Source organism: Cypionkella psychrotolerans (assembly GCF_001294535.1).
GTDB classification, from domain to species: Bacteria; Pseudomonadota; Alphaproteobacteria; order Rhodobacterales; family Rhodobacteraceae; genus Cypionkella; species Cypionkella psychrotolerans.
Window position 1 is genome coordinate 1 of record NZ_LGIC01000069.1, and the last position, 55,778, is coordinate 55,778.

The window sequence follows — 55,778 nt, forward strand, 5'->3', positions numbered from 1 at the left end:
GGATTGCTTGATTGCTGGCTGCACCCAACGCAGGCGCAGCGCGTTGCTCAGCACGAAAACGCTGGACAGCGCCATCGCACCCGCAGCCAGCATCGGTTACAACAAGGTGCCGTTCAGCGGATACAGCACACCTGCGGCAACCGGGATCAGCACGACATTATATCCAAAGGCCCAGAACAGGTTTTGGCGGATATTCGCCATGCTGCGCTGGCTGATGCGGAAGGCGTTGACCACGCCGCGCAGATCGCCCGACATCAGCACCACATCGGCGCTTTCAACCGCAACATCGGTGCCGGTCTCGATGGCATTGCCAACATCGGCACTGGCCAAAGCGGGCGCGTCGTTGATGCCGTCGCCCACGAAAGGAACCTTGGCCCCGCCTTCGCGCAGAGAGTTCAGCGCAGCGACTTTGCCTTCGGGCAGCACTTCAGCCACGACATGGTCGATGCCCAAAGTGCTTGCAATCGCCGCAGCCGTGACGCGGTTGTCGCCGGTAATCATCGCAACCTTCAGCCCCAGCGCATGCAGGGCGGCAATCGCTCCGGGCGAACCCGGTTTGATCGGGTCGGCGACACCGATGACCGCGACCGCCACGCCGTCCACCGCCATATACAGCGGAAGCGGCCTTTGACGCCAAGTGCGGCACCCAAGGCGGCCAAGGCCCCAAGCTCCACGCCGTCGCGGGTCATCAGCCGGTCGGCACCGATAAGAACACGCTGACCCTCGACGTAGGCCGCAGCCCCCAGCCCGGTGATAGAGATGAAATCCTGCGCCTCTGGCACGGCAATGCCCTTGGCTTTTTGCCGCGCGCACGATTGCGCTGGCGATCGGATGTTCAGACAAGGCTTCGACAGAGGCCGCCAGTTTCAGGACCTGGGTTTCATCCTGACCCGCCGCCAGATGCAATTCGGTCAGCTCTGGCCGACCGGCGGTCAGGGTGCCGGTCTTGTCCAGCGCCACAACCCGCGCACCAGATGCCCGCCCATTTCAATCACAAACACCGACAGGGTCAAAGCGGCCGCCAGGATCAACTGCCCCCGAAAGCACAGTGACCTCGGCGGTTTCGGAGGCCAGATTGACTGTCGCGGTGACCACCCCCGGCGCCGCAAGCAACGCCACCTCGACGCGGCGCACGCAAGAGGCGCAGGTCATCGCCTCGATGGTCAGGTTGATCACTTCGGTCCGCGCCGGATAGGCCGCCGTGGCAAGCGCCTCCAGCACCGCCGAGGCTGGAACGGCATTGCTGAAGGTCCCCGTCTCACGCGCAAGGTTCACTACAGCTCCAGCGTCGCCGTCCAACCCATTCAGCGCACGTTCCACACAGCCGACACCAGAGGCGCAGGACATTCCGTCCAACTCGAATGAATAATTGCCATCTGCCATATTGCACCTCCGGTTCTCTGCAACAGGCACGCCGGGAATGGTCATTGGCCGCACCGTGTTTCTGGGCGCGATTCCCGCCGCTGATGTCGCCCAGATCATCGCAGACGAACAGGAATTGCCGCCGTTACCCTGCCAGCAGGTCTGATAGAACCCAAGCCTGTCACACAACTCCCCAATTCTGCCAAGCCAGAACCAGCAGCCCATAGCGCGCCACCTTACCGATGGTGACCAGCACCAGAAACCTTCCGAACGGCACCCGCATGACCCCGGCCACCAGGGTCAGCGGATCACCGATCACTGGCACCCAGGACAACAGCAGCGACCACAGTCCCCACCGCGTGAACCAGACCTGCGCCCGTGCCGTGGCGGGGGCTCTGATCGGAAACCATGACTTGTCCTTGAAACGCTCAAAGAACCGCCCTAGCCCCCAGTTCACAACCGCGCCTGCAACATTGCCCAAGGTGGCGAACATCACCAAGATGAAAGGGCTGCCCTGACCCGTCGCTAGAAAACCCAGCAACATCGCCTCGGACGATCCCGGCAGTAAGGTGGCGGACAGAAAGGCCGAAAGGCAAAGCAGGCCGTAAACCTCAGCGACAGTCATAATGGGGGTCCGCCGATATAGAAGGAAATTCCGGCGCAGTTAGCACAGGTGGGCGGCGGTGGCAAAAGCCCGACCCTTGCGCAAATCGCCTTGACGTGCAGAACTGACGCCGCCCCTGCAAGTGTTCCCGGAAGTAGACGAAATATATGACCGCTGCTGTTGATCGCCAGAATGACGCCACTCGAATGCTGATCCGGCGATGGAAGGAAGATAACAACGCAACCTATCAAAGCTGGTTTCTGTGGCCGGAACGCTTGAAAAACTTTCGCTCTATTCGGCGCGGGATTTCGCAGGTCGTGGCCGAAATCGAGAAAGGTAGCTTCGGCGTGATCTATCGCGGATCCTCGCTGGAAACCGTGGTGCATTCTATTGCCGAACAGCGTCAGATCTTTCGCGGGGCCGATCACGCCTTTTTGTGGAAACCCAAACTGCGCATTCCTGATATTTATGAAAGCCCGATAAATCAGCGCGCCTTTGGCCATTTGCTGGATGCCTGTTCGTGTTGCGATACCGCTGAGGCGATCATCGGGCATATCCACGCGATCGACCGGCTGAAGATCAAGGGGCTCGGCCCCGCTGTGGCAAACCTGCTGTACTTCTTGCACCCGACGCTGGTGCCGCCGTTCAACACCGCGATTGTCAAAGGCTACAATGCGCTGACCGGGTCCAATGTAAAGTTGGGAAGCTGGGAGCATTTTCTGGCGATGCGGGCCGGTATTCTGGAGCTGAACGACCGCCACCGCGATCTGCTGTCAAACGATCTGGGGGCGATTGGCGGCCTGCTGTTTGATATCGGGTCTGGCACCTATCCCGCGCCACCGCCCGACTTCGGCGATGCTAGTTTTGCGGACTGGACCTCGCGGCTTGAACAGGCCCGCAAGCATGCGGCCGGTTTGAGCAAGGCCGCACTTGCGCAGGGCGAAGGCGACCGCACCCATACCGAAATTCAGGCCTGGCTGCGCGATCTTGGTCATGCGCTTGGCTATCAGGTTTGGATTGCCGCCAACGACCGCAGCCGCATTCATGCCGGGCAAGCCTTGGGATATCGGTGTCTGGAACGCCTGCCGGATTGGCTGGCCACCTCCACGGGGGCGGAGTCCATCAGACTGATCGACGTTTTATGGTTGGAGCAAACTGGCACATCCGTCGCCGCTGCGTTCGAGGTTGAACATTCGACCACCATCTATTCCGGCATTGTCAGGATGCTGGACCTTGCGCTCAGTTGCGGCGATCTGAATGTGGGTGTCGGCATGTTTCTTGTTGCCCCGGATGCGCGCGAAGCGGACGTGCGCGCACAGCTTTTGCGCCCGGCCTTCCAGCGGGTCGCCGATCTGGATATCAGATACCTTCCCTACAGCGAGCTGCAAAGCAACCGCGCCGCCATTGAAAGATTTGGCTCTGGTCTGAAATCCATCCGGGCCATTTCGCACGCCTTGACATGATGTCGCCACCGCATGTTGTTGCCGCCTTGACCCAATGGGGCACGCTTGGCCGATCACTTGGGCAATTTGACTGACAGCAGCCTCGCCGTCCCATTTGACCGGGCCACTGACCCTGCCAAGCTCCAATGCTCCTCGCTTGCAGCATCATGTTGCTGTTGCGCGGAAAGTCCACCTAGCCCGGCTGTTCAGATTTCCGGAACCACCTCTGTGCGCAGGTAGGCATTGGGGTCGACGGCGTTGAGTTTGCAGGTTTCGATCAGGGATGCCATGCGCGCCCAAGTGCGGCCGCCCTCGTCGTGACCGGCGAAGAGCGCGTTCTTGCGGTTCAGGGTCATTACCCGTTCATTCTGCCCATGTCGGCGAAGATCGGGAAGTTCATTATCGTTGGCATCCCTATTTCGGCCGGAAGGTCATCGTCCGGCGGGTCGAGCATCGGGCCACCGGCCAATTTCTCATGGTGGAGGGGCCGTCTGGCGTTGTTGTCTCGATTCCCGGGTGGATGGTGGACCCCCTCGTCTGCGCCGATATGAAATTTGGCAGGCCACAGGCTGATCTTGCGGCGCTGTCGGATCTCAAGAGGCTGGTCGCGGCGACTGCTGCCGCCGCAAACTCCCCGAGCGAAAATGGAATCGCAAGGGAGGAAGCCGATGAAGAAGCACGATGCGCCTGCGCCGACCTTGGGCAGGCAGATGAGCCTGATGTTCGAGCCGCGCAAACTGGACGGGATGGACGTCACGGCGCGGGCGAAGGCGACAATCACGCTTGCCCAAATTCTGATGCAGGCCGTCGGCCTGGTCGTCGAGGAGCTCGATGATGACCGGCGCTGAACTGATCCCCACGCAACTCCTGAAGCGCAAAGCGGTTGTTTATGTGCGTCAATCGACGCAGTCTCAGGTCATGACCAACCTGGAAAGCCAGCGGCGGCAATATGACCTTGTCAACATTGCACGCCAGCACGGGTTCATCGATGTCGAGGTTATTGACGACGACCTCGGCCGGTCCGCGAGCGGAACCGTAGCGCGCCCCGGCTTTGATCGTCTGGTGGCCTGGCTATGTGCTGGAAAAGTAGGCGCGGTCTTGTGTCAGGATGCGTCAAGGCTTGCGCGAAATGGCCGTGATTGGCACCATCTTCTGGAGCTGTGCGGGCTGGTCGAGGCCCGTGTCGTTGACTACGATGGCGTCTACAATCCTTGCCAGCCCAATGATCGCCTGCTCCTGGGTATGAAAGGCAGCATCAGCGAGTTCGAGCTTGGCGTGCTCAGGACGCGGATGCTCGATGCCGCTAGGTCGAAGGCGCGCCGGGGCGAACTGCGCTTATCAGTCCCGTTCGGTTACGTCTGGCACCGCGAAGCGGGTCTGGGACTCGATCCTGATCTGCGCTTACAGGAAGTCATCCGGCTCATCTTCACTAGGTTCAGCGAGCTTGGCAGCGCGCGCCAGGTGTTGTTGTCGATGACGATCGACCAGATCCACTTCCCTCGACCTTCGGATGAAGCGCGTATGACCAGCTTTACCTGGTTGCCGATCCGCTATCGCAACATCATCTCTGTGCTCAAGAACCCGTTTTACGCAGGTGTTTATGTTTACGGGAAAAGCGAAAAACGGACTTCGATCGTCGATGGGCGCGCGCGTCGGAGCTATGGCCACAGCAAGCCGATGGGGTCTTGGGAAGTGTTTATCAAGGATCATCACGAAGGATACATCAGCTGGGACGCATATGAGCGAAACCAAAAACAGTTGGCACTCAACACCTACGGTCGCGCCGACGGTGTGAAATCGGGCCGGGGAGGCCGGGCGCTGCTCTCAGGCATCCTGACATGTGGCCGGTGCGGGCGGCGGCTGACCGTTACCTATACCGGGAACCCGCAAAGCCGACCCGTCTATCGCTGCGACAAGCCCAACCTGATGATGGGCTTGCCCCGGTGCATGACCTTCGGAGGGCCCCGGGTGGACGCGGCTGTTGCGCGCGAACTGCTGGGCGCGGTAGAACCTTTGGCGATTGAGGCCGCGTTCGAGGCGGAGCGGATGCACCGGGAGCGACAAGATGGTCAACGCCAGATCCTCGATCTGGAGCTTCAGCAGGCCCGTTACGAGGCCAGTCTCGCCGAGCGCCGCTACGCAGCCTGTGATCCCGACAATCGCCTGATCGCCGCCCAGCTGGAGAAAAACTGGGAAATCGCATTGCGTCGTGTGCGAGATCTGGAAGCACGCCAGCCGACCGAAAGCGCATCGACCATCGAGGTTGACCCAAGCGCTTTTGCCAACATGGCAGAAAACCTGTCCGCAGCCTGGAATGCTCCCGATGTAACGATGCGTGCCCGTCAGCAGCTTCTCCGCACGCTGATCGCCGACATCATCGTCGATGTCGATGACACGGTGCGCGATGTCGTCCTCACGATCCACTGGCGGGGTGGCCAGCACTCAGAACTGCGGGTTCGCAAACCCCAAACTGGTGAACATGGTTGTGCGACAGCTGACGATGCTTTGGCCGTCATGCGCAGCATGGCGGGTCGTTGGACAGACGAGCATATTGCCGCGTCGCTCAATCGAATAGGCTTGCCCACCGGGCAGGGCAAAACCTGGACGGCGCACCGTGTCGCATCCGTTCGGCGCGTTCGAGATATCCATGCCTATCGATCCGCCGAAAAAGATGGCGAATGGCTGACCATGACTGAGGCAGCAAAGGCATTAAGCGTGACAAACCACAGGATTCGGCACCTTATCAAATCCGGCATCCTTCCGGCCGTGCAGGTTGTATCCGGTGCACCCTATCAAATCCGTGCCGACGACCTGGCGTCGGAGTCGGTCAAAACCGCAGTAGCCCGGAAAGGTCGCCCGTGTCGCATCATTGATACGAATACACTTCCAATGTTTACAGATACTTGAAGAAGGACTGCACAATGAACCGCGCTTCGCGACGGGGCGGATGGTATTTTCAACCGGGTCGGGGTCCATATCGACGCGGCCATCTGTCAGAAATATCTGCAGCCCTTCCCAATGGCGGTGGATATAACTGAGCTTTTCGCCAAGGCGGGATTTGGGGGAGATGCGGTTGCGTTGATGGGTCAGCCACATGCGGAAGTCGGCGACGAGCGGGGCGAATGGCGCGCGGCTTTCGGGCGCCTGACCCCGTATGCTGGCCGCGATCTTGTAGATCTGGGCAATGCGGCGCAGGCGGCCCTGATGTCCAGTCAAGTCTGTGTGACTTTTGGCTTCGCGTCGCAGTTTTCAACGCACCTTGGTGGCCGTTGAAAGGTCGCCCGGCTTGCCGCGACCTTCCGCAAATGGACTATTGGACACCATTAAAAAAGGATAAACGGAAACCACTGGCTTTGTTTCCTTCGACTTAGCATTAGCAAAGTAATGAAGTATCTCCCGATATCGTATGCGCGTATCCTCAACCATCTGGTAGTAAGCAAAAAGATCATTCATCGGCGAAGAGAAATCCTTGTGTGCCGCCAAAACAGCTACCAGCGCACCTAAGCTAATGCGACCCTCAATCACAAAGTAACCGCCCAAAGAATAGAACATGAACGGGGTCAATGATGTTAGGAAGTTGTTCAGTGCCTTGTTAAAGAATTTCATCCGGAATATCCGTCTCCGGATCTGTTCAAGGTCCTTGAAAATAATGGAGACGTATCTCACTTCATTGTTGGATATGTCTTCGCGCGCAAGCTGCGATCCCAAATGACCGCCCAAAGTGCGAACTTTCTTAATCCGAAGTCTGGATTGCTCGTTGACGCGTCGCTGAAGCCTTGGAAGCAGAAGAACTTGCACTGGCACAACCATCAATGCTGCAATTCCCAGCATAGGATCCTGAATGAGCATAAAGAGAACAATGGTAAGAAGTGTTCCGCCTTGAAGCAAGGGTAACGTGATAAATTCTGCTGCAAAGCTTCCTAAAGATTCCACCTCTTGGCCGAGTATCGGAATAATTTCACTATTCTTTCCGTCTGTTGACCGAACGCGCCATTGACGGTAGATCAGAAAGCGGAGGCGTCGACTAAAGCGCTCCGCAACGTAGCCTTTCGCGACATTGAGCAAGTACTTGTTAAGTGAGTTTGTAAAGACAGCAGCAAGATAGGCGCCACATAGAAGCAGCAAGAAGTCAACTTGATCAAAGCTTAGGCCTATGATTTTTATAGGAAAATGTGACGAATTCAATGCATTATTGACGATCTGCTTGGGGAGTTCAAGAGAAGCATACAAAATGGGCATCGCGATTAAGCTTAACACAACCAATATGGCCTGCTGCTTTCTGGTATACTTAAAAACAGATCGGCTTAGGTTTGGATATAGGCCGCGAACCGAAGTGGAGGGATGAATGTCATTTTTAGAATTCTGCCTATGTCGAATGATTAGAGCTGCAATCAGATAGACTGCGACTGCAGTCAGTAATACTGGGGTCAGAACCACAATCATATGTATGAAGGGATGAACCCATGCCGGCGAAGCGTCACTATACTGATAGCCTAGGACGGCGGCTGCGTCGTGAACATAGGCATGATAGTGATCTACTGATGACATGGTATTGACCTGTTAGATTCGTGTCTCATTTCATTTTGCCGCCAATGATTGTTGTATACGGTTGTCGGCAGATATGCAGAAACGTACCCGTCTCACACGGGATATGGTTGGTTGTCTTGACAACTAAGAACTGCTCAGTTCCTGCGGCAATGTCGCTCTTTTTGGGTTTCAACGGACCCAGTGATGCCCGTTGAAACCTGTAGCGTTCACTTCATGGAGTTCACTTGACGGCTGTGACCGTCAGCTTCCCATTCACGCGATCGGCAGTGAACTCGATCTCTTTGCCCACTTCCAGTTGCGCCAGCATTGTGGGATCGCCGAGCACGAATACCATGGTCATCGCCGGCATTTCGAGATCGACCAGATCTTCATGAATCAAGGTCACTTTCCCTGCCTTCTCGTCGATCTTCTTGACGGTGCCCTTGGTATACGTAGCGGCAAAGGCAGCTCCCGACAGGACAAGAGACATAATGGCGGCGGCGGCAATCGTGGTGAAGTTTTTCATTTTTGGTTTTCTCCAGTTTGAGGGTTAATTGACGGCAACAGGGGCGAACATCCCGGCTTCGTAGTGGCCAGGAATCAAGCAGGCGAACTCAAAGTCGCCTGAATTCGCAAAGGTCCAGATGATGGTTCCCTCTTTGCCCGGTTCAAGTCGAACGGCATTCGGGTCGTCATGTTCCATCTCGGGGAACTTCTCCATCAGAGCCTTGTGCTCTTCATTTTTTGGCATTGTGTCGAGCACGAATTCATGGGGACTTTCGCCATCGTTGACGATGACAAAGCGGATCGTCTCGCCTGCTTTGATCGCCAAGTCCCTCGGTTCATAGAGATATTCACCGTCCTCGGTTTCATACATCCGGACGTTGATCGTTCGGGTAACTTCGGCTTCGATTCCGGGGCGGCCCACTTCCATTTCATCGTGAGAATGTTCGCCGGTTCCGGCTGCGAAAGCAGCGCTTGCATTCATTAGTGTAGCAACAATAAGTAACAGAGATTTCATCGATGTTTCCTTGATCTTGTTTGCTCGAGATTGTTTCAGGGCCTGCGCATAGCGGCAGGATTTGGTGTCAGGACAGTCTCGCCGCTGTCTCTGATGACGGGGGCCGGTACAGCGCCGGTCCATTCGTAAGCCTCAGTTCCAGGCGGATTTTCATACCAACCGGGATCTGAGTAATCGTCGGGGGCAATGCCTTTCCGCACTTTAACGACAGAAAACATGCCACCCATTTCGATGGGCCCATGGGGACCCCAGCCGGTCATCATCGGCACGGTGTTAGCGGGAATTTCCATGGACATCTCACCCATGTCGGCCATTCCCGCCGTACCCATCGGCATGTATTCGGGCTGATGCTTGCGAACCAACTCTGCCAGCTTGGTCTTGTCTGCGCCGATGAAAGTAGGCACGTCATGACCCATGGCATTCATCGTGTGGTGCGACTTGTGGCAATGGATAGCCCAATCGCCGAGGTGTACGGCGTCGAACTCATAGGCCCGCATTGCACCCACTGGGATATCGATCGACACCTCGGGCCAGCGGGCTTCGGGGCGAACCCAGCCGCCATCGGTACCAGTCACCTCAAAGTCGTAGCCATGCATGTGGATCGGATGGTTGGTCATGGTGAGGTTGCCAACCCGCACGCGAACGCGGTCCCCTTGGTTTACGACCAAAGGATCGATGCCCGGGAAAACCCGACTGTTCCAGGTCCAGAGGTTAAAATCGGTCATCTGCATGACGCGCGGCATGTAGGTGCCGGGATCGATGTCATAGGCATTGAGCAGGAAACAGAAGTCCCGGTCCACGCGCATCAAGGCTGGATCCTTGGGATGCACGATGAAAAGGCCCATCATGCCCATGGCCATTTGCACCATCTCGTCGGCATGCGGGTGATACATGAAGGTGCCGGATTTCACGAGGTCGAACTCGTAGACGTAGGTCTTGCCCGGAGGGATCGCTTTGTGGCTCAAGCCGCCGACGCCATCCATCCCCGAGGGAAGGATCAAGCCGTGCCAGTGGACTGTGGTGTGCTCCGGTAGCTTGTTTGTAACGAAAATCCGGACACGATCACCTTCAACAGCCTCGATGGTCGGTCCGATCGACTGGCCGTTGTATCCCCAAAGGTAGGCGATCATGCCCTCCGCGAGCTCTCGCTCGACCGGTTCAGCTACAAGGTGGAACTCCTTGACGTTGCCATTCATCCGGTACGGAAGCGTCCAGCCGTTGAGCGTAACGACGGGATTGTAGTCCACCCCGGATGTGGGCTGGATCGGTTTTTGTGTTTTCGCATCCGTCGCAACGGGAGCCTCGGGAAGGCCCAAGTTGCTGGTCTGCGCCCAAGCGCCGGTGGCAACCAAAGTGGCGCCAGCGCCGATAAGTTGACGTCTGTTCATCTGGTTTCTCCTCAATGACCTGCTGGTTCTTCCGCTGCGGCGGCTTCACCGCCGCCGCCCGCCGCCACTTCGCTGCCGCCGCCGTAAAGGACGGCAGTCATGTTCGCGTCTGCGAGCCAGAAATCCCGTCGCGCCGAAGCTGCGAGCAAGTTTGATTGCATGCGCGCCCGAGTGTCCGCCAAAAGTTCAAAGGTGTTGGTGATCATGCCGTTGTAGGACAGCAAGGCCTCTTCCTCGATGGTCTTGCGGAGCGGCAAGAGCGTATCCCGGTAGTGCCGGGCGATCTTGTGCGTGCCAGTCCATGCGATGTGCGCCGACCTTGCCTCTGAGCGAACATCGACGGCTTTCTGTGCGAGCTCATGGGCGGCCTTCATGTAGGCTACTTCGCCTTTTCTGAGCCGTGCCGCGCCATTGTCAAAGATCGGAATCTCAAAAGCTATCTCAAGGTCGACACTGTCGACTTGAGCCGAATGACGTTCACCGTCCTCAAGTTCGCGCTCGATCTCGGTCCCAGCGGCAAGGGCGATGTCCGACACGATGCGCGTTCGATCGGTCAGACGATATTCCAGAGCAATGGCTTCGAGTTCGAGCATCGCCGCAGCAAGATCGACCCTGCCTGCAAGGGCTTCAGCTTCAAAGCTGTTGCGAGTAGCGATTCTTGGCAGCCCCGGCAGAGAGTTTGGTACGTAGTAGTTCAGAGCTGCACCGAAAAGACCGAGCACCCGCGTCAGGTCTTCTTTGGCAAGTTTTGCTGCAAGGTCAGCCTGCGCTTTTTGACCTGAAAGCTCTGCGGCAAACGCGTGCTCGCGGGCCTGATCGTCTCTGCCCAGATAGCCAGTCTTGCCAAGTTCGGCAGCCAGTTCGGATGCAGCATCAGCCGTTTCAAGTGTCTGGCCGATAAGACTTGCCGCCTCAAAGGCGGCGACAGCGTCGATCCAGGCGCGTCTCGCCTCTGTTGCGACACGTAGCGTCTCCTGAGCAGCCGCAAGTTGGGCTTTCCTGAACCGGACGTCAGCAATGCGGTTGCGGCTCTTTTGGGTTGTCAAGGCAACTAGGCTGGCGGCGATGCCACCTTCCACAGTGCGAAAGCCGTCAAGGCTCTTGCTGCCCAAACCCAGAATTCCAAAATGCAGGGACGGGTTCGGGGCAAGAGCGATCTGCCACGAATCGGCGGCCGACAGCCCCAGATCGGCATAGGCCGCCTGAAGTCCGCGGTTGTTCAACAGCGCTATTTGCACCGCTGTGTCAGCCGAGATGGTTTTGCCTACGACCAGTGCCGAAACGCGTTTGGCATTTGCCGCGACCTCTTCAGGCGTCTGCAACCAGACAGCGTTAGCGCCTGTCGCGCGTTTGGTCGTGCTGACGACCGAGCCAAAGCCAGCGGTCGGTGAAGAAAGTCGGGAGATGTCCGATGCCGGTGTGCACGCGGCTAGGAGCATAGCGCCCGACAAGACAAGCGAAAGGTTGCGTGACGCGGTCATTGATCACCTCCGGGTGCCTGACCATCATTGACGGCACGCCAGTTGGCCGGGTCCGTAACGGGCCTCGCGGTGTAAACCAGCTGAACGGATGGCATCGGTGTTGCTACGCCGGTCGGAACGATTGCTGGTGCGACTGTACCTGGCTGCGGCAGCGGGACGGATTGAGCGCAAGCCGCCACCGCAAGCGGCAACAATGCCGCCTTGAGTCTGAAAAGCATGAGATTTTCTGATCCTGTATATGTTTCTTGATCCCGCAGCTTGCTGCTGGGGCTTCAGGCGAACATGGTCACGCGAGAGCGTGGGATCAGACGATGGGCGGTCGGTGCAAACTCTCGGCACTCAGCGAGGCGCGGAGAAGATCCCCGCGCAAGGTAGGAATTGCAGATGCTAGGTGCTGAACACGTGCGCTGATCGACATAGACGCATCTACCGCGACGCAACTATGCTGTACGCAGCTACGCTCTTTAGGCTCGGGATCTGCAGCGGCCTCGTGCTGACCTGCCGCATGGCTATGCGGAGCAGACGGTTCCTCTTGGCTCGAATCGATGCAGTGCGATCCATGTGTGCCGGGATGACTCGCAAAGGCAATACCAGTCATCCCGGTCGCAAGGACCAGCATCAGGCACACTGCCCGCGATAGATATATGAAACTGCGATACATCATTGCACCTCTTAAGCCAGCGCACAGCCTCCACTGTCAACCAACAATTTTGTCAGATGGTTGATGTTGTTCGACTTTGTCGCACCGCTTCAACACAAAGTGACCGATCAGTAACGCTGACGTAACTGACCGAGCGTTTTTCAAGCATTTCTAGGGTGAAAGTGACAACGCTGAGCATCCGACGGACTCGACGGGTGTCCGAATCCGTGTGAGCTGCAGTGAGCCTTCGGTTATCGGCAATTGCTATCGCAGCAACTGCCAGAACTGGTCTTTTGTATCGGCACTGTTCCAGTCGAATGGGCCCTGAAGGCGTCCGATTTCCCGTGATGATCTATCGATCAACATCGTGTCGGCAAACCCAAAAAACCGAAGGCCAACTGCACTCGCAGAGATTCGGCCCAATAAAGGTCAAGGTTTCGTATGCCGATGTCGTTAAAGAACTGCCGCCCCCGTGCTATCCCGGCGTCATCCACGCAAAGTGGCAGCACCAGGAAGTCTGCGTCGTCAAGATGCGCCGCCAACGCGTCCAACTCGGGCATCTCTCCCCGGCAGGGTGGGCACCATGTCGCCCAGATATTCAGGAGTATCACGCGACCGGCGAAGTCGACGAGGTGCCGCTTGGTTCTGGCCTCGTCCAAGATTGGAGGCGAAAGCAGAGGCTGCGGGTCATCCCGCAGTCGGAAGGGCGGTCGCGCTTGGGCTTGCCGCGCAACGAGCGGATAGGCCAAACCAGCGAGAACGGCGCGGCGTCCGATTCGAATGGGCATCGTTTCCTCACAGAGCAAAGGTCCGTGACCCGCGGGCATGTCGCGGGCCACGGTGGCTTTTACGCCGATACGGCGAACTCGGTCATCATGCCCGTCGATAGGTGGGGCATGTGGTGGCAATGCAGCATCCACCGTGCGGCTTCACCTGCATCCACAGCGACGGCCACCATGCCCATGGGTGGTACGTGCACAGTGTCGCGCACCGCACCTGCAAAGCGCGCGCCACCCGTGCTGACCACCTGAAACGCGTGACCGTGCAAGTGCATGGGATGCGCCATCATCGACATGTTGTGGAACGTGATCTCTACCCTGTCGCCGGATTTCGCGGTGACAGGGACATGGTTGCCCCAGGACTGGCCGTTGATCGTCCAGACATAGGGCATCATCGACCCGCCCAGCATCAGCATCGGCTGCGAAGCCGGCGCGCGTTCGGGCAGCGACATGACTGCGCGCAAGACAGCCTCTTGCGAAAGGTCAGCGCTGAATGCCGGATGTTCAGCGTCCGACAGACTGGATAGCTTCATCACAGCAGCCCCCGGCGTCGCAAGAATCAGGCCCGTGCGTTCTGTCGCGCCTTCTCGCAGCGCAAGGATGGGGAAAGCTCCGCCCTCGGCCGGCACATCCAGTTCGATGTCAAGCCGCTGACCCATGGCCAAGCCGAAACGGCTGCCGGGCAAGGGCTGGACCGGCTCGCCATCCACTGCGACCAACCGCCCCGGCAGGCTGCCTGTGTCGATCCAGAAGACCGTCGCTGCTGCCGCATTGATGACACGGACAAGGACCCGACCCCCCTTGTCGACTTGCAATACCTCGGGGTCGTCAAGGGTGCGGTCGTTGGCGAGATAGGCATCAAAGTTGTAATCGTTCAGGTCCATGGCCATGCCGTCCATGCCCGGCATCGACATCGCATCGCCCTGCCCCATCGCGTCCATGTTCATCGCGGCCATCCCGTCCTGCCCCATCTGGCTGTGATCCATCCCGGCCATCGAGGCGCCACCAGTGATCTCGGCCAGCACTTCGGCGGGTGGTCTGAAGGAGAAGTCATGCAGGAATAGCGTCACTTCCTGCCTGTCGGCCGACACATCTTCCGGCCGGCGAACCACGAGCGGGGCAGCAAGCAGTAGCATTTCATGCTCGGGGATATGGGCATGCATCCAATGCGTACCGGGACGTGCGGCAAAGTCATAGCCGCGGGACTCTCCGGGTTGGAGCATCGGCATCGGCAGGTCGGGCACCCCGTCCTGCATATTGGGCGGGATCTGACCGTGCCAGTGGATGATGGTCGGTGCGTCAAGCGTATTGGTCAGATCAACCGCCAAGGCCTGCCCCGGATCAAGGACAAGGCCGGAACGTCCGTTCCCGTCGAGCAAACCCCAGACTTTCGCGGCCTTGCCTTGCACCTCAATGGTGCGCGATGTGGCCGAAAGTGTCATCCGGGTGGATTGAGCACGCACCTGGGCGGGCAAAAGCAAAGCAGCGGCCGAAGCCGAAGTAGCGGCAAGAAAGCCGCGTCGGGTCAAAAGCGACATGTGAGTTCTCCTGTGAGTCGCAGAAAACAGCAGACTGGCAGACCGTGGCGCGAGCGCCTGCTCTGCGGGGTCAGATCACTACGGCTTTTGGAGGATGTCCGGGGGGCGGAAAGGCCAGGGAGGAAACCAGAGGATCGTCTCCGGTCACAACGTCAATCGGGTGCCCGGCTATTTCAATCGTTTGATCTGCTGCCGGCAAGGTCGCAACCACAACCAAACAATGTTGCTGGCACAAGAGCATTGTTTGGTCTGTCTCAGAGCTGCCCATATCGGCCAGGTTCATCTCGTGGCCGACCATGGCCATCATCTGGGCATATTCGACTGGAGTTTGCTCACCAACCATGGTCAAACCGGGAACAAGCATCGCCAGCAAATAGGCTGCGAAAACGAGGACTTTAACGAAGAGGCCCGCCTTGTTCATGGAATTGTAACTATCAGCATGATGCGGCACAGTCATTTGACATTTTGGTGTCTCAGAACATGCCCAAGAACCCGTACAATGCGGCAGATTTGTCAAAATTGTTGAAAACTATTTAGCCTATCGGAAAGTTTACTGGATGACCTGAGTTTTGCCAAGAAAGGCTTGGCTACACAGGCAGGTGACACAGATGAGAAATATCTTTTTGGCATTAGCGGCAACCCTGAGTTTGGCTGCTTGCGGGGCGGAACCGATCTGGGCACCCGAAGCGACTGTTGTCGCATCACGCTACACGCATCCCGGCCCGACTTCGGTAACACTCTACACCGTGCTTTCGACACGCAATGGCTCTGGTGCCCATGCGGGGCTTCTGATCAACGGCTCGCAGAGGGTCATGTTTGATCCCGCCGGGACATGGCGCCACCCGCGGCTTCCAGAGCGCAATGATGTGCATTTCGGTGTTACGGAAAAAATGGTTGATTTCTACATCGACTACCATGCGCGCGAGACTTTCGATGTGGTGGAGCAGACGGTCGAAGTTTCGCCAGAAGTGGCCGCACTGATCATGCAGCGAGCGATGGCCTATGGTGCGGTTCCAAAAGCGAACTGCACGATTGCGCTCTCTCGGGTCCTTGAAGGTGTCCCCGGCTTTGAAAGCTTGCCGATGACGTGGTTTCCCAAGCGGATGATGGAAGCTTTTGCTGAACTGCCCAGGGTCGAAACCCGCAAGATTACGGATGACGATGCAGACAACAATCATGGTGTTCTTCTGGTGCAAGCCGGCGATCCGAGATTGGAGTAATCTTTCGGTGATCGGGCGCAAATCCACCAAAGATTGATGGCTTGGACGCCTGCAGACCACTACAACGATGCCAAAGTGATAAACCGCGAGGGACAAAAACATGCGGATATCTCGACGCACCATGATCGGAGCAATGAGTTGGGCCATCAGCCTCGCCACCACGCCCGTTTGGGCCGAAACAGACGCGAGCATCCACGTGGTCAAGGATCCGGGCTGCCCCTGCTGCAATGCCTGGATCGACCACCTTCGCGAGAACGGCTTTGCCGTCAGCTTCGAAGAGCGCAGCCTTGAAGAACTGACCGCATTCAAGCGCGAACGTGGCATCCCCGATAATCTTGTCTCGTGCCACACGGCGACGATCGGCGACTACACCATCGAAGGCCACGTCCCAGCCGCCGATATCCGTCGCTTGGTGGCCGAACGGCCCGCTGCTACCGGGCTGACCGTTCCAGGCATGCCCTTCGGCTCTCCCGGCATGGGGCCAGAGGCCGAGCGCGAAGCTTTTGACGTTCTTCTCGTCGAACTTGACGGCAGCAGCAGCATCTTCACCAGCTATCCGGCCGCCTGACTTAGGTCAGGCAAGCAGGGTCGCGCCAAAAGCACCGACTCGTAACGGCCCAGTGCAGACGGCGATTTCCGAGAACTTCAGGATTACCAAGGCAGCCCAGCTTCGGGTGATCGCCAAGCGTCTTCCAGAGCCGCCCGCGGGATCACACCGTCCAGCGGTCTGATGGCGACATCCAGACGACGCGCTGCGCGATAGCCTGTTGCCGCCATCAAGCCGGGCGCTGTGCCATAGGCGAGACGGTAGCGCCACAAAACTGTCAGTCCCTTCGTCGCTGTCCCATCCCACCAGTAGCACCACTTGCAGCAGGACGGTGCTGGTTGACAGGTACTCACGCGCGGCTTCGCTTGCTGCGGACTCCGGGCCAAGGACGACCACTACATCGGCGGGCTCGGTGGGCGTACCGATCAGGCCTTCGACCAACCCGGATGCATCCTGCGTAAGCGGAAGCACATGCACATCGACCCCACCCAGATGCCCGTCAGACGTTTCGTTTGAGTGCCCATCCCGCTCGTCTGCCGCCAGCAGGAAACCGCGGACGGCTTCTGCGAGGCTTGCTTCACGGTTATCGCCGGCGACTATAAGAGCGGCAGTGAACGAATGCGCCAAGGCGTTCCCTGACAGGGCTGTCCACACTGCAACGACCAAGAAAGACCTAATGATCGAGGTCTGGACCTTTTCCACCAACGCAAAAGCGAATGGAAGACGGGCAAAAAGAATGCGCAGCAATAGGACAGTCATTCTGCCGCCCGTGCTGCTGTCACGGCTTCGACCAACCGCGGCTTTTCCACAAAACCGGGGATCAGCTGATCGCCGACCACGAACGACGGCGTGCCATTGAAACCAAGCGCCTCGGCCAGTCGCATTGAGGTGGCAATATGCTCCTCAACTTCGGGCGACTGCATGTCGATCTTCAGCTTCTCAACGTCGAGACCGACTTCCCCTGCTATGCGCAGCACGGCCTCTGCTTCAACCTTGCCGCGCATCGTCATCAGGGCGTCGTGCATTTCGGCGTATTTGCCCTGCTGCCGCGATGCCAGGGCGGCACGGGCGGCAAAAGCAGACCCCTCGCTCAGGATCGGCCACTCACGCAAAACAAGTCGCTCGTTGGTGTCCTTGGCCATCAAGGCAGTGACTTCGGGCATGGCCCGTTTGCAATAGGGGCAGTTATAGTCGAAGAATTCGACAATCGTGACGTCGCCGTCTGGATTGCCGAGAAACGGGGCATTCGGGTCGCGTTCCAAAGTGGTGCGTTCTTTGGAGAGGACAGACGCGGCAGTGGCGGCCTGAGCTTCGGCTTGGCGCGCTTCCAGGGCCTGCAAGGCTTCCAGTACCAGTTCGGGATTTTCCCGAAGTGTTTCGGCCACGAGCGCCTTGATCCGATCATCGGAGATCTCTTGCGACAGGGATTGTTCTGGCAACGCTAGCGCGAACGTGGCGGCGAGGATCATTTGGGAAACGCGCATAGGTGAGACCTTCTGGGAAATGTGACTGATTTTGCATTGTGTGATCCCTCTAGCAACTAGAGAGGCAAGCAGGGTTCTTCTTGGGGTGAGATTAAGGTGCTTGTTCATTCGCTCGCCGCCTCCATGCGGGTGCGGTCTTCCTGCGTGGCGCGGACCCGCGCTGGCCAAGTCGATTTGATATAAGCGAGGATCGCTTCGATCTCGGCATCCGAAAGTTGCTCACCGAACGCGGGCATGCCTGACATGAAATCGACACCCATCTCGTCCAGCACAACTTGCCCACCTTTGCGGATGTAGTTGAGCAACATTTCATCCCCGTGGTGCCACGTATGACCTGTCTCGTCGTGGGGAGGTGCAGGATAAGTCCCGTTCGAGTTTGCTGATTGCCAGTTCGGCTGCCCTTCCAGATTTGCGCCGTGGCAGGATGCACATGTTTCCTGATACATCGTCCGACCCTTTTCGATATCCGGCTCTTTGTGAAAGAAGGCGAAGGATGGAGTGGCCATGCTCGCCAAGAGCCCGCCGATGAGCAACGACCTTTGAAGGCGAAACGGCAGTTTGTTCTTCTCCCAAAAGGTCATGTCCGGCTCACAATTGACGTCGCACCATCGGGCGGAAGGATGCGATCGGACAAGAGTGCCAGCTGATCGCTGACGCGGGTCCTTTGCGACGCGGGATAAGCGTCCACCGGTGGCAATTCTCCGTGCTGTGCAAACAGCATGATATCTCGTGCTATCGGCGCGGCAGCCGTGGAACCTCCGCCACCATGCTCGACCACCACTGTGACCGCATAGCGGGGTGCGTCGAACGGCGCAAAAGCAACAAACAGCGCGTGGTCCCGACGGTTCCACGGCAGTTCGTCCTGTGACCGCACACCCGCCGCGCGTTCCGCCGCCGAGATCGAGAAAACCTGGCTTGAGCCGGTCTTACCTGCCATCACCTTTGTCGGGTCGGCAATTCTTGACGCGTAGGCAGTGCCACGTTCGTGGTTCGACACCTCGAACATACCCTGCCGAACAATGGACAGCGCCTCAGCTGAAAGTCCCAGAGACGCCGGAGCAGAGTTTTCCGTCGACGTCCCGCCGATCGACCGCACCATCCGAGGCAGCACGGCCGTGCCGGAAGCAAGCCGCGCCGCCATGGTTGCGAGCTGGATCGGCGAGGCAAGAGTAAAGCCTTGGCCAATGGAGGCGTTGATCGTATCGCCAATCAGCCAGTCCTGCCCGTACTTCTGCTGCTTCCATTCGCGGGACGGGTTGTTGCCGCGCGCCATGCCGGACAGCGGCAGATCATACTTCTGGCCAAACCCGAGCCGATCGTTCATGGCAAAAATGCCGTCAATCCCGATGCGTTGCGCAACCTCGTAGAAGTAGACATCGCAGGACTCACGCAAAGCGCCCACCATATCCACCCGCCCGTGCCCGCCACGTTTCCAGCAATGGAACCGGCGGCCTGAAATCTCGACATAGCCATTGCAGGCGACCGTTTCTGCAGGGTCCATGACACCGCTTTCAAGAGCGGCCAAAGCATTCGACATCTTGACCGTTGATCCCGGTGGATAGGCGCCCTGCACTGTCTTGTCGGACAGCGGGCGAAACTCGTTGTCGCGCAGCGCGCTATAGTCCCGATTCGAGATGCCACGCACGAACAGGTTCGGATCAAACGACGGTGCCGATGTGCAACCAAGCACATCGCCATTCGTCACATCCATGACGATGGCAGCGGCGCTCTGACCTTCGAGACGCACGCGCATGAAATTCTGGAGATGGTGGTCAAGCGTGATTTGCATGTCCGGCCCAGCTGTCGGAGGATCAAGCGCCAGTTCCCGCATGGTGCGGCCAGACACATTGACCTCGACACGTCGCGTTCCCGGCAAGCCGCGCAGCGCACGTTCATGTCTGCGCTCGATCCCGATCTTGCCGACCTCAAAGTCTGGCAGACGAAGCAACGGTTCAGCCGCGTCCTCTTCTTCCTTCAGATCGTTCTCGCTCACTGGGCCGACATAGCCAACCTGGTGGGCAAAATCGGAACCAAACGGATAGACGCGCGATAGGACCATTTCCGGATGGATCCCCGGAAGTGCTGGCGCGTTCACGGCGACGATTGCCAGTTCTTCCCAGGTCACCCGGTCCTTCACGGTGATTGGGGCAATGCCGCTCGCTCGGTCGATCTGGCCTTTAAGCTTCAGGATGGCTTCGTCATCAAGCCCTAGAAGGCTTCGCAGTTTCGCAAGAATATCGTCAAGGTCCTTAACCTCTTCGTGCACCATCGCGATGCGGAAAGCTTGCTCGTTGTCGGCCACGATCTTCCCTGCGCGGTCGAAGATGCGACCTCTGTTGGGTGGGACGAGCCTCAAGCTGATCCGGTTATCTTCGGCCAACAGATAATATTGGTCGGCATCACGGACGCCCAGTTGCCACATCCGCAGGCCAAGTACGCCTGCAAACGTTGTCATTGCGCCTCCCATCAAGAGGGCCCTTCGTGTGGTCTTCCGAGACATATGGTCAGGTTCAGATCGGCGCACGGTCACCTCCCTCGCTTTCCGGTCGAGATTTCCCTCTTACGCGCACGGTCAACATAGGCCGCCACTCGCAGAGCAAAAACTGCGGCGACCAACTCCAGAAACCAAGGCTGGAGCATATTCGGCGGCGGGGTCGCGCGGTGAAAACTGAGGAAGTGCATGAACAGAAAGTAGGCGACATGCGCGACGGTCAGCCACCAGAGCGGCAGGACGCCCATTTGAAGAAATTTCCAGCCCGAAACACCAAGGCGACGCATGGCAAAGTCGCTCGAAGTCGCACCCAACAGGATCGCAAGCAGAAGGGCGGCAAGCCCAATGGCATTGGCAAGTCCGAAGCCACGCTGAAGCATCACATAGGTCAGAAGTTCAGGATGCCATTCGAAGCCAAAAAGCCGCATCAGGTCCCATTGGACCCAACCAATCAGGATCACAGCGGCATGAACGCTGGCAAGAAGACAACCGTAGATGCCAAGTTCACGCCGGAAAGGTAGAACACGCACGACGCCCCGGAGGAAACGGGCCAATGGCCCTAACCCGATGGACAGAGCCACAAGTACCATGGAGGCATCTCCGAATGCCCGGTTCCAGCGGTGCATCGGGCTGAAGTCGATGTGTACGGCGGCAAAGCCAAGAACCAGTCCCGTGGCCAGAAACGCCACGGCTGCATGGCGAACCGGCATCCGTTTTGCCAGACGACGCGGCCTTGCAGCGTGGCCTGATATTTCGGCGACCCTCATTTGTTGCCCCCAAACGACTTTGAACTGGCGTTTACAGTTCCGCCCGCCGACATTCTGAAATCACGGTATGCCCGCAACGCCCGCATCGCTGCGAATGACATGATGATTACACCTGCCACCGCCAGATAGGGCCGAACCGGGTCGAACCAGGCCAGCAGTGCTGGACCGCCGAAGATCAGCATCAGGACTTTGTTGCAGGTCGGGCAAGCGATGCCGAGAAAGCTTGCAACGCCGCCCGCCCCGGACGTTCGCAAACGGCACTGCGGAACCCAGAGGCCGACGATCACGCCAGCCAGTATAGCCGTCAGGGTCGTCGCCCCAAGCTCCCAGGGCCCAACCGGGGTCATGCGCACAAAGAAGGGATTGATCCAGACAGCGGTAACTGTGCCCAAGGCGACGAATACGGCCAGCCCGGCAAGGGTTCCGCGAAAAAGCCTTCGGAGGGCATCTGCGCGCAATTTCTCAGGCGCGAGAATTTCAGGGAGCATCGAATTGAATCTCCGCAAACTCCTCACCGAAACCGACGTTGCCGATCCATAGACCAGCCATTGGCAGCTTGAGGTTGACCCGCCAAACTCCGGCCTCGACCAGTTCAAGCGGCGGTGTGAAACCGTCCATATGCATCTTAACCATGGCTAAGTTGACGTCCGGGCGCATGCCGACCGTCTCTACAGCATCAGCGTCCGGCATGAACTGAATTTCCAAGCGGACACCTCGGTTCCCCGTGACGTAGACTTGCACGTCGAGTCGTCCGTCCGACAGCATTTCAGAAACCGACGCCGTCGGTGCGACTCCATCGGATGCTGTCTGCACCGACGGCGGGGGCCGCATCGCTGCCCAAACAAATGCACCCACAAATGCGAGGATTCCAAGGGCAACGAGGATGGCCAGAACTCTAGTTTTCATTGCTCATGTCCATGTTTGAATGATCCATCCCCGCCATGGGTGTGTCTGTGGGCAGCGGTGCAGGCAGGGGCACTAATCCAGTGCCATCGGGATCAAGAAGGTAGGTTGCAATCGCTTCGCGGTCGGCGTCCGTAAAATAAGAAGTGCCCTGCGCTACGACCTCAGCCATGCTGCCGCCAAAGGCATCCCCGTTCGGAAGGAGCCCGGATTTGAGGGCATAGCTGAGGTTGCCCACCGTAAAGCCCCGCCCAACGAGGTCGGCCACGAGGATCGACGGCGCCTTGCTGCCGCCGGGCAGATCGTCGTTCCCAGCAAATCGCGCGCTGTCTTTCAGGCCACCGGCAAGGTTTCGTCCCGTGTGACAGGCCGCACAATGCGCCGCCCCCTCAACCAGAACACGTCCGCGGTTCCACGGCGACGATGTGCCCATCAGCGCGTCCGTCACCGGCGCATCAAGATAGTTGGCCCGCCACAGCTTCAGCCCGGACCGGAAACTGAAGGGGAAGCCCACATCATGGACAGGAGCCGCTTCGGGGACGGGTGGGACAGTCCGGAAAGCCTCCCATAGGTCGGCAATGTCCTGGTCTGTAAACCCGGCGTAGAAGGAGTAAGTGAAGACCGGATAATAAGGGTCCCCTTCCGGGGAAACGCCCTGACGCACGGCACGCGCGAAATCCTGAATGGTCCACCGTCCGATTCCCGCAACAGGATGCGGCGTGATGTTCGGCGGCACGAAAGTTCCGAACGGCGTATCGAGCGGTGCACCGCCAGCAAGTGCGGGGCCCTTCGCCGCCGCGTTGCTGTGGCACGACACGCAACCGCCTGAACGGGCCAGATACGCCCCACGTTCAGGGTCGCCGATCGGAAATGCGGCGGGCTCCGCATCTCCGATGGGCCAGAGCGCCAGCATCCCGGCACCAAGGCTACCCACAACGGTCGGCAAGATGGCAAAAAGCCGGATCAGGCCCCGCATGGTCAGTTCTTTCCCGCGCGAAACTGCGAATGGCACGAGGAACAGGTTCCGCTGATCCGAGTGAACAGGTCATCTGCTGCAAGGCTAGACAGGGTCAGCGCAAGAGAGGCCGGGCCTGCCAGTCCTTGCGAAACCGGGCTGTCTGCGGTCTTTTCGCCATAGCCCATCAGCTCTGCCACCGAAAAACCGAGATTGGTCTCTTCGGCAGGAGGCATGGCCATTCCCGTATGATCCATCCCCGCCATGTCTGCCGGCGGTGCGGAAGCCGGTTCAAGCCCGTTCGGCGCAGCCTCGGACAGGGCATCTGCGTAAACCCTCATCTCTTCTGCCAGAGCCGCAAAATCCTGCCAGTTGGACCAGATCTCCGGCTTGGCATAAGTTACGCCTTCAAGGCTGCCTTCGGGGAAGAGCGACAGCATGGTTTCGCCAGCGTGGCCCGCGATCACGGCGGCGCCTTCCGAGACAATGAAGGCATCGTAGGGCACAGCGCCCTGCATCATTGGCGCCAGTTCCGCCACGGTATCCCGCATCGCCGTCATGCCGTTCATCCTCTCAAGGACGACGCCCGTCGCCGCGTTGTGTGCCATCGCCACTGCCGCGACTGCGGACGCGGCAAGCGCCATAGCGCCTGTCCATTGTTTTGCCATCTGCCTGACTGCTCTCGGTTTGTTGTTTTTGATTGACCACCGCGCACCGCACGTCAGGCGGTTCGCGAACTGCGCACATGTTTTGGGTCAGGATTAAAACGACAGAGCACTCGACTGGGCCTGAAACGGCACCGTCGAACCATGGCTCTGGCCCAAGCTGACCTTCAGATCAGCAGGCGTGGAGGGGGCAGACTGACAGAGGGGCCTCTGAAGCGAAGCTGGGTCTGGGCAATTTGCGGTCGCGACACCACTGCATAGCCGGGGATGAACGCAGTCACTGCACCGATAGGCAACACAAATGCAGCGCATGCCAGCGCCGGATGGCAAGACAGCGATATGTTCGTCGATCCGGCACTGCCGTCTGACGTCTCTACGGAGGTCGGAGAGTGATGATCAACCGGGGCGAACGCCGATGCAGACTGGCCAATAGTCAAACCGCAGAGCAGCACGACCGTGAAAGACCATGCCCATAAAAAACGCACGATCCCGCCCGGAAGCAGGAAGTTCAATGCGGTCCGTTTGGTGGGCGTCTTCAACATGAGGTTAGATCAACTTGACTTGCGTCCCGACCGGAACTCGGTCGAAGACTTCTTCAATATGCTCGTTGTAGAGGCCGATGCAACCGTTTGAGGAACGGCGCCCGATTTTCCGCGTATCGTGGGTGCCGTGGATGCGGTAATATTGCCAAGACAAATAAAGGGCACGCGTCCCAAGCGGGTTGCTGGGGTCGCCACCCGGCACAAATGCTGGCCACTCGGGATTGCGCTCCCGCATCGATGGCGTCGGTGTCCAGCTTGGGTTGACGCGCTTTTCTACGACTTCGGTATAGCCCCTGCGGGTCAGATCCTCGGATAGCGGGACAGAACTCGGATACAGGAACATTTGACCGTCACCGGTCCAGTGCTGGAGAACCTTCGCGGTCGTGTCAGATATGATGATCCCAAGACCCAACGCATCGAAATGGTCTTGCCATTCGTGAACCCGAAACGACGAGATGTTATTGCGAACCGGGCCTTCGGCGTCTTCGGAGGCAAAGGCGGCACGGCCCACCAAAAAGGGCGCGGCCAGTGCTCCGACAACGAAGTAACGTCGATTGAATCGCATGGGCTGCTCCTCGGTTTTTTATCGTGATGCAGCCTTCCAACGTGGGAAGGTCAAACTGGTTTGTCAGATCAACTGGTCACAAACTGGTGATAACGTGGCGATTTCGCCGCGCCGCGCGAAAATAGCAGAGGTCACTTCGATGTGAACATCACTTTAGGGCACATGTGTCTCTATGTATGGGGATGCGACAGCTATTCGCCATTCTTTGCAGCGCTATTGTGCTCGCGTCTCTTTTTGGGGCGTCGCGATCAGCTCATGCAATTCATGAAAGCCCCTTCATAGAAACGCATGCCATGCCAATTGCCCAGGAATCCCATTGCGGCGGCGGTTCCGGTCACGCGGCCTGCCAGATCCTATTAGCCAGTCAGATCACGACACCGATATTGACGTTCGCATTTGCCTCATCGCTATTCGAAATCGTGCCAGTCCGGGCAAGCAGCCGCATCTCCTCTCCACAACCGCCTCCACCGCGATACGTCTCCTGAACGAACCCAAGTCCAATCGTTTCATCCCAGGAGACATCATGATTTCCCGACGTTCCCTTTTAGCCGGTGCCGCGGCTACCGCTTTTGCCACACCTTCTATCCTGCTAGCCCACACCGAAGAACCTTTCGTTCTGGCCGAAGAATTTCAGCCGCGAGAGGTGCGCGTCCGCGAGCAGCACGCTCCGGGCCAGATCCTTGTATTCCCACGTCTTTACTACCTCTACCACGTCTTCGACAGCGAACGCGCTATTCGCTACGGCGTCGGTGTTGGCAAGGCTGGTCTCGAGTTCAAGGGAACGGCGATCATCGAGCGCAAGGCCGAGTGGCCCTCGTGGCGGCCGACGAATGACATGATACGGCGTGACCCCGACCGCTATGCGCAATTCGCAGACGGCGTGCCGGGCGGGCCCGGCAATCCTCTCGGGGCGAGGGCGCTTTATCTCTACAAAGACGGCCGCGACACCTATTTCCGCATCCACGGCACGACAGATCCGGCCTCTATAGGGCAATCCGTATCGAACGGCTGCATCCGCATGCTGAACGATCATGTGAAGCAGCTCTATGATCAAGTGCCCGTCGGCACGCTGGTGACCGTGCTGTGACAGGGTCACGCCGTGGCCTCCTCGTTCTTGGCGGTATCGTCACCCTGATCTACGGCTTGCGTGCCCTGCCGTGGGACCGTCTTCCGGGGCGCGGCCCACGTTATGTCGACTTGCCAGACTTGCCGCCATTTCGTCGGCTTGCGGAGCAGGGTCAGACTTCTGGAGCAACGGCCGCACTCATAGGGCTCGACGCACCGCGCGACGATGCCGACCAGCGACGCGCGCGTGCAGACGCTTTGCGGGCCGACCTTTGCCCTGCTCTGTTCGGCCTGGCAGCGCCGACGGAAATCGTCCCAATCGCTTACTTTAGTGAATTCCGCTGCCCTTACTGTCGGGCACTCGAACGGGATCTGGACGCGCTCTTGGCAGAGGATACTTCATCCTTCCGCCTCATCCAGCACGAACTTCCGATTTTCGGGCCTCCGTCCGAACTCGCCGCACGCGCGTCGGTTGCGGCCGCACGGCAAGGCAAGCAGCAGGAGCTACGTCGCCGCTTCATGCGGACCCCACTGGTCGCAGATCCAGCATCCGTCTTGCGGGTAGCCACCGACATCGGGCTCGACGTCGATCAGCTTGCCCGCGACATGGCCTCGCCGGAAGTCCAGGCAGACCTTGATCGGACCCGGGCTCTCGCCGATATTTTCGGGTTTATCGGCACGCCGGGGCTCGTGATCGGGCGAACCGTCCTCAACGGCGCAATTCCCTACGCACTCCTCCGTCGCATCGCAGAAGACGAGAAATCCAGACAGAAGCCTGTATGCTGACGCCATGAACACGCCATCGCACATGCTGATCGGAGCGGCTTTTTTTGCGCGGCCCCTGGCCCCGGCAACACTTGTTGCGTCGATGGTCGGGGGGTTTGTCCCTGACTTGCCGATGTTCGCTCTGGTGATGTGGTCCACCCGCGTGCTCGGTTTGCCCGAGCATGATGTCTTTGGACGGCTATACTTTTCGGACTCGTGGCAGGCGATTTTCGCGGTGGATCACGGCTTCCTGATTTGGGGCCCGCTTTTCCTTGCAGCCCTTTGGAGCGCCCGCGTCCTTCTGCGCGCCTTCGCGGGCTCCGGCTTGCTTCACGCCGTAGCGGATTTCGCAACTCATCACGAGGACGCCCGCCGTCAGTTCTGGCCGGTGTCTGACTGGGTCTTTCGAAGCCCGGTCAGCTACTGGGACCAGCGATTCTACGGCAACGTTTTCGCGACCTTCGAGGTCGGATTGGTTATCTTACTCGCAATATTGTTGTGCTGGCGGCTCGAACGGGCATGGCAACGGGCGCTGATCCTCGCGCCCGCGGCCCTGATCGTGGTGCCTGTCATCTTCACCGGTGGCTTCCATGGACTACACGGCATGGGGTGACGGGCACGAATGCTGCGGGCAAGGTGATCATTGGCCACGATGCCCGCACCGCAAGCCTGATCACATGCCCTTGGCAGCAAGCCAGGCGTTCATGTCAGCAATCTCCGCTTCCTGGGCCGCGATAACTTCTTCGGCCAGCTTGCGCATTTCGGGGTCCGTGCCGAATTCAAGCTGGACTTTCGCCATGTCGATGGCGGCCTGGTGGTGCGGGATCATGCCTTTGACGAAATCGACGTCAGCATCGCCGGTATAGGGGGCCATATTGGTCATCATGGCGTCCATCGCGGCGGCATAGCCTTTGACGGCTGCGTTCTCGGCCAGCTCCGGCGGGATCATGGCGGCGTGGCTCATCATGGTCATGCCGTCCGTTCCCATGTTCATGCCCGAATGGTCCATCCCAGCCATATTGTCGGACTGGGCATAGACATAGCTTCCTGCGGCCAAGACGGCGGCAAGCACTATAACGGATGCGATCTTCTTCATATTGTTTTCTTCCTCTTATTTAATGAACTTTATCTTTATCGCCCTGTCAGGACGGTCACGCTGGCGCATAGCCAACTTCGGTCAAGGCGTTGACCAACTGGTCGCGTGGAGCCGAAGATTTGACATCGACTTTGCGTGCGCCGGGATCTGCATTAACTTCGGCGGCAGGATCCACCGACTGGATTGCCTTGGTCACGCTGCGTGCACAGCCGCCACAGGTCATGTTCTCAATATGGAACTGCATGAAGTCCTCCTTCAGGATTTCGTTTCATGCAACAGCATATGGGGCTTCCCATCGTTGTAAGGTCAAGAGCACAAACCCGTGATGGGCAAATCAAAATCAGGCCTTGACCTTACCATCATGGGAAGCCTTATCTCGAATAGCGGAAACATATGCCGAAGGAGTTCCGCCGTGAACATGCACGCGAAAACGCTACCGACTGCCGAGTCAGAAAAGTTTGTTCTCGAGGTCGAGGGTATGACCTGTGCCTCTTGCGTTGGTCGTGTCGAGCGCGCGCTGAAAGCAGTGCCGGGAGTTGAGACGGCATTCGTTAATCTCGCCACCGAACGGGCCGAAGTGACGGGTGCTGCCGTTGTTCGGGCGCTACTGATCAAGGCCGTGGAGGATGCGGGCTATGACGTTGCATCTCGTCCCGTTGACCTCGTGATCGAGGGGATGACCTGCGCGTCTTGCGTGGCCCGGGTGGAAAAAGCACTGTCCGCGGTTCCGGGCGTGACCTTTGCGGCAGTGAACCTTGCGACCGAGCGGGCGACCGTAAAGGGCGCCGCCGATATTGCCGCCCTCGTCCGTGCGATAGAGGCGGCTGGCTATGAGGCGCATGCAGCAGCACCGGCCGCTGATGTCGCAGAAGAGACCGCGAGCAAGAAAGCCGCAGAAGAGGCCGCGCTCAAGCGGGATGTGCTCATCGCAGCGACTCTGACGCTGCCAGTCTTTGTGCTCGAAATGGGTGCGCACCTGTTCACCTGGGTCCACATGGCGGTGATGAGCACAATCGGCATGCAAAACAGCTGGTATCTTCAATTCGCACTGACCACTGCAGTCCTCTTCGGCCCCGGCCTGCGTTTTTATCGCAAAGGCCTTCCGGCGCTTGCCCGACTTGCGCCCGACATGAACAGCCTGGTGGCGGTCGGCACAATGGCTGCCTACGGCTATTCGCTGGTTGCAACCTTTGCCGCGGGTCTGCTGCCCGCAGGCACAGTCAACGTGTATTTCGAGGCGGCGGCGGTCATCGTCACGCTGATCCTGCTCGGTCGCTATCTTGAGGCCCGCGCAAAGGGCCGCACATCCGAGGCGATCAAGCGGCTAGTCGGCCTGCAGGCAAAAACGGCGCGCGTGACTCGGGATGGAACGATCACCGAGGTGCCCGTCTCCGAGGTGCGCATCAACGACGAGGTCGACGTGCGACCAGGGGAGCGGGTTCCGGTCGATGGCGAGGTCACGGCTGGCGCAAGCTGGATCGACGAGAGCATGATTTCCGGCGAGCCATTGCCCGTCGAGAAAACGGCCGGCAGTCAGGTGACAGGTGGCACCGTCAACCAGACGGGAGCCTTCAGTTTCCGTGCAACAGCTGTCGGCGAAGCAACAATGCTGGCACAGATTATCCGCATGGTCGAGGCTGCGCAGGGTGGCAAACTGCCAATTCAGGCACTGGTGGACAAGGTAACGATGTGGTTCGTGCCCGCTGTCATGGCACTTGCGGCGCTGACCTTCTTCGTTTGGCTGGTGTTCGGGCCGGAGCCCGCCCTAACATTCGGCCTTGTCAATGCAGTTGCTGTCCTCATTATCGCCTGCCCCTGCGCGATGGGTCTTGCCACCCCGACCTCGATCATGGTCGGCACCGGGCGGGGGGCGGAACTCGGAATCTTGTTCCGCAAGGGCGAGGCGCTGCAAACCCTGCACGGCGTCAAAGTGGTGGCCCTCGACAAGACCGGCACGCTGACGATGGGCAAGCCGAGGCTGACCGATCTGGTGCTGGCACCGGACTTTGACCGTGCCTCTGTGCTGGCTGCCGTTGCGGCAGTCGAGGCGAAGTCGGAACACCCCATCGCCCGCGCCATTGTCGCGGCGGCAAGCGAGGAAGGCCTGGTGCTACCTGAGGTTACGACCTTTGATTCCGTCACCGGCTTCGGTGTCGCGGCGCAAGCGGGCGAGCAAAAGATCGAGGTCGGAGCCGACCGTTACATGATAAAGCTGGGCCTTGATGTCGCGCCCTTCGCCGCCGAGGCCGCGCGACTGGGCGATGACGGCAAGTCACCGCTCTATGCTGCCATCAATGGAAAGCTAGCAGCAATCCTCGCAGTCGCCGACCCGATAAAGGAAACAACGCCGGATGCGATCCGCGCACTGCATGCGTTGGGCCTCAAGGTCGCAATGATCACCGGCGACAATGCCCGCACCGCAAATGCCATCGCGCGGCAGCTTGGTATTGACGAAGTGGTGGCCGAAGTGCTGCCCGATGGAAAAGTGGCCGCAGTAAAGCGGCTGAAGGGGATGGGCACTCTGGCTTTCGTCGGCGACGGCATCAACGACGCACCGGCGCTGGCCGAGGCTGATGTCGGCATCGCCGTTGGCACCGGCACCGATATTGCCATCGAGGCGGCAGACGTTGTTTTGATGACTGGCCGCCTGACGGCAGTGCCCGATGCGATTGCACTCTCCAAAGCCACCATGCGCAACATCCGCCAGAACCTGTTCTGGGCCTTCATTTATAACGCGCTCCTGATCCCGGTTGCCGCCGGTGCGCTGTGGCCCGCTTTTGGCCTGCTGCTTTCACCGATCTTTGCAGCAGCAGCGATGGCGCTGTCATCTGTTTTTGTCCTCGGGAATGCGCTGCGGCTGCGGCGCTTTGCCCCCTCGCAGGAGGTTGCGGTATGAACATCGGTGAAGCTGCAAAGGCGTCGAGCGTTTCGGCCAAAATGATTCGCTACTACGAATCCGTCGGCCTTATCCCGGCAGCTGACCGGACGACATCTGGCTATCGGGTCTACTCCGCAACGGACGTGGAAATGCTGCGCTTCATTCGGCGGTCGCGCGATCTGGGCTTTACGGTTGAAAAGATCGAGGAGCTTCTTGCCCTTTGGCGTGACCGCTCGCGCCACAGCGCCGACGTCAAACGCATTGCTCTGGAACAAATCGAGGGTCTTGAACGAAAGATACTGGAAATGCAGTCGATGATGGATTCGCTACGGCAGCTGGCTGATGCCTGTTGCGGTGACCATCGCCCAGATTGTCCGATCCTTGCGGATCTCGGTCGGGGTGCAACCCAACGGAATGAACAAGTCCGCACCCAGTTCAATGGGCTGTCATCGCTGCGAACGGCAGCCCAAGAACCCCACAGCCGATGACTTCGTCACGCGACCTTTCAGTCGCCTCCTACAATATTCACAAAGGCATCGGTACCGACCGGCGTCGTGATCTGGCACGGACCATGGCGGTGATTTCCGAGATCGGCGCCGATATTCTGGCATTGCAGGAGGCGGATACCCGATTTGGCACGCGCACCGGGCTGCTCGATCTGGAGAGTATCCGGCGTGACCTTGGCTTAATTGCGGTGCCTTTGAAAGGTGTCGGTGACGCGCATGGCTGGCATGGCAACCTGCTGCTGGTCCGCAATGCGTTGGTGCATGAAGTGCACCAACTGATCCTGCCTGGGTTTGAGCCACGCGGTGCGCTGGTGACGGATATGCTGATCGACGGGCAGCCTCTGCGGGTGGTGAACGCACATCTTGGGCTGTTGCCGGGCTCGCGCGCTGCGCAGGCCCGCGCCTTGTTGGACAAACTTGGCAGCCTCGAAGCGCGGCCGACTTTGCTGATGGGCGATTTAAACGAATGGCGCGGCAAAAGTGCCTCGCTAAAAACCCTCGGTGAGCAGTTCACTATCGGGCAATCGCGACCCAGTTTCCCCTCGCGATACCCGCTGCTGGCACTCGACCGGATGATGACCTGTATTCAGGGCGAGCTTATGGATATTGCCACCCATGACAGCCCGTTGGCCCGCCGCGCCTCGGACCATCTGCCGATTACCGCCAGGCTGCGGCTGGTGCCGCAAAGCGTAGAGGGGCTGTGATGACAGCACTAGCCATGCAGGTTCTGCTCTGGATTGTGGTCGGCGCAGGTGCGATCGGCATAGCATCCTGGCTGGCGCACTGGTCCTACCGTCGGTTCCTCCGCCGGGCGCGCGGACCTGCATCAAAGTCGCTTGGTCGTGGAGAGGTGCCGACAAAACTCGATACGCTGCTCGATCCCTTGGCAGCACAGAACCAGGGCCAATCCGGCCTTGCGACATTGCTTGACAATTCCGACGCATTCGCCACCCGCGCCCTGTCGGCGGCGCAGACGGGGCGCAGCCTTGACCTGATGTATTACATCTGGCGCACCGACGTGACCGGTTGGCTGCTGCTTGACGCGCTGGTTTTGGCGGCAGACCGGGGCGTGCGCATTCGCCTGCTGCTGGACGATGTGAATGTGCAGGGATTTGACCCGGCTTTTCTGGCGCTGACCCAACACAAGCTCATCGAAGTGCGGCTGTTCAATCCGACGCGCAACCGGGGCCATGCCGTGCGGCGCGCCATCGAGATGGTTCTGGGACTGGCAAGGTTCAACCGCCGCATGCATGGCAAACTGTGGATCGCGGACGGAAGGTTGGCGATCATCGGCGGGCGCAATATTGGCGATACGTATTTTGGCGCGGTCGATGCCGGGACGCGCAACTCGGTTGACGCCGACATGCTGCTGGTCGGGCCGAAGGTGGATGAGGTGGCGGCGCTGTTTGACAGCTATTGGAATCTTGGGCTCTCGATGCCGATCCTTGCCCTCTGGCCCGGGTTCAAGATGAATCTGGCCAAATTTTGCACCCGTTTGGCCTGCGAGGTCCGCAGCCCTGCGTCGCGCCGCTACCTCGCGCGCACGCTGGACGGGCGTACGGCAGAGTCAGTGCTGGCCGGGCAGCTGCACTGGACCGACAAGGTGCAGCTTCTTGCCGACCCGCCGGACAAGGCGTATGGCAACCACTCTGCCCCCTGGATGTCGACGGCCATCGCCGACATACTGCTGCGGGCCAAGTCCGAGGTTCGGCTGATCACCCCATATTTCGTACCCGGTCGGGCGGGCATTGAGGGGTTGACCGTACTTGCGAAGCGGGGTGTCAGGGTAAACCTGTTGACCAATGCGCTGTCGGCGACCGACATGCTGCTGGTTTATGGCGCCTATCGGCGTTACCGCAGCACACTTCTGAAGGCAGGGGCTGTGATCCATGAATTCTCGCCTGCGCCCAAGCCAAATCGCAAACGTGATGTGCTCCATTCGAAAGTGTTCGTGATCGACGGGGTGCAGGCCATCGTCGGCTCGCTGAATTTCGATCTGCGTTCGGCCTTCACCAACACGGAATTGGGGCTGTTGTTCGAACACCCCGCGCTGGTGGCTGACATCACCCGGATGATCGACGCGCTGAGCGCCCCGGATCAGGCCTATGCCGTATCGCGCCCCGAACATGCGCTGCACTGGAGCGTTGCGCGTCCCGGTCTGCCAACGGTCATGTTCGTGGAACCTGAGGCGAGCGCACCGCAGCGGGCTATTTCGTGGCTTGTCGGGCTGTTGCCGATTCAGGCCTACCTATGATGTCGGCCAGGCTCGGGCTGACACCGCGAATGCCGTCATCGGACCAGTTGCCAGATTCGGCCTGTGGTGGCAGTGCAGCATCCAACACGCCGCCTCGATTGCATTGCGGCGGGTGTTACTGTTCGGGTTCACTGGATTCAGCGCCACCCTGATCGCCTCTGCCTTTTTCGGGGCGTTGGCGGTGGTCTATTGTGAACGGGACCCAAGCGGCGTGTTCACGGCAGCGATAACACCGGTCGCTATTGCCGTTGTCACAAATTTCGTCGGACAAAGAATTACTTGGACGCCATCTCTCGTTCTTATCGATGGCGGGCATCTCGTTGCCATTTTCGACCGACATCTGGGGCTGTCTCGCGCCGCTGCTTGACAGCCTTTGTGGTTAGCCGAATATTTAATCCGGAGAGATGGCCTGAACAAATGCCTCCGCGTCAGACAATAAGCACCGGCGCAAAGCCACCGCCCGGTGTGCGGAAATTCGTGGTCTGGCCCTGATAAAGCCGGGCCGCAACGAGCGGCGTTTGCGCCCGGTAGGTATAGAGCCGAACATCGACCTTGCGCAGCGTGGGCACGCCATCGAGCCGGATCATCCGTTGGCCAGGGGCGGCAATGGTCTGCGCCACATACTCGGCTTGCAGAATATCGGCCCAGACCGATTTCGTCAGCTTGTCGCCGGATACACCGCCTTGCCCCGACACCGGCTTGAAGAACAACTGCCGCCGTGCGGTCCACAACTCATCCGCGTTCCGGGGCGTCACCATCCGGGTCTGTGGTATCCCAGACAGCCGCGCAATCAGCGAGGGCGCGACCCCAAGCCCGGCCAGCGCCACCGAGTCTGACAACAAAGTCAGATTGCGCTTATGCGCCAGAGCCGCGTGATTGTGCGGGTTCGGGGTCAGCACCACGGACCCATCAAGGTAGGCGCGGCGCAGGGCGGCGTGGCTGGGTTCAGCCAGTGCGAAATCGACGAGTCGATCATAGACCAGATCGATCTGTAAATCGCCGAAGAACAGCCCAGTGACACGAATTTCCAACGCGCCCGGGTCGCAGATCACCGTATCAATCCCCGCCCAGATCAGCATCTGCTGCGCCAGCACAAATTCGGGATACAAATACTGCCCCTCAGGCCCATCGTCGACAATGGCGATCCGGCGCAGCGGGGCGTCCCCGCGCTGGCGCTGCCATTCTGCGCGGAACATGGCCAGAACATGCGCCTCAAACCCCAGCGTCAGCCCATCCTCTGGGCGGTGCACCAGTTCGGCGCAACATATCGATTGCGCCCGGGCCAACAGGGCGTTCAGGAACGCGCCCCCGGCATTGGTATTCACCTCAATCAGCTTGGGGTCGTCGTCTCCCAGATGAAAATCATAGCCCATCAGCGCGCCCGCCGGACCGGGATCAAGCTGTGAAATCTCCGGCGCCCAGGCCATGACCGCTTCGCGAAAGGTCGGGATTTGCGCCACCGCCTCGATTGCTGTGACGGTAGTTAGCATGGCCTCCAGTGCCGCGGCCGGCAGAAACACCGGTACGTTGGAAAACAGATGCGGATGGCTCTCAGCCATCTGGAAGGACAGACACGGGTTCCCCGAATCGGTCGCAAGAGCCCGATCAAGTTTCGCCTGATCAATTGTGATGCAGAAACAGCTCTGATTCAGGTCCGCCGGGACCAGACCGGGCGTGCCGTGAAGCAAGGTATCACACAAGACGGGCATCTGGTTTCCTAATATGGCTTCAGCTGAAGGCGGGAACGGATGGTCACTCTGGCAGGCAACACTCATTTCCCAGCATATCCCATCTTTTTCCCCGCGAAGTTGATCGAGGTCAACGTGGTTGGCTCGCAAGCGCTAGGCTATGTTCATCTGCCGCCATCGGCGCGATGACACTTGCTCGACAAGGAACAGAAGAACGGCCCGTCGGGCAATTGCCGGCGTGCGGCGGTCGAGATAACGGCCGCGCCCTTCAGCGCCACAGTGACTTACGACCATGATCGGTGCTCAAACATCTTTGCTTGCCCGACCACTTGGGGGTGCCCCCTGACGCTCCAAAGGTCCACTCGCCAGCGGTGGCTGCGAGACGCCCCATTTGGACCATGCCGGAATTGACGGCCGCAACGATGGCGGCGACTGAAAGAGCCCGGCCGACAAAAAGGGCGCATGGCCAAGGACGCGTTGGCCCATGAGATGGGCCACGCGTCCGGCATGGATACGCAGGCTATGGTCCGCGACATGCGCAGCCGGTCATTTATCTGCCCGTTTTTCACAGTCTGCGTAGGATGGGCTGAACAGGAATTAGCGCGCGACGAAAGCGTTCATGCCGAACCCGCCAGCCCTTCATCCGCCCAGGACGGCAAGCACGACCCCGATTATCGTCAGGACCATCCCTGCCATCGCAAGCGGGGTGAGGCTCTCGCCCAGAAAGGCGACGCTGATCGCGACTCCCAGAAGCGGTACGAGGAAGTTGAAGGCGTTCGCGGTGTTCAGCGGACAGTCATTGAAAACAGCTATCCACAGCGTGAATGTCACTGCCGTCCCTCCAATCCCCAAGACGATCACCAGCGCAAGAAATCGGGGCTCCAGCACCACTGAAGTGAACGGTTCGGACACGAAGGCAAGAATGGCGAGAGGCACCGAGCCAAGCAGAAGTTGAACCGCTGCCGCAGCGATCGGGTCGACATCCGAAGCAAATCGCTTCGTCAGGGCGTTGCCGAAAGCGCTTCCCCCAGTCGCCGAGACAATCGGCGCAATTCCCGCGACCGCCGTGGTCCCCCCAGCCGAAATGTCCTGAAGCGTCATCGCAGTTAGTCCGGCAAGGGCTACGGACATCCCGATAGCCTGCCATTTTCCAATGGGCTGGCCGAACATCACCAACGCCAGAAGGCCCGCGACGATGGGTTGCGTTCCCGCAACCACGGCGGCAATGCCCGGCGCGATCAGGCCACCCGCACCAAACACGCTCGCGAAGCCCATGGTCGTAGCGGAAAAGCCCGACCCCCCAGCCAGCAACCAGAGCCGTCTTGTTTGGGGAAACGGGCGGCGCAGCACCAAAGCCAGCATCAGCAGCGAAAGCCCGGCAACGCCCGCACGGAGCGCGGCAAACTGGAACGGAGGTGCGCGGGCAAGTCCAACCGACAGAAGCGGGTAGCAAAGCGCAGTTAGCGTCGCGACCGCGAGCAGGCTGGCGACCGTTCCGCGACCAAGCGGTTTGGAATAGTCACCCGGCAATGGTGATTGCCGGTGCAACGGTCGCGTATTCCAATGCATAGGCAATTTCCCCGGCGCTCCCCGCGTGAAGGCGAAACAGCGGTTGTCCCTTCACGACTGTGTCGCCGACCCGGACCGCAAGGGTAAGCCCTGCGGCGAGATTGCCGGGCGCCCCTGCCAGCTTCGCCAGCCGCGCCAGTTTCCGGTTATCGATGGCAGCAACGCTGCCGGCAGCGGTGGACACCACTTCATGGCTCTGCACCGCTTCAGGCGGATCGCGCAGGCCACCCTGCGCCTCGCAGATGGCGGCGAATTTCGCCCAAGCGCGACCGTCTGAAAGCACAGCCCGCGCGAGGTCGGAACCGGTGCCGGGCGCGGCCACCCCGCCAGTTTCCAGCAACGTCGCCGCAAGGGCAAGTGCGCGTTCGGCAAGGTCCTGTGGTGCCCCGAAATCGCGTCTCAGGACCGAAAGGACATCACGTGCCTCTGGTGCCGGGCCAATGCCGCGGCCAACCGGTTGGCTGCCATCGGTCAGCAGGCAGGCAACGTCGAGGTCCAGCGCGGTGCCAACCATTAAAAGCCGCCCAGCAAGTGCCCGAGCGGACTCAGCGGTCCTCATCTTGGCAGTGGGGCCGACCGGGATGTCGATCACGACATGGGTAGATCCGGCGGCAACCTTCTTCGACAGAACAGATGCAATGAGCTGGCTTTCAGCATCGATGTCGATCTCGCGTTCGATCCGCACGAACGCATCATCCGTCGGGCTGAGCCGGACCGCGCCACCCCAGACGACGCAGCCGCCCTCTGCCTCGACCACGCGGCGAATCGCGGGCAGGTCCAGATCGACGGGCGCCAGCGTTTCCATCATATCTGCAGTCCCTGCGGGCGAAGTAATGGCACGCGATGACGTCTTCGGGATCACAAGGCCACATGCCGCAACGATAGCTACGACGATCGGCGTCGTCCGGTTGTCGGGAAGCCCACCGACACAGTGCTTGTCCATCACGCGCGGGACATCCCATTTCAGGCGTTCTCCGACCGCGACCATCGCGCGGGTCAACGCGATTGTCTCTGAATCATCGAGCGGCAGCGCGGCACTTGCTGACAGGAATGCCGAGATCTGAATATCGCTGAGACGACCGGCCTGGACATCCCGCAGGATGGACACAAAGTCAGTCTCCTCGAGATGGCCACCGTAAAGCTTGCGGCGCACCAGAGACATCGAGCCCGCTGCAGATGCGGGCAGAACTATGGCCTCGGCCCCCTCTGTGGCACCGAGGCGCGCCCATGCGTCTTCGGACAGTGCGATTTCGTGCAAGTTCAGCACCGTTCCATCTACGGGCAGAAGCCGGGCAGTAACGCGACGCCCACCGGATTCGATTTCAACACGCGCACGGGCGTGCAGCCCTTCGGACCGGCAGACTTGGCAATCGGATCGCATCATGGCAATAGCTTCACCCTGGCTGTGCAGGCCAATCCGCAAAAGCCGCATCGGCGTTGGTGCCTCGTAGACGTCGCCATTCCTTTCGCTCACAGTGTGAACTCCTGATCCTGCCTCGCAGCATCCGCGCGCCATCCAAGTTCGCGCTTGATCTTCACGCGCAGTGCCTCGGCTGCCTCCGGCTCGCCGTGGACGATGGTGACGTGCTTGGGAGCGGATCGGAACCCGCCCATCCAGCGGAGCAACTCACCCGCATCAGCATGGGCGGAAAGCATCGCAAGGTTCGCCACTTCGGCCCCTACCGGCACCGATTCGCCAAACATCTTCACTTCGGATGCGCCATCGACCATCGACCGCCCGCGCGTGCCAGCCGCCTGGAAACCGGAAAAGAGGATGAGGTTGCGCCGATCAGGGGCAAAGGCGCGGATGTGGTGCAGGACGCGTCCCCCGGTTGCCATGCCGCTAGCCGAAATCACGATCTTCGGGTAGGGATTGGCGGTAATTGCCTTCGATTTCTCGACATCGCGGACATAGGTTGCGATGGCGCAGGCGTCGCGGCAGGTGTCGGCGGACATGCGGTGGTCATTGGGGTAGGTGCAAAGCAGTTCACTTGCATTGATCGCCATCGGACTGTCGAGGTAGACTGGCAAATCCCGGAACCAACCACCCTGCTTCAATTTCCAGATGTAATAGAGCAGGCTTTGCGCCCGACCGACAGCGAAGGCCGGAATGACCACGGTGCCGCCCCGCGCGGCGGTGCGTGAAATCAAGGTCGCCAGCGCCTCGGCCGGGTCGGTCTGATCATGGATGCGGTTGCCGTAGGTTGATTCAATGACAATATGATCCGCTTCTTCCACCGGCTCCGGGTCAACCATGACTTCGTCTCCGTAGCGGCCCAGATCGCCAGAGAACACCACCTTGCGCCCACCCCAGTCGATGCTGGCAGACGCCGCGCCCAGAATGTGACCCGCACGCCGATACGTCAGCGCGGCGTCCCCCAGGATTGCGGTCGCTTCATGGAAATCGACGTCGACAAACGCCTCCAGCGCGCGCTCGGCGTCCTTGACGCCGTAAAGAGGCCGCGCGGGCTTGTGCTTGGTGTAGCCCCTTCGGTTGGCATATTCCGCGTCTTTTTCCTGCAGAAAGCCGCTGTCGCGCAGGATCAGCTCTGCCACGGCACGGGTTGCGGGTGTGGCGTAGATCGGGCCGCGGAATCCGTCGGCCACCAGTTTTGGAAGATAACCCGAATGGTCTAGGTGCGCATGGGTTAGCACGACCGCACCGATCGACCGCGGTTCGACCGGAAACGGTGCCCAGTTGAGGTCGCGCAGATTCTTCAGGCCTTGAAACATGCCGCAATCCACCAGAATGCGCTGGTTGCCACGGGTCAGAAGATGGCGCGAGCCGGTGACGGTTCCGGCCGCTCCGTGCGTTGTAAGGGTCAGCATCAACGATCTCCTGTCAGAGCCGAAGTCGGCATGTGATTCATCGCGAAGGCAGCTCCGCCAGTGCGTGAGCCACCAGCGGGGCAAGCGGGACCGCATTCGAGGGATGCGGCACGCTATCGCAGGACACCACACGCGCCGAGACCGCCTGAAGCCGCGCGAAGGCGTCGCCGGCGAAAAGCGCATGGACCACGGCACAGACCGGCCGCGCCATGCCCCGCGCGGCAAGAAGGTTCGCAGCCGCGATCAAGGTGCGCCCGGACGAGGCGATATCGTCGATCAGGACCGGGGTGCAGATGGCATGTCCTGTAAGGTCGGGTAGTTCGACAGACACGTCGAAGTCACCGCGCCGGGTCTTTTCCATCACCGTCCAGGGCGCACTGATCCGTTCGGCAATCGCTTGGACCCATTGCGCGCTTTCGGAATCCGGGCCGATGAGAAGCGGGCGTTCCACCTCGGCCAGGATCCAGTCGGCCAGCGCCGGGGCCGCCTGCACCGCTGCGGCCGGAATGTCGTAGAGGTCAGACAGCGCAGTGCGGCGGTGCAAATGCGGATCCACCGTCACAAGCCCATCGAACAGTGACGAGACGAGCCGTGCGAACGTGTCGGACGTCACCGCTTCGCCAGGTTTAAACGCCTTGTCCTGCCGCATGTAGGCAAGATAGGGCGCAACCAAACGGACACGCGCTGCCCCCTGCGCGCGGGCCGCGTCGGCGGCAAAGGCAAGGCGGAGGAAATCCGGATCCGGTCCGGACAGCGTGGCAACCACATCGACGGCACGACTGTTCACGGACGACAACAGTCGCAGATAGGTCTCGCCGTCTGGAAAGCGGCGCGTTTCAATCGCGCCTACGTCGCCGCCCCCGGCAAAAGCAAGCTCGCGGGCGAAGTTCTCATTCCCGGGCATGGCCAAGATCATCGGAATAGGAGACATCTTTGCTGCCTTCACTGCTTATCAAGCTGGCTCAAGTCCCGCCCGGCCATCACGCAAATCGCCGAAAGAAATAATTTCGGATCGGGACAAACAGTACGGCAATGTACCATCCGTAGAAAGCCGCCCAGAATAGTCCCAGAACGACACCTTTTGCCGTGAGCCAGACGAAACCCGGAAAGACTGCATCGAATACCATTCGCATTCCTTGTGTCGGCAGAACGAGCGCCGCCAGCAGGCAAAGGATGAAACTGACCGCGAAGAATACCGACAGTGTAAAGCCAAGCGGCACGATAGAAAGGGGACGAAATTCTCGATGATCCATGACAATTTCTCCAACGGTTAGGCAACACTGCCCGATATGATTAAAGACGCTCCTACGAGAAGGACATTACATCGGCGCCAGATCAGAAAATTTGGCGCGCCTGCCCAACCTCTCTTCGAAGGCGATGTCCCCAGGAATCAGCGCGAAGTGAGTTTTTTGAAACTTCAGGCGGCACTTCTGGCCGGGTCGTGTCCGAACAGCTCCGGGCATTCTTCGGCGCATTTGTTGGTCAGGATAATCCAAGCCAGATGCACCGTCGCCAACCCTGCGAGAAGGCAGAAGAATGAGATGTAGGCGTAGCGCAGCAATGTCACATCCAGCACCACCACTCCCACCACGGTCAGCGCGAAGTGCCTCATGTGCCGATAGTGCGACAAGGCGGGGGGTGCGATGATCAGAACGACATAAAGCGTGTAACTAACCCAGCGTGGCATAAACTGGTCAAGCAGCATCGAATTCTCGTAAGCGAGTGAGTCGCGGTTGACCGTAACCACCAGCCAGTCTGTCCCCAACCCGTGCGGGATGTAGAGCAGAAGGCCAAGCAGCAGCCCCACCCCTGTCATAGCAAGGAACCAGGGACGGCGGCGGCTCTCCGGCGGCTCCAGCACCCATACCGAGAAGGGGATCCAAAACGGCCACATGAACCAGGTGAAGAAGATAAAGCTCATCGCGCCCCACACCATCGTGGTATGGTCGCCTCCGTTGACGCCGACCCAGACAAACCCCTCACTGAATTGCTGGATGCCCGCGAATAGTGGCATCAGACCGATGGGAAGATAGCGCCAGTTACTGCGCACGGCTTTGACGATGATCGCGGCGCCCCCCGTTGTCAGAAGCGCGCTGGCAGTGAAGCTGACGGTGGCCGAGAGACACATTGCGCTGTCCTTATTCTAGGCTGAGATGACGGTTCCGGCCACTCCGTTAAGGATGGCAGTGGCGTCTTCCATCCGGCCGATGCCCGCCAGTTGCCCACCCTTTGCGACAAAGCTCAACCCGGCGGCGACCTTCGGCCCCATGGATCCTTCCGGTAGCGCCAACTGCCCTGCCTGGGCGGCGGACAGGCGCGGAATGCGGCGGACGGCAGGCGTGTCAAACCCTTCCATCACCCCTTCCACATCCGTCAACATGAGCAGCGCGTCAGCGCCAAGGCCATGCGCAAGCAGGGCGCTGGCGTGATCCTTATCGATCACCGCCTCGACGCCGATCACGCTGCCGTCGCCCCGCCGCACCACTGGAATTCCGCCGCCCCCGGCGCAGATCACCACCACGCCTTGCGACAGGAGCAACTGGATCACCCGCAGGTCGGGAATCTCGACGGGCTTCGGCGAGGGCACGACGCGCCGCCAGAACGCTCCGTCTGGGGCGACGGACCAGCCACGTTGAGCGGCAAGTGCTTTCGCCTCGGCCTCGCTGTAGACCGGGCCGACAGGCTTCGTCGGATAGGTAAATGCCGGATCGGCCGGATCGACCAGAACCTGAGTCAAAAGGGCCGCCACCGGACGGTCGTGGCCCAGTGCGTTCTCCAGCTCCTGCTCGATCAGATAGCCGATCAGGCCTTCGGTTTCCGCACCCAGCACATCCAGCGGGTCGGGTGCTTCGGGCCGGAATGCGGCCCCCTGCAACGCCAGCAGCCCGACTTGCGGGCCGTTACCGTGCGTGACGACCACATCATGCCCCGCGCGCACCAGGGCGGCCAAAGCCACCGCCGCGCGCGCGACGTTGGCGCGTTGCACTTCGATTGTCATGGGCTCGCCCCGCCGCAGAAGGGCATTGCCGCCAAGGGCTGCGACAACCAGCACCTCAGCCTCCCAAAGTGGCAACAAGCACCGCCTTGATGGTGTGCATCCGGTTTTCGGCCTGATCGAATACGATCGAGGCCGGGCTTTCGAACACCTCGTCGGTGACTTCCATCTCGGAAATGCCGAACTTGGTCGCGATGTCCTTGCCGACCTGGGTGTCCGCATTGTGAAAGGCGGGCAGGCAATGCATGAACTTGGCGCGCGGATTTCCGGTCTTTTTCATCAGTTTGGCATTGACCTGGTAAGGCAGCAGCAACTTTATCCGGGCGGGCCATTTGTCTTCGGGCTCTCCCATCGAAAGCCAGACATCGGTGTAGACGAAATCGACGCCCTTGACCGCATCGCCTACATCTTCGGTGATCATGATCCTCGCGCCGGTCTCTTTGGCTATCGCCTCCGCCTCAGCCTGAATGGCTTTGGCGGGCCAGCAGGCCTTGGGCGCGCAAAGCCGCACATCCATGCCCATCTTGGCCCCGCCGATCAAGAGGCTGTCGCCCATGTTGTTTTTGGCATCGCCCAGAAACACATAAGAAATCTGTCGCAGCGGCTTATCGCTGTGCTCTTGCATGGTCAGGAAATCGGCGAGGATCTGGGTCGGGTGGAATTCATCGGTCAAGCCGTTATAGACCGGTACGCCGGAATAGGCGGCCAGCTCCTCGACAATCGACTGGCCGAAGCCGCGGTATTCGATGGCATCATAGACTCGGCCCAGCACCCTTGCGGTATCCTTGACGCTTTCCTTGTGGCCGATATGGCTGCCCGATGGCCCCAGATAGGTCACGGTGGCCCCCTGATCATGCGCGGCCACCTCGAACCCGACGCGAGTGCGGGTGCTGTCTTTTTCAAAGATCAGCGCAATCTCCTTGCCCTTCAGACCCGGCTGTTCGGTACCCGCATACTTCGCGGCTTTGAGGTCCGCTGCGAGTTTCAGCAGAAATCCGATCTCGGCAGGTTTGAAATCGCGCAAGGTGAGGAAACTGCGGTTCTTGAGGTTGTAGCTCATGTTGCGTTCCTTCGGGATTGGGGTCTATTCGGCATCGCGAATGGTGGGGCAACTCATGCAATGGCTGCCACCCCGGCCCCGGCCCAGTTCGGCCCCCGGGAGTTCCAGCACCGTGATGCCGACGGCGCGCAAGGCGGCGTTGGTGTCGTCGTTGCGGTCGTAGCCGACCACCACGCCGGGGCGTAGCGCCAGCAGGTTGTTGCCGTCGTTCCATTGTTCGCGGGCGCGTTCCGCCGGATCACCCCCACCAGTTGGCACGATGGTTAGTTTCGGCAGGCTCAGCACCTCGGCCACCACGTCGAACAGCGGGCGGGGGTCAGCGCGGAATTGCAGGGGGGCATTGCCTTCGACGGGGCGTAGATCGAAACAGGTGATTGCATCGGCGACCTCTTTGAAGGTTGTCACCACATCGCCGCCCAGCAGTGTGAACACGGTATCCAGATGCATGGCGGACCGGCTTTTGGGAAGTTGGCAGGCGATCACCCGGTCGACCACGCCCTTGGCAAACAGCGAGGCCGCCAGAAGGCCGATGCCCTGCGGCGAGGATCTTTCGCCCATGCCGACCAGCACGGTGCGGTTGCCTACCGGCATCACGTCGCCACCCTCAACCGAGGCAAGGCCATGCTCCACTGTCGGGTCGCCCCAATGCACCGCAGCCTTGCCCGCGAATTTCGGATGAAACCGGTAGACGGCGGCGGTCAGCAGGGTTTCGGGCTTGCGCGCCGCCCAGTACATGGGGTTCAGCGTGACGCCACCGTAAACCCAGGCAGAGTTGTCGCGGGTGAAGAGGAAATTGGGCAGCGGCGGCAAAACAAACCCATGCGGCCCGAGATAGCTGCCAAAAAGGCCCGAGGGTTTAAACGGCAGATCGCCAACCTCCAGCCCGCCAATCAGGTATTCGGCGAGCTTTGCCCCCGGTAAATCGTGCATCCATGCCAGCAGTTCACCAAGCATCCCGGTGCCGACATCATTGGGGGTGATGCGGTGATCGAGCACCCATTTGCGCGCCTGCGGAATGTCCAGCACCTCGGCAAGCAGGGTGTTCACATCCAGCACCTCGACGCCTTCGGCCCGCATCAGGGTCGAGAAAACGTCATGGTCCTTCTGCGCCTGCTTGACCCAGAATACATCGTCAAACAGCAGTGCCTGCGCGTTGGAGGGCGTGAGGCGGCGATGCGCCAGACCGGGGCGGCAGACGATGACCTGCCGCAGTCTGCCGGTTTCGGAATGAACTCCAAGATCATGGGTCGTCATGGGGAATGTCTCCAATGTCAAAGGATCGCGCCGATGCTCAGTACCACCGAGATGAAAATCGTCAGGATAAGCAGAAGCGGCCAGACAAACACGATCCAGCGGTCATAAGAGATGCGGCCAATCGCCAGCGCCCCGATCACCACTGCCGAGGTGGGGGTGATGAGGTTGACCAGACCACTGGCCGATTGATAGGCCGTCACCACCAGGTCGCGCGTCACCCCGGCGAAATCGGCTAGGGGTGCCATGATCGGCATCGACAGTACGGCGAGGCCAGAGGATGAGGGAACAAGGAAACTCATCGCCACTTCAATCCAGAACATCAGGTTGATGAAGGCCAGTTCCGGCAGTCCGCTCACCGCCTGCGCCGCCGCGTTCAGGATCGTGTCGGCGATCAGGCCGTTCTGCATGATCACCACGATACCGCGGGCAAGGCCGATGATCAGCGCCACGCCCAACAGATCGCGCGCACCGTCAACAAAGGTCGAGGTCAGACGCTTTTCGCCAAGCCGTCCCACCAGCCCGATCAGGATTGCCATGCCAAGGAACAGCGCCCCCATCTGCGCCATCCACCAGCCCTGTGACGACACCCCCCAGATCAGTCCCACAAAGGTCGCCGCGAACAGTACCAGGATCACAGACTGGGTGCCGCTCAGACGGTCGTTCCCGGTCCCATTGCCACCCGACAAGAAGGCTTGCCGATCGCGACTCGCCTGGGCCGCCACCACGGACCTTGCCGGATCGGCCTTAACTCGCAGCGCGTAGCGGGTGACATAGGCGATGCAGATCGCCAGCCCGCCCAACAGCAGCACAACGCGCAACACCATGCCTTCTGTAAAGGCCACCCCAGCGGCATTTGAGGCAATGACAGTGGCAAAGGGATTGATCGTTGAGCCCAGCGTGCCGATGCCGGCGCCGATCAGGATGACCGCCACCGCCGTCATCGTGTCGAACCCCGCGACCAGCATCGCCGGGATCAACAGCGGATAGAACGCCAGCGTCTCCTCAGCCATGCCGTAGGTCGTGCCGCCCAGTGCGAACAACGACATCAGGATCGGGATCATCCAGACCTCGCGTCCGTTCAGCTTGCGCATCGCCGCTTTGATGCCGGTGTCGATCGATCCGGTGGCATTGACCACGCCCAGAAAGCCACCCAGAAACAGAACGAACAGCGACACGTCGATGGCGTTCGCGGCATAGCTGTCGGGGTCGTAAAATCCGGCAGTCGGGGCCAGCAGGACGTCGATGAAACCCTGCGGATTGGCCTCGACCGTCTTGTAGGTGCCCGCCACCGCCACTTCGCGCCCGACGGCGTCGTTCTGCACCCGGTCAAACTTGCCCGCCGGAATGATCCAGGTCAGGGCTGCCACGACGATGATCAGCGCGAACAGGATCGTATATGCGGTGGGAAATCGCGAGGCGAGACTGTCAGGTTGTGGGGTGGGGCTAAGTGCCATGGCGGTCTCTTTTCCAATCATTTTACGGGTTGAGCAGTTGATCCGAGGATCGGCAAAAACCCCGGAACGCGTCGCGCATAGTCGTCAAAGACGGCACCGAACCGGGCGCGGGTTTCGCGCTCTTCGGCGCGGGCCAGACGGGCGTACATCCAGATCAGGAACGGATACATCGCAAGCGTCAAAAGCGTCGGCCATTGCACCAGAAACCCGGTCAGCACCAGCACGAAGCCTGCGTATTGCGGATGGCGCAGCCGGGCATAAAGACCTGTGGTGGCCAGTTTGCCGCTGCGTTGTGCGGCATACAGCACCGGCCAGGCGGCGGAAATCAGCCAGAAACCACCGCCGATCAGCAAGAAGCTGAGCAAATGGAACGGGCCGAAATGCGGATTGCCTCCCCAGCCGAACATCATCTCGGGCAAATGGCCCGCGTCATGCGCAAACCAGTCGATACCGGGATAGCGGGTCTGCAGCCAGCCGGACAATAAGAATATGGTAAGTGGAAACCCATACATCTCGGCAAAGAGGGCCACCAGAAACGCGCTGAACGCGCCGAAACTGCGCCAGTCGCGCGGCGTCTGCGGCTTGAAGAAACTGAAGGCGAACAGGATGAAAATCGCCGCGTTGATAAGGGCAAACAACCACAGGCCATAGCCAGAGGACGTGGTGATCATGGCTTGTCTCCGGTGTCATTAGTCTGATCATCTGGCGCTTTGGCCTGAGGTTCGTTGTGGCTGCCATGCCCACCGTGCCCGCCGTGGCCCCGGTGCATGAAGAAATGCATCCCGATCCAGACTGCCAGAAACACAAAGGAACCCGAAGTGCCGCCAAAAATATGGACGCGGTGTTCATAGCCGAGCAGGATCGCGGCGATGACAAGAAAGACGATTAGGGCAATTCCGGTAGAAGACTGCCAGAAACCGGGGTTGGGCTCTAGCTTGTGCATCGAATGATCATGGTCTTGCATCGCTGTTTCTCCTTGAACACTACAGACTTGGCGCGAATGTTTTGCAGGCTTTGGCCTTGAGAACCGATGCTGGAACATGGACCAACGTCATGCGGCAACTCCCGGTTCTTCACCTGAGCCGAAATGCTGCCTTGCATCCTTGACCATGCGCCAAACGCACCATCTGGCGTAAATCGGCGCGAAAATCCGGCCAAGCCAGCGCCCTACAAGACCGGATGGCAACCGGTAGTCGATGAAAACCCGGACCTCGGTTCCTGCGCCCATTCTCCGCGTCACAAACCGCATGACGTAGCTGTCGATCACCAGCAGGCGCTGCAGCCCGCGGGTTTCCCAACGCTTGGTGCTGGGTGGCGTCCGCTGCGTCACGACCTCTTCGACGAACAGCGAAAGGCCTAGAAAGCGTCCGCCCGTCCGGATCACAGATCCCACGGCGCGGCCTTGTGCGGCGTCAAATTGATAGGTCATCCGCCCGCCCAGCATCATCATCGACCGCCTGCCCATATGGGCGGCAAGCCTGGTCTGATCGTCGAGATGGGCGAAAACGTCGGACTGTGAGCCGCTCACAATGGCCTGGGACTGATCGTGATGGGTCATTGGTGGCACGGTCTTGATCCTGACAGATTCCGCCTGCCCCCATATCGGGCGGCATGACGTGGCGACTTTTCAGATACAGACGCGGCTTGGGTCGGAACATTACAGGCCGGACTGCCAGATTGCGCCAAAGCACCGCCGCTGCTGTGGTGGCATACCGGTTTTGGCTGTTTCAACGTGCTCGTTGCATTTGGCGGGCTCGCGGCCCGGTTGATCGAGATCAAAGCACGACAGGGCCTGTTGTGACCAAATGCAGACAAGGAACGATTCCTTGGCGGTGGTGCCATCCCAATGCAACTTAAGTTCAACAGGCCGAAGATCAAAACTGCGATCTTGCAGACCATTGCCCTGCTGATGATTTTCGGGCTGTTCCTGACCACCGCAAATGCCGAAGTGCCGACAATGGCGGATCATCCGGTGGCCGAGATCAGTCTTTCCGCCGTGCCGTCCGATTGCCAGACTTCTGGCCCGTCACTTGGCCACACACATTGCAATGCCAATACAGTCGTTATTCCCGAAAGACGGGCACTTGATGTCCCGCTCATGCCCGTCGCCGACTCAGGCGTCTGGCATTATGCGGCGGTGACCTGTGGTCCGGCCCCGATCAATCAGCGGCTGCTTCGCCCGCCCAAAGCCTTTCGTGCGCCTGTCTGACTGACGCGGGGTGGTCCAACGCCTCCGCGTTGCGATCCAACCGCTTTTCCACGCACGGAGCACCCCATGTCCATCCATAGCTACATGCTGTCCGAACCGGACAACCGCGCTGCTGTCAATCCGGCCGTCAATCAGCACCTGATTGCGGGAAAACAGGCATTTCTAGGTTACCTGCGCCGCAGGCTCGGCAGTCTTGATGAGGCCGAAGACGTGTTGCAGAATTTCAGCCTCAAGGTGATCCGCGCCAGCCAGACCGCAAGCGGCGAGGAAAAGATTGACGCTTGGCTGGGCCAGATCCTGCGCCATACGCTGATTGATCATTATCGGCGGCGTGCCACGCGACTACGGGCGGAAATCGCCTATTCGCAAGAGCAGGGTTTTGAGGAACCAGCGACAGAGGCTGACCCTGCTGCAGGGCCATGCAAATGCTTGCCCAAGGCCTTGTCTCGGCTGGGCCAGGATCAAGCCGCGATCCTGCGCCGTGCCGACCTGGAGGAAGAGCCGCGTACCCAAATTGCCGCCGACCTTGGGCTGACGGCAAACGCCCTGAACGTCCGCCTGCACCGCGCCAGACATGCCTTACGTCAGGAACTTGAATCCGCTTGCCTGTCCTGTCGCGACGGCAGCTTTCTGGAATGCGCCTGTGACTGACGCCTTTGATCCGGCCACCACCGCCAATGCCAGTGCGGTCTGCACCGCCCTGAGCCAAAGCCACGCGTATCTGCGATCTTATCTGCAACGGCGCCTGGGCAACAGCGAGGAAGCCAGCGATGTCATGCAATCTTTCATGTTGCGGGCGATGGAACGCGCCGATGATCTGCGCGATGTCCGAACTGTTCGTGGCTGGCTTAGCCGATTGTTGGCCACATCCCTTGCCGATCACCAGCGTGGTGCGGCACGGCGCAGACAGCGGGAGGCTGTGATGAGGCCGCAATTTTTTGACGAAAGCCCGGCCGCCGAGGTCGAATTGCAGGCCGCCATTTGCGCTTGCCTCCTCGAGTTGATCGCAACGATCAAACCCGATGATGCCGACCTGATCCGGCGCATCGACCTGAACGAGGAACCACGCGCGGCGGTCGCTGCTGATCTTGGTCTGACGCCTTCCACTCTGGCTGTGCGGCTGCACCGCGCCCGCAAGGCACTGAAGCAGCGGTTGGTCGAGATGTGCCTGACCTGCCCGGAGCATGGCTTCATGGACTGCGGCTGCGATGCCGCCCGTCGGGCAGGATTGCTTCGTGCCGCTGCGGCGGAGAAGGGCTGACCTGTAATGATCGCGCGGCCTTTGCGTCTATTGGAATGAGGCCGGGCAAACGAACAGGTTCCGCGCCCTTGGACCCAACGCATCAGGAGAAAGCCATGAACCAGATTTTGAAGCCTGCGCATGATCACAGCGGCCATGCGCAATCGGACAGCCATTCCGCTGCGGGCGGATGCTGCGGCGGTGCCGAGGCCAAGCCGCAGGCGACTGCCGACGCCGCGCCGCAGCATCCGGCCGCCGACAGCAAGACCAAACCGGCAGGATCTTCAGGCTGCTGCTGCGGCTGACCCTACCGCCCGCCCTTTGACGCGACAGCAAGGACAAAAGATGACCAGAACAGCTTCACTTGACGTTGGTGCCTATTTTGACGGGCTGGGCCATCTTGGTGTCGTAAAGCAATTGCTGACCGAACCAGGCGTGCAGGAGGCAAGCTCCAATCCTGGTTCGGCCTCGGTCACAGTGCGGTTTGACGAGGGCGTTACCAGTGTCGGCAAACTGCAGGCGGTGATCGTGGCGTGCGGCCAGCATTGCCGGGGCGAAAAGGTGCCCGCCCATATCTGCGCGCCGGACGACATGCCGGGAATTCCTGCGCCGACCCCGGCGAAGGCCGATCCCCACGTTGGGCATAACATGGCGGGCCCTCATGCGGGGCATGACATGGCGGGCATGGCAAAAACCGGCACCGCCCGCGATGAGATGGCGGCCGAAATGGGCCATGGCGCAGGTGGCGACATGCAATCCATGGTGCGTGACATGCGCAACCGCTTCTTTGTCGCGCTGGTATTTACCGTCCCGATCTTTATCTATTCCCCGATGGCGGGCCTGTTCAAAGCCCCGCCGCCGCCGTTCGGCCTGCGGCTGGATGTATGGTTGCTGATCCTTGGCAGCGCCGCCGTGCTCTACCCAAGTTGGCCGTTTTTTGTCGCCGCCGCGCGGGCGCTGCGCAATGGCGTGCTGAACATGGCGGTGCTGGTCGTGCTGTCGGTCGGCACCGGCTATGTATTCAGCCTAGCATCGGTTTTGTTCTTCCCGGGCGTGCAGTTCTTTGAAGCGGTCGCCGTGCTGCTGGTGTTCATCCTGCTGGGTCACTGGCTGGAAATGCGGGCCCGGGCCGGCGCGTCTGAGGCGATCCGGGCCCTGTTGGACCTCGCCCCGCCAAAGGCAAATGTCCTGCGCAAAGGTGTCGAAGTCGAGGTGTCCACCGCCGAGGTGCTGGCAGGCGAGATCGTCGTAATCCGCCCCGGCAACAAGATCCCCGTCGATGGCGAAGTCACCGAAGGCACCTCATTGGTCGACGAATCCATGCTGACCGGCGAGTCGATGCCGGTGAATAAGACTGTCGGCAGTCAGGTGATCGGGGCAACGATCAACAAGAGCGGCACTTTCCAATACCGTGCCACCAAGGTTGGGGCCGATACCGCGCTGGCCCAGATCGTCAAGCTGGTCCAAGAGGCGCAGAATTCCAAGGCCCCGGCGCAACTGCTGGCCGACCGCGCCTCACAATGGTTGGTGCTGGTGGCGATCGTGGTCGGCCTTGCCACCTTTGCGGTCTGGTATTGGTGGCTGGGCGCACCGCTGCTGTTTGCCCTCACCCTGACTATCACCGTCTTTGTTATCGCCTGCCCCGATGCGCTTGGCCTTGCTACGCCGATGGCGGTCATGGTCGGCACGGGGCTGGGCGCGATGAACGGCATCTTGTTCAAGAACGCCAGCGCGCTGGAGGATGCAACCAGACTCGATGTCATCATCTTTGACAAGACCGGCACCCTGACCATGGGTCAGCCCAAGGTTGTCGAAGTGGTTGCCGCCGAAGGCCGCAGCGAGGACGAGGTTGTGATGGCGGCGGCGGCAGTGGACAAGGGGTCTGACCACCCGATGGCCGTTGCCATCGTCGAACGGGCCGCCAACCTGACCCTAGGTGCGATGTCGGCGTTCGAGACGCTCGACGGTCGCGGGGCCAAGGCCGAAGTCGCGGGCAAGTCGGTGCTGGTCGGCAACCGGCGCCTGATGGACGAAGAGAAGGTGGCGCTTGGCGCGCTGGCGGACCGCGCCGAGACGCTCAAGGGCGCCGGCCGGACGGTCGTGCATGTCGCCGAGGGCGGCCAAGTTCTGGGCCTGATCGCGATTGCCGACGCCTTGCGGCCTACCGCGAAAGCGGCGGTTGCCAAGCTGCGCGAACGCGGCGTGCAGGTGGCGATGCTGACCGGCGACAATGCGGGGACTGCGGCGCGCATCGCGGGCGAACTGGGCATCGATATCGTTTTGGCCGATGTGCTGCCGGGGCAAAAGGCCGAGAAGGTCAAGGAGTTGCAGGCGCAGGGCAAAAAGGTCGGCATGGTGGGCGACGGGGTCAATGACGCCCCCGCCCTGACCCAAGCCGACGTCGGTTTTGCCATTGGCGCAGGCACCGACGTGGCGATGGAAAGCGCCGATGTGGTGCTAATGAAAAGTGATCCCTATGACGTGGTGGGGGCAATCATTCTATCACGCGCCACCCTGCGAAAAATGCACCAGAACCTGTTCTGGGCGGTGGCTTACAACGTGGTGGCCTTCCCGGCCGCTGCGGGTGTGTTTTTCCCCTATGTCGTCAGCCCCGAAATTGCGGCCCTCGCGATGTCAGGCAGCTCTGCCCTGGTCGCCGTCAACGCGCTTCTCCTCAAGAGAACCCGGCTTGAGGGGATCGCAAAGTCGCAACCTGCTACGACCTGACCCGCAGCAGCAAGACATTTCCAGTCATGCCCAGCCCGCAACAAGCGGCACAAAAGAAAGAGTACGAAAATGACCCAACACACAAAACTGCGGATCGCGGTCAACGGCTATGGTGTGATTGGCAAGCGAGTTGCGGACGCAGTCTATCAGCAGATCGACATGACGCTTTCCGGTGTTGCTGACATCGGCACCGATTGGCGCCCACGCATCGCAACGCACAAGGGTTTCGATCTGTTTGGTGCCACGCCAGACGCCGTACAAGCGATGCGCGCTGCAGGAATGCAGGTCACGGGAACGCTCGATGATTTGCTGGAAGTGTCGGATCTGGTGGTCGACTGTACCCCCAAGCATGTCGCTTCCCGAAATGTCGAACTCTACCGTCAGCGCGGTCTGAAATTCATCCTGCACGGCGGCGAAAAGCACGACGTGACCGGTCACTCCTTTGTCGCCGAGGCGAATTTCGCCAGTGCGCTTGATCGCGACTGCACGCGTGTCGTTTCCTGCAACACCACCGCGACGGTGCGCACCCTGTCTGCGCTGAAACGGGCGGGTCTTTTACGCCGAGCACGCGGCACTTTGCTGCGCCGCGCCACAGACCCTTGGGAAAGTCATCTGGGCGGAATCATGAACACCTTGCTGCCCGAACCGGAAATTCCGAGCCATCAGGGCCCGGACGCGCGCACCGTCGATCCGGACCTGGACGTGATAACGATGGCGGTCAAGGTTCCTGAGACGCTGGCCCATCTGCATTACTGGGCCGTTCAACTGACCCGCCCGGCCAGCAAGGACGAAGTTCTCGCCGCATTCCGCACATCTTCCCGGATCGCCTTGATCGGCCAGGATACAGGACTGACCGCGATCAATACGGTCAAGGAGTTTGCAGCTGACCTCGGGCGTCCGCACGACGACCTCTATGAGGTGGCGCTGTGGGCAGACATGCTCAAAGTCGAGGGCGACGAGCTTTTTTATGCCTACATGGTCGACAATCAGGCCATCGTGATCCCTGAAACGATCGACGCGATACGGGCGCTGACCGGCAGTATCCGAGACTTCCGGGACTCGATCGAACGAACCGATGCGGCCCTTAATATCGGGATCATGTCACGGGCTCTTGGTCCGGCATGAATGCATGGCAGCACGTCTCCAGGGCAAATGCTGACACCGGCATAGGCTTGGCATTCATCAACGCAATTTCATGGCGACGGGTGTGATCATTCGGAACTGTGCACCGAAAACCAAATAGGAAAGGGTACTCATCATGGAACTCAGCAATCAAACCGGCAAGACCGCGAAAGCCCCGGACACGAGCGTGCCCGCGGTCCGCAGGTTGTTTCTAGCTATGGCAACTGCCCTCGCTCTGGGCCACCCTGCAGTCGCCCAAACCCTTGCGCCGGGATTGACCAGCGGCGTGGTATTCACAGCTGACGAATATGACTCGACCATCAGCCGGATCGACCTTGGCAGCGGCGAAGTCGCCACGGTTCCAGCGACGATCGAGCCGCACAATATTCAGATATCTCCGGATGGATCCTGGCTGCTTGCCGTGGGATTACCGCCGGACATGGCCGAAGAAACCACCGATCAATCATCGGGCGGCGGCATGGCGGGTATGGACGTCAGGGGCGAGGTCGTGCTGTTCGATCCGCATCACATGGCGGCAGGTCCGGTGGCGCGGATTTACGTCGGGATGCATCCCGCCCACGTCATCACCGACCTGAACGGCTCCCGCGCCTTCGTGACCAATGCCGAAGACGACACGCTCAGCGTCATCGACCTTGCCACGCGCAAGGTGACCGCGACCGTCCCCACAGGCGATTATCCGCATGGCCTGCGCCTAAGCCCGGACGGGCTAGAGATCATGGTTGCCAATGTGCAAAGCGGAACGGTTTCGGTGATTGACACGGCAACGCTGAAAGAGGTCGCCAGCATTCCGGTTGGCATAACCCCTGTGCAAGTGGGGTTCACCCCGGACGGCAGCCGTCTTTATGTCTCGTTGCGCGATGCCAATCAGGTGGCGGTGGTCGATGTGAAAACCAGAGCGCTGGTTGCGACTGTCGATGTCGGCCGCAATCCGATTCAGGTTTTTGCCACGCCGGACGGCCGGTTGGTCTATGTGGCCAATCAGGGAACCGAGGCGGAGCCTGACAACAGGGTTTCGGTAATCGACGTGGCGACAAACACCGTGGTGGCGACAATCGAAACCGGGCGCGGTGCCCATGGCGTGGTGGTCAGCCGCGACGGTGCTACCGTCTTTGTCACCAACATCCTTGACGCAACCGTCTCGGCAATTGACGTGGCGACGCAAATCGTGATCGCGACGGTTCCGGTTGGCAAGGGGCCGAACGGCATCACGTATTTGCCCTGAAAATTTTGCTTGCCCACTGCGACCAATTCCCGTCGCTGCGGGCGAACTTTCCAGCATATGCAAGTCGATAACTCCACACCAGATATTCAAGGGATACAGGTGATGAGCAAGAAATCGAAGAAGCCCGCCAATACCAAGAATGCGATTGTTGAACCAGAAGACTACAAATCCGCTCTGCACGATTTGCAAATTGAACTGGTCAAGCTGCAACGGCATCTGATCAAGAATGACCTGCGGATTCTCATCCTGTTCGAGGGTCGCGATGCCTCGGGCAAGGATGGCGTGATCAAGCGGATCACCGAACACCTCAGCCCGCGCGACACCCGCGTTGTCGCACTTGGCAAACCGTCGAACCGCGACACGCACTCGTGGTATTTTCAACGCTACGCTGCCCAACTACCGGCAACCGGCGAAATGGTCCTGATGAACCGCAGCTGGTACAACCGCGCCGGTGTGGAAAGGGTGATGGGGTTCTGCCCCAAGACTGAACACGAGGAGTTCATGCAATCCGTCTTGCCGTTCGAGCGGCTGCTCGTCAACTCGGGCACGCAGGTGTTCAAATACTACCTCGATATTTCGAAACTCGAACAGAAAAGTCGCTTGGAGGCGCGTCGTGACGATCCGCTCAAGCAATGGAAAGTCAGCCCGATCGACAAGACCGCGCTGCGCCACTGGGATGACTATTCGACGGCGCGCAACGAAATGTTCGCGCGCACCCACAGCGACGACCTGCCATGGCATGTGGTGCGGGCCGATGACAAGAAACAGGCCCGGCTGAACGTGATCCGTCACCTGATGTCACGCGTTGATTGCCCTGAGAAAGACAAGCATCTGGCGAAAGCCGACCCCGAAACCGTTTTCGACTATGCCAAGGAGCATGTGCAAAGCGGTGCCATTGCACCG

At 60.0% G+C, this 55,778-nt stretch carries 58 protein-coding genes and 2 pseudogenes (1 of these 60 running past the window's edge); 20 read left to right on the top strand and 40 right to left on the bottom strand.

Going from position 1 to position 55,778, the window contains the following annotated elements; all coding sequences use genetic code 11:
* Positions 1–96: 96 nt before the first annotated feature.
* From AKV04_RS15750 to AKV04_RS15760, 3 genes are all read right to left on the bottom strand, one after another.
* On the bottom strand, positions 97–960 hold the full coding sequence (locus tag AKV04_RS15750; RefSeq protein ID WP_054007383.1) for an HAD-IC family P-type ATPase: 864 nt from the start codon (positions 958–960) through the stop codon (positions 97–99).
* A 27-nt stretch (positions 961–987) separates the two neighbouring features.
* A complete protein-coding gene (locus AKV04_RS15755) occupies positions 988–1,383 on the bottom strand; it encodes a heavy-metal-associated domain-containing protein (protein WP_054007384.1) in 396 nt (131 codons plus the stop codon).
* 160 nt (positions 1,384–1,543) lie between these two features.
* Positions 1,544–1,987 carry a YqaA family protein gene (locus AKV04_RS15760; RefSeq protein ID WP_054007385.1) on the bottom strand — a complete coding sequence of 148 codons (444 nt, stop codon included), beginning with the start codon at positions 1,985–1,987 and terminating at the stop codon, positions 1,544–1,546.
* Between the two features lie 146 nt (positions 1,988–2,133).
* Here AKV04_RS15760 and AKV04_RS15765 point away from each other — a divergent pair, with 146 nt between their 5' ends.
* A complete protein-coding gene (locus AKV04_RS15765) occupies positions 2,134–3,429 on the top strand; it encodes a hypothetical protein (RefSeq protein ID WP_054007386.1) in 1,296 nt (431 codons plus the stop codon).
* A 185-nt stretch (positions 3,430–3,614) separates the two neighbouring features.
* Here the strand turns inward: AKV04_RS15765 and AKV04_RS26500 are convergent.
* Positions 3,615–3,770 (bottom strand): annotated as a pseudogene (locus tag AKV04_RS26500) (transposase domain-containing protein); the annotation flags it as partial.
* Between the two features lie 306 nt (positions 3,771–4,076).
* Between AKV04_RS26500 and AKV04_RS15775 the strand changes: the two are divergent.
* Positions 4,077–4,256, top strand: coding sequence for a hypothetical protein (locus tag AKV04_RS15775; RefSeq protein ID WP_054007387.1), 180 nt, complete (start codon positions 4,077–4,079; stop codon positions 4,254–4,256).
* Positions 4,243–6,315, top strand: coding sequence for a recombinase family protein (locus tag AKV04_RS15780; protein ID WP_054007489.1), 2,073 nt, complete (start codon positions 4,243–4,245; stop codon positions 6,313–6,315). The genes AKV04_RS15775 and AKV04_RS15780 overlap by 14 nt, the downstream gene beginning before the upstream one ends.
* Positions 6,316–6,354: 39 nt before the next feature.
* Here AKV04_RS15780 and AKV04_RS27200 read toward each other — a convergent pair.
* The 9 genes and pseudogenes from AKV04_RS27200 to AKV04_RS15825 all read right to left on the bottom strand — a co-directional run.
* Positions 6,355–6,654 (bottom strand): annotated as a pseudogene (locus tag AKV04_RS27200) (IS66 family transposase); the annotation flags it as partial.
* Positions 6,655–6,657: 3 nt separating this feature from the next.
* On the bottom strand, positions 6,658–7,956 hold the full coding sequence (locus AKV04_RS15790; protein ID WP_054007389.1) for an ABC transporter transmembrane domain-containing protein: 1,299 nt from the start codon (positions 7,954–7,956) through the stop codon (positions 6,658–6,660).
* Positions 7,957–8,176: 220 nt separating this feature from the next.
* Entirely contained in the window at positions 8,177–8,461 is a 285-nt protein-coding gene (locus tag AKV04_RS27720) for a copper-binding protein (RefSeq protein WP_054007390.1), read from the bottom strand.
* Between the two features lie 24 nt (positions 8,462–8,485).
* Positions 8,486–8,956, bottom strand: a complete 471-nt coding sequence (locus AKV04_RS27725; RefSeq protein WP_054007391.1) for a cupredoxin domain-containing protein — start codon at positions 8,954–8,956, stop codon at positions 8,486–8,488.
* Positions 8,957–8,991: 35 nt separating this feature from the next.
* A complete protein-coding gene (locus AKV04_RS15805) occupies positions 8,992–10,344 on the bottom strand; it encodes a multicopper oxidase family protein (RefSeq protein ID WP_054007392.1) in 1,353 nt (450 codons plus the stop codon).
* A gap of 11 nt (positions 10,345–10,355) precedes the next feature.
* Positions 10,356–11,825 carry a TolC family protein gene (locus AKV04_RS15810; protein WP_054007393.1) on the bottom strand — a complete coding sequence of 490 codons (1,470 nt, stop codon included), beginning with the start codon at positions 11,823–11,825 and terminating at the stop codon, positions 10,356–10,358.
* 999 nt (positions 11,826–12,824) lie between these two features.
* Positions 12,825–13,292, bottom strand: coding sequence for a TlpA disulfide reductase family protein (locus AKV04_RS15815; protein ID WP_328287156.1), 468 nt, complete (start codon positions 13,290–13,292; stop codon positions 12,825–12,827).
* 20 nt (positions 13,293–13,312) lie between these two features.
* Entirely contained in the window at positions 13,313–14,782 is a 1,470-nt protein-coding gene (locus tag AKV04_RS15820) for a multicopper oxidase family protein (RefSeq protein WP_054007394.1), read from the bottom strand.
* Positions 14,783–14,852: 70 nt separating this feature from the next.
* Entirely contained in the window at positions 14,853–15,239 is a 387-nt protein-coding gene (locus AKV04_RS15825) for a hypothetical protein (protein ID WP_054007395.1), read from the bottom strand.
* Positions 15,240–15,390: 151 nt separating this feature from the next.
* On the opposite strand from AKV04_RS15825, the gene AKV04_RS15830 reads away from it, so the two are divergent.
* Both AKV04_RS15830 and AKV04_RS15835 read left to right on the top strand, forming a co-directional pair.
* Positions 15,391–16,002: a hypothetical protein gene (locus tag AKV04_RS15830; protein ID WP_054007396.1), complete on the top strand. Its 612-nt coding sequence runs from the start codon at positions 15,391–15,393 to the stop codon at positions 16,000–16,002.
* A 133-nt stretch (positions 16,003–16,135) separates the two neighbouring features.
* A complete protein-coding gene (locus AKV04_RS15835; protein WP_235815661.1) occupies positions 16,136–16,570 on the top strand; it encodes a DUF411 domain-containing protein in 435 nt (144 codons plus the stop codon).
* A 6-nt stretch (positions 16,571–16,576) separates the two neighbouring features.
* Here the strand turns inward: AKV04_RS15835 and AKV04_RS15840 are convergent, their stop codons facing one another.
* The 11 genes from AKV04_RS15840 to AKV04_RS15890 form a co-directional block, all read right to left on the bottom strand.
* Complete coding sequence (locus AKV04_RS15840) at positions 16,577–17,176, bottom strand: hypothetical protein (protein WP_162232886.1); 600 nt, start codon at positions 17,174–17,176, stop codon at positions 16,577–16,579.
* A gap of 128 nt (positions 17,177–17,304) precedes the next feature.
* On the bottom strand, positions 17,305–18,141 hold the full coding sequence (locus AKV04_RS15845) for a DsbA family protein (protein ID WP_456062143.1): 837 nt from the start codon (positions 18,139–18,141) through the stop codon (positions 17,305–17,307).
* Positions 18,138–18,614 (bottom strand): c-type cytochrome, encoded by a 477-nt coding sequence (locus AKV04_RS15850; protein WP_082351676.1) that lies wholly within the window; start codon positions 18,612–18,614, stop codon positions 18,138–18,140. The genes AKV04_RS15845 and AKV04_RS15850 overlap by 4 nt, the downstream gene beginning before the upstream one ends.
* Positions 18,611–20,557, bottom strand: a complete 1,947-nt coding sequence (mrdA, locus tag AKV04_RS15855) for a penicillin-binding protein 2 (protein WP_054007491.1) — start codon at positions 20,555–20,557, stop codon at positions 18,611–18,613. The genes AKV04_RS15850 and mrdA overlap by 4 nt, the downstream gene beginning before the upstream one ends.
* 2 nt (positions 20,558–20,559) lie before the next feature.
* On the bottom strand, positions 20,560–21,291 hold the full coding sequence (locus AKV04_RS15860; protein WP_235815663.1) for a ferric reductase-like transmembrane domain-containing protein: 732 nt from the start codon (positions 21,289–21,291) through the stop codon (positions 20,560–20,562).
* Positions 21,288–21,779: a hypothetical protein gene (locus AKV04_RS15865; protein WP_054007401.1), complete on the bottom strand. Its 492-nt coding sequence runs from the start codon at positions 21,777–21,779 to the stop codon at positions 21,288–21,290. Before AKV04_RS15865 ends, AKV04_RS15860 begins: the two co-directional genes overlap by 4 nt.
* The gene (locus AKV04_RS15870) at positions 21,769–22,197 is read right to left on the bottom strand and encodes a hypothetical protein (RefSeq protein ID WP_054007402.1); all 429 of its coding nucleotides are present in this window, start codon (positions 22,195–22,197) and stop codon (positions 21,769–21,771) included. The genes AKV04_RS15865 and AKV04_RS15870 overlap by 11 nt, the downstream gene beginning before the upstream one ends.
* Positions 22,187–23,170, bottom strand: coding sequence for a c-type cytochrome (locus AKV04_RS15875; RefSeq protein ID WP_235815664.1), 984 nt, complete (start codon positions 23,168–23,170; stop codon positions 22,187–22,189). Before AKV04_RS15875 ends, AKV04_RS15870 begins: the two co-directional genes overlap by 11 nt.
* Before the next feature lie 2 nt (positions 23,171–23,172).
* The gene (locus AKV04_RS15880; RefSeq protein WP_054007403.1) at positions 23,173–23,793 is read right to left on the bottom strand and encodes a c-type cytochrome; all 621 of its coding nucleotides are present in this window, start codon (positions 23,791–23,793) and stop codon (positions 23,173–23,175) included.
* A 188-nt stretch (positions 23,794–23,981) separates the two neighbouring features.
* Positions 23,982–24,356, bottom strand: coding sequence for a hypothetical protein (locus AKV04_RS15885; protein WP_054007404.1), 375 nt, complete (start codon positions 24,354–24,356; stop codon positions 23,982–23,984).
* 4 nt (positions 24,357–24,360) lie between these two features.
* A complete protein-coding gene (locus tag AKV04_RS15890) occupies positions 24,361–24,921 on the bottom strand; it encodes a L,D-transpeptidase (RefSeq protein WP_082351678.1) in 561 nt (186 codons plus the stop codon).
* Between the two features lie 523 nt (positions 24,922–25,444).
* On the opposite strand from AKV04_RS15890, the gene AKV04_RS15895 reads away from it, so the two are divergent.
* The 3 genes from AKV04_RS15895 to AKV04_RS15905 are packed head-to-tail and all read left to right on the top strand — an operon-like array spanning position 25,445 to position 27,364.
* Positions 25,445–26,008: a L,D-transpeptidase gene (locus AKV04_RS15895; protein WP_054007405.1), complete on the top strand. Its 564-nt coding sequence runs from the start codon at positions 25,445–25,447 to the stop codon at positions 26,006–26,008.
* Positions 26,005–26,772 carry a DsbA family protein gene (locus AKV04_RS15900; RefSeq protein ID WP_054007406.1) on the top strand — a complete coding sequence of 256 codons (768 nt, stop codon included), beginning with the start codon at positions 26,005–26,007 and terminating at the stop codon, positions 26,770–26,772. Before AKV04_RS15895 ends, AKV04_RS15900 begins: the two co-directional genes overlap by 4 nt.
* Before the next feature lie 4 nt (positions 26,773–26,776).
* Positions 26,777–27,364, top strand: a complete 588-nt coding sequence (locus tag AKV04_RS15905; protein ID WP_054007407.1) for a hypothetical protein — start codon at positions 26,777–26,779, stop codon at positions 27,362–27,364.
* 60 nt (positions 27,365–27,424) lie between these two features.
* Here AKV04_RS15905 and copM read toward each other — a convergent pair whose 3' ends face one another.
* Complete coding sequence (gene copM / locus AKV04_RS15910) at positions 27,425–27,847, bottom strand: CopM family metallochaperone (RefSeq protein WP_082351679.1); 423 nt, start codon at positions 27,845–27,847, stop codon at positions 27,425–27,427.
* Between the two features lie 55 nt (positions 27,848–27,902).
* Complete coding sequence (locus tag AKV04_RS15915) at positions 27,903–28,091, bottom strand: heavy-metal-associated domain-containing protein (RefSeq protein ID WP_054007408.1); 189 nt, start codon at positions 28,089–28,091, stop codon at positions 27,903–27,905.
* 174 nt (positions 28,092–28,265) lie between these two features.
* Between AKV04_RS15915 and AKV04_RS15920 the strand changes: the two genes are divergently transcribed.
* Genes AKV04_RS15920 through AKV04_RS15935 form a run of 4 tightly spaced genes read left to right on the top strand, consistent with a single transcriptional unit; the run spans position 28,266 to position 33,485 of the window.
* The gene (locus tag AKV04_RS15920) at positions 28,266–30,743 is read left to right on the top strand and encodes a heavy metal translocating P-type ATPase (protein ID WP_054007409.1); all 2,478 of its coding nucleotides are present in this window, start codon (positions 28,266–28,268) and stop codon (positions 30,741–30,743) included.
* Entirely contained in the window at positions 30,740–31,213 is a 474-nt protein-coding gene (gene cueR, locus AKV04_RS15925; RefSeq protein WP_082351680.1) for a Cu(I)-responsive transcriptional regulator, read from the top strand. Before AKV04_RS15920 ends, cueR begins: the two co-directional genes overlap by 4 nt.
* Entirely contained in the window at positions 31,210–31,935 is a 726-nt protein-coding gene (locus AKV04_RS15930) for an endonuclease/exonuclease/phosphatase family protein (RefSeq protein WP_054007410.1), read from the top strand. The genes cueR and AKV04_RS15930 overlap by 4 nt, the downstream gene beginning before the upstream one ends.
* Positions 31,935–33,485: a phospholipase D family protein gene (locus AKV04_RS15935; protein ID WP_054007411.1), complete on the top strand. Its 1,551-nt coding sequence runs from the start codon at positions 31,935–31,937 to the stop codon at positions 33,483–33,485. Before AKV04_RS15930 ends, AKV04_RS15935 begins: the two co-directional genes overlap by 1 nt.
* A gap of 428 nt (positions 33,486–33,913) precedes the next feature.
* Here AKV04_RS15935 and AKV04_RS15940 read toward each other — a convergent pair whose 3' ends face one another.
* From AKV04_RS15940 to AKV04_RS16005, 14 genes are all read right to left on the bottom strand, one after another.
* Positions 33,914–34,975, bottom strand: a complete 1,062-nt coding sequence (locus tag AKV04_RS15940) for a hypothetical protein (protein ID WP_202905634.1) — start codon at positions 34,973–34,975, stop codon at positions 33,914–33,916.
* An 837-nt stretch (positions 34,976–35,812) separates the two neighbouring features.
* Positions 35,813–36,742, bottom strand: coding sequence for a DMT family transporter (locus tag AKV04_RS15945; protein ID WP_082351681.1), 930 nt, complete (start codon positions 36,740–36,742; stop codon positions 35,813–35,815).
* Complete coding sequence (locus AKV04_RS15950; RefSeq protein WP_235815665.1) at positions 36,693–38,216, bottom strand: thymidine phosphorylase family protein; 1,524 nt, start codon at positions 38,214–38,216, stop codon at positions 36,693–36,695. Before AKV04_RS15950 ends, AKV04_RS15945 begins: the two co-directional genes overlap by 50 nt.
* Positions 38,213–39,571: an MBL fold metallo-hydrolase RNA specificity domain-containing protein gene (locus AKV04_RS15955; protein ID WP_054007415.1), complete on the bottom strand. Its 1,359-nt coding sequence runs from the start codon at positions 39,569–39,571 to the stop codon at positions 38,213–38,215. Before AKV04_RS15955 ends, AKV04_RS15950 begins: the two co-directional genes overlap by 4 nt.
* 37 nt (positions 39,572–39,608) lie before the next feature.
* Entirely contained in the window at positions 39,609–40,502 is an 894-nt protein-coding gene (locus tag AKV04_RS15960) for a ribose-phosphate diphosphokinase (protein ID WP_082351682.1), read from the bottom strand.
* A 49-nt stretch (positions 40,503–40,551) separates the two neighbouring features.
* A complete protein-coding gene (locus AKV04_RS15965; RefSeq protein ID WP_054007417.1) occupies positions 40,552–40,824 on the bottom strand; it encodes a DUF5676 family membrane protein in 273 nt (90 codons plus the stop codon).
* 164 nt (positions 40,825–40,988) lie between these two features.
* Positions 40,989–41,699, bottom strand: coding sequence for a DUF6629 family protein (locus AKV04_RS15970; protein ID WP_054007418.1), 711 nt, complete (start codon positions 41,697–41,699; stop codon positions 40,989–40,991).
* 15 nt (positions 41,700–41,714) lie between these two features.
* Positions 41,715–42,623 (bottom strand): carbamate kinase, encoded by a 909-nt coding sequence (gene arcC, locus AKV04_RS15975; RefSeq protein WP_054007494.1) that lies wholly within the window; start codon positions 42,621–42,623, stop codon positions 41,715–41,717.
* A gap of 1 nt (position 42,624) precedes the next feature.
* On the bottom strand, positions 42,625–43,626 hold the full coding sequence (gene argF / locus AKV04_RS15980; protein WP_054007419.1) for an ornithine carbamoyltransferase: 1,002 nt from the start codon (positions 43,624–43,626) through the stop codon (positions 42,625–42,627).
* Positions 43,627–43,650: 24 nt separating this feature from the next.
* On the bottom strand, positions 43,651–44,880 hold the full coding sequence (locus AKV04_RS15985) for an arginine deiminase (protein ID WP_054007420.1): 1,230 nt from the start codon (positions 44,878–44,880) through the stop codon (positions 43,651–43,653).
* 17 nt (positions 44,881–44,897) lie between these two features.
* Complete coding sequence (locus tag AKV04_RS15990; protein WP_082351683.1) at positions 44,898–46,334, bottom strand: YfcC family protein; 1,437 nt, start codon at positions 46,332–46,334, stop codon at positions 44,898–44,900.
* Positions 46,335–46,351: 17 nt separating this feature from the next.
* Positions 46,352–47,005 carry a methyltransferase family protein gene (locus tag AKV04_RS15995; RefSeq protein ID WP_054007422.1) on the bottom strand — a complete coding sequence of 218 codons (654 nt, stop codon included), beginning with the start codon at positions 47,003–47,005 and terminating at the stop codon, positions 46,352–46,354.
* Positions 47,002–47,298 carry a DUF2933 domain-containing protein gene (locus AKV04_RS16000; RefSeq protein WP_054007423.1) on the bottom strand — a complete coding sequence of 99 codons (297 nt, stop codon included), beginning with the start codon at positions 47,296–47,298 and terminating at the stop codon, positions 47,002–47,004. Before AKV04_RS16000 ends, AKV04_RS15995 begins: the two co-directional genes overlap by 4 nt.
* A gap of 87 nt (positions 47,299–47,385) precedes the next feature.
* A complete protein-coding gene (locus tag AKV04_RS16005) occupies positions 47,386–47,901 on the bottom strand; it encodes an SRPBCC family protein (RefSeq protein ID WP_202905635.1) in 516 nt (171 codons plus the stop codon).
* 279 nt (positions 47,902–48,180) lie between these two features.
* On the opposite strand from AKV04_RS16005, the gene AKV04_RS16015 reads away from it, so the two are divergent.
* The 8 genes from AKV04_RS16015 to ppk2 form a co-directional block, all read left to right on the top strand.
* Positions 48,181–48,543 carry a hypothetical protein gene (locus tag AKV04_RS16015; protein ID WP_054007426.1) on the top strand — a complete coding sequence of 121 codons (363 nt, stop codon included), beginning with the start codon at positions 48,181–48,183 and terminating at the stop codon, positions 48,541–48,543.
* A gap of 66 nt (positions 48,544–48,609) precedes the next feature.
* Positions 48,610–49,194 (top strand): RNA polymerase sigma factor, encoded by a 585-nt coding sequence (locus AKV04_RS16020; protein WP_054007427.1) that lies wholly within the window; start codon positions 48,610–48,612, stop codon positions 49,192–49,194.
* Positions 49,187–49,804, top strand: a complete 618-nt coding sequence (locus AKV04_RS16025) for an RNA polymerase sigma factor (protein WP_054007428.1) — start codon at positions 49,187–49,189, stop codon at positions 49,802–49,804. Before AKV04_RS16020 ends, AKV04_RS16025 begins: the two co-directional genes overlap by 8 nt.
* A 95-nt stretch (positions 49,805–49,899) precedes the next feature.
* Positions 49,900–50,088, top strand: coding sequence for a hypothetical protein (locus tag AKV04_RS16030; protein WP_054007429.1), 189 nt, complete (start codon positions 49,900–49,902; stop codon positions 50,086–50,088).
* Between the two features lie 40 nt (positions 50,089–50,128).
* Positions 50,129–52,510 carry a heavy metal translocating P-type ATPase gene (locus AKV04_RS16035; protein WP_054007430.1) on the top strand — a complete coding sequence of 794 codons (2,382 nt, stop codon included), beginning with the start codon at positions 50,129–50,131 and terminating at the stop codon, positions 52,508–52,510.
* 69 nt (positions 52,511–52,579) lie between these two features.
* Complete coding sequence (locus AKV04_RS16040; RefSeq protein ID WP_054007431.1) at positions 52,580–53,635, top strand: type II glyceraldehyde-3-phosphate dehydrogenase; 1,056 nt, start codon at positions 52,580–52,582, stop codon at positions 53,633–53,635.
* 133 nt (positions 53,636–53,768) lie between these two features.
* Positions 53,769–54,875: a YVTN family beta-propeller repeat protein gene (locus AKV04_RS16045; RefSeq protein WP_202905636.1), complete on the top strand. Its 1,107-nt coding sequence runs from the start codon at positions 53,769–53,771 to the stop codon at positions 54,873–54,875.
* A 102-nt stretch (positions 54,876–54,977) separates the two neighbouring features.
* On the top strand, positions 54,978–55,778 hold the 5' portion of the coding sequence (ppk2, locus tag AKV04_RS16050) for a polyphosphate kinase 2 (RefSeq protein ID WP_054007496.1). Its footprint extends 3 nt past the window's final position; 801 of the gene's 804 nt are visible here — the first part of the coding sequence; the start codon lies at positions 54,978–54,980; its stop codon lies off the right edge, out of view.

Coding starts and splice junctions, on each gene's coding strand:
- AKV04_RS15755 (WP_054007384.1), bottom strand. CDS start 1,383: ATGGCAGATGGCAATTATTCATTCGAGTTGGACGGAATGTCCTGCGCC.
- AKV04_RS15760 (WP_054007385.1), bottom strand. CDS start 1,987: ATGACTGTCGCTGAGGTTTACGGCCTGCTTTGCCTTTCGGCCTTTCTG.
- AKV04_RS15765 (WP_054007386.1), top strand. CDS start 2,134: ATGACCGCTGCTGTTGATCGCCAGAATGACGCCACTCGAATGCTGATC.
- AKV04_RS15775 (WP_054007387.1), top strand. CDS start 4,077: ATGAAGAAGCACGATGCGCCTGCGCCGACCTTGGGCAGGCAGATGAGC.
- AKV04_RS15780 (WP_054007489.1), top strand. CDS start 4,243: ATGACCGGCGCTGAACTGATCCCCACGCAACTCCTGAAGCGCAAAGCG.
- AKV04_RS15790 (WP_054007389.1), bottom strand. CDS start 7,956: ATGTCATCAGTAGATCACTATCATGCCTATGTTCACGACGCAGCCGCC.
- AKV04_RS27720 (WP_054007390.1), bottom strand. CDS start 8,461: ATGAAAAACTTCACCACGATTGCCGCCGCCGCCATTATGTCTCTTGTC.
- AKV04_RS27725 (WP_054007391.1), bottom strand. CDS start 8,956: ATGAAATCTCTGTTACTTATTGTTGCTACACTAATGAATGCAAGCGCT.
- AKV04_RS15805 (WP_054007392.1), bottom strand. CDS start 10,344: ATGAACAGACGTCAACTTATCGGCGCTGGCGCCACTTTGGTTGCCACC.
- AKV04_RS15810 (WP_054007393.1), bottom strand. CDS start 11,825: ATGACCGCGTCACGCAACCTTTCGCTTGTCTTGTCGGGCGCTATGCTC.
- AKV04_RS15815 (WP_328287156.1), bottom strand. CDS start 13,292: ATGCCCGCGGGTCACGGACCTTTGCTCTGTGAGGAAACGATGCCCATT.
- AKV04_RS15820 (WP_054007394.1), bottom strand. CDS start 14,782: ATGTCGCTTTTGACCCGACGCGGCTTTCTTGCCGCTACTTCGGCTTCG.
- AKV04_RS15825 (WP_054007395.1), bottom strand. CDS start 15,239: ATGACTGTGCCGCATCATGCTGATAGTTACAATTCCATGAACAAGGCG.
- AKV04_RS15830 (WP_054007396.1), top strand. CDS start 15,391: ATGAGAAATATCTTTTTGGCATTAGCGGCAACCCTGAGTTTGGCTGCT.
- AKV04_RS15835 (WP_235815661.1), top strand. CDS start 16,136: ATGAGTTGGGCCATCAGCCTCGCCACCACGCCCGTTTGGGCCGAAACA.
- AKV04_RS15845 (WP_456062143.1), bottom strand. CDS start 18,141: ATGAACAAGCACCTTAATCTCACCCCAAGAAGAACCCTGCTTGCCTCT.
- AKV04_RS15850 (WP_082351676.1), bottom strand. CDS start 18,614: ATGACCTTTTGGGAGAAGAACAAACTGCCGTTTCGCCTTCAAAGGTCG.
- AKV04_RS15860 (WP_235815663.1), bottom strand. CDS start 21,291: ATGAGGGTCGCCGAAATATCAGGCCACGCTGCAAGGCCGCGTCGTCTG.
- AKV04_RS15865 (WP_054007401.1), bottom strand. CDS start 21,779: ATGCTCCCTGAAATTCTCGCGCCTGAGAAATTGCGCGCAGATGCCCTC.
- AKV04_RS15870 (WP_054007402.1), bottom strand. CDS start 22,197: ATGAAAACTAGAGTTCTGGCCATCCTCGTTGCCCTTGGAATCCTCGCA.
- AKV04_RS15875 (WP_235815664.1), bottom strand. CDS start 23,170: ATGCGGGGCCTGATCCGGCTTTTTGCCATCTTGCCGACCGTTGTGGGT.
- AKV04_RS15880 (WP_054007403.1), bottom strand. CDS start 23,793: ATGGCGCTTGCCGCGTCCGCAGTCGCGGCAGTGGCGATGGCACACAAC.
- AKV04_RS15885 (WP_054007404.1), bottom strand. CDS start 24,356: ATGTTGAAGACGCCCACCAAACGGACCGCATTGAACTTCCTGCTTCCG.
- AKV04_RS15890 (WP_082351678.1), bottom strand. CDS start 24,921: ATGCGATTCAATCGACGTTACTTCGTTGTCGGAGCACTGGCCGCGCCC.
- AKV04_RS15895 (WP_054007405.1), top strand. CDS start 25,445: ATGATTTCCCGACGTTCCCTTTTAGCCGGTGCCGCGGCTACCGCTTTT.
- AKV04_RS15905 (WP_054007407.1), top strand. CDS start 26,777: ATGAACACGCCATCGCACATGCTGATCGGAGCGGCTTTTTTTGCGCGG.
- copM (WP_082351679.1), bottom strand. CDS start 27,847: ATGAAGAAGATCGCATCCGTTATAGTGCTTGCCGCCGTCTTGGCCGCA.
- AKV04_RS15915 (WP_054007408.1), bottom strand. CDS start 28,091: ATGCAGTTCCATATTGAGAACATGACCTGTGGCGGCTGTGCACGCAGC.
- AKV04_RS15920 (WP_054007409.1), top strand. CDS start 28,266: ATGCACGCGAAAACGCTACCGACTGCCGAGTCAGAAAAGTTTGTTCTC.
- cueR (WP_082351680.1), top strand. CDS start 30,740: ATGAACATCGGTGAAGCTGCAAAGGCGTCGAGCGTTTCGGCCAAAATG.
- AKV04_RS15930 (WP_054007410.1), top strand. CDS start 31,210: ATGACTTCGTCACGCGACCTTTCAGTCGCCTCCTACAATATTCACAAA.
- AKV04_RS15935 (WP_054007411.1), top strand. CDS start 31,935: ATGACAGCACTAGCCATGCAGGTTCTGCTCTGGATTGTGGTCGGCGCA.
- AKV04_RS15940 (WP_202905634.1), bottom strand. CDS start 34,975: ATGCTAACTACCGTCACAGCAATCGAGGCGGTGGCGCAAATCCCGACC.
- AKV04_RS15945 (WP_082351681.1), bottom strand. CDS start 36,742: ATGCATTGGAATACGCGACCGTTGCACCGGCAATCACCATTGCCGGGT.
- AKV04_RS15955 (WP_054007415.1), bottom strand. CDS start 39,571: ATGCTGACCCTTACAACGCACGGAGCGGCCGGAACCGTCACCGGCTCG.
- AKV04_RS15960 (WP_082351682.1), bottom strand. CDS start 40,502: ATGTCTCCTATTCCGATGATCTTGGCCATGCCCGGGAATGAGAACTTC.
- AKV04_RS15965 (WP_054007417.1), bottom strand. CDS start 40,824: ATGGATCATCGAGAATTTCGTCCCCTTTCTATCGTGCCGCTTGGCTTT.
- AKV04_RS15970 (WP_054007418.1), bottom strand. CDS start 41,699: ATGTGTCTCTCGGCCACCGTCAGCTTCACTGCCAGCGCGCTTCTGACA.
- argF (WP_054007419.1), bottom strand. CDS start 43,626: ATGAGCTACAACCTCAAGAACCGCAGTTTCCTCACCTTGCGCGATTTC.
- AKV04_RS15985 (WP_054007420.1), bottom strand. CDS start 44,880: ATGACGACCCATGATCTTGGAGTTCATTCCGAAACCGGCAGACTGCGG.
- AKV04_RS15990 (WP_082351683.1), bottom strand. CDS start 46,334: ATGGCACTTAGCCCCACCCCACAACCTGACAGTCTCGCCTCGCGATTT.
- AKV04_RS15995 (WP_054007422.1), bottom strand. CDS start 47,005: ATGATCACCACGTCCTCTGGCTATGGCCTGTGGTTGTTTGCCCTTATC.
- AKV04_RS16000 (WP_054007423.1), bottom strand. CDS start 47,298: ATGCAAGACCATGATCATTCGATGCACAAGCTAGAGCCCAACCCCGGT.
- AKV04_RS16015 (WP_054007426.1), top strand. CDS start 48,181: ATGCAACTTAAGTTCAACAGGCCGAAGATCAAAACTGCGATCTTGCAG.
- AKV04_RS16020 (WP_054007427.1), top strand. CDS start 48,610: ATGTCCATCCATAGCTACATGCTGTCCGAACCGGACAACCGCGCTGCT.
- AKV04_RS16030 (WP_054007429.1), top strand. CDS start 49,900: ATGAACCAGATTTTGAAGCCTGCGCATGATCACAGCGGCCATGCGCAA.
- AKV04_RS16035 (WP_054007430.1), top strand. CDS start 50,129: ATGACCAGAACAGCTTCACTTGACGTTGGTGCCTATTTTGACGGGCTG.
- AKV04_RS16040 (WP_054007431.1), top strand. CDS start 52,580: ATGACCCAACACACAAAACTGCGGATCGCGGTCAACGGCTATGGTGTG.
- AKV04_RS16045 (WP_202905636.1), top strand. CDS start 53,769: ATGGAACTCAGCAATCAAACCGGCAAGACCGCGAAAGCCCCGGACACG.